Annotated in this window: 50 protein-coding genes and 1 pseudogene (2 of these 51 only partly in view); 26 read left to right on the forward strand and 25 right to left on the reverse strand. The window is 53.6% G+C overall.

The window, feature by feature from the left end:
* Positions 1–1,585, forward strand: partial view of a multidrug efflux RND transporter permease AcrD gene (acrD, locus tag AC5JPW_RS19725; RefSeq protein WP_494242803.1) — the 3' portion only. Its footprint begins 1,529 nt before the window's first position; only the last 1,585 of its 3,114 coding nucleotides appear in the window; the start codon falls outside the window, past its left edge; it ends in the stop codon at positions 1,583–1,585.
* Positions 1,586–1,690: 105 nt separating this feature from the next.
* Here acrD and ypfM read toward each other — a convergent pair whose 3' ends face one another.
* A complete protein-coding gene (gene ypfM / locus AC5JPW_RS19730; RefSeq protein WP_015572204.1) occupies positions 1,691–1,750 on the reverse strand; it encodes a protein YpfM in 60 nt (19 codons plus the stop codon).
* Positions 1,751–2,235: 485 nt separating this feature from the next.
* On the opposite strand from ypfM, the gene AC5JPW_RS19735 reads away from it, so the two are divergent.
* The 3 genes from AC5JPW_RS19735 to AC5JPW_RS19745 are packed head-to-tail and all read left to right on the forward strand — an operon-like array spanning position 2,236 to position 3,933.
* Entirely contained in the window at positions 2,236–2,592 is a 357-nt protein-coding gene (locus AC5JPW_RS19735; RefSeq protein WP_494242804.1) for an ArsC family reductase, read from the forward strand.
* A gap of 3 nt (positions 2,593–2,595) precedes the next feature.
* The gene (dapE, locus tag AC5JPW_RS19740) at positions 2,596–3,723 is read left to right on the forward strand and encodes a succinyl-diaminopimelate desuccinylase (protein WP_494242805.1); all 1,128 of its coding nucleotides are present in this window, start codon (positions 2,596–2,598) and stop codon (positions 3,721–3,723) included.
* 12 nt (positions 3,724–3,735) lie between these two features.
* A complete protein-coding gene (locus tag AC5JPW_RS19745) occupies positions 3,736–3,933 on the forward strand; it encodes a YpfN family protein (protein WP_458046256.1) in 198 nt (65 codons plus the stop codon).
* 48 nt (positions 3,934–3,981) lie between these two features.
* Here the strand turns inward: AC5JPW_RS19745 and ypfH are convergent, their stop codons facing one another.
* The 6 genes from ypfH to dapA all read right to left on the reverse strand — a co-directional run bounded on the left by ypfH (position 3,982) and on the right by dapA (position 10,528).
* Positions 3,982–4,677, reverse strand: coding sequence for an esterase (gene ypfH / locus AC5JPW_RS19750; RefSeq protein WP_494242806.1), 696 nt, complete (start codon positions 4,675–4,677; stop codon positions 3,982–3,984).
* A gap of 77 nt (positions 4,678–4,754) precedes the next feature.
* Positions 4,755–6,767, reverse strand: coding sequence for a tRNA(Met) cytidine acetyltransferase TmcA (locus AC5JPW_RS19755; RefSeq protein WP_494242807.1), 2,013 nt, complete (start codon positions 6,765–6,767; stop codon positions 4,755–4,757).
* A gap of 21 nt (positions 6,768–6,788) precedes the next feature.
* Positions 6,789–7,652 carry a KPN_02809 family neutral zinc metallopeptidase gene (gene ypfJ, locus AC5JPW_RS19760; protein ID WP_494243886.1) on the reverse strand — a complete coding sequence of 288 codons (864 nt, stop codon included), beginning with the start codon at positions 7,650–7,652 and terminating at the stop codon, positions 6,789–6,791.
* Positions 7,653–7,777: 125 nt separating this feature from the next.
* Positions 7,778–8,491: a phosphoribosylaminoimidazolesuccinocarboxamide synthase gene (gene purC, locus AC5JPW_RS19765; protein ID WP_458046252.1), complete on the reverse strand. Its 714-nt coding sequence runs from the start codon at positions 8,489–8,491 to the stop codon at positions 7,778–7,780.
* 107 nt (positions 8,492–8,598) lie between these two features.
* Positions 8,599–9,633, reverse strand: coding sequence for an outer membrane protein assembly factor BamC (gene bamC / locus AC5JPW_RS19770; protein WP_494242808.1), 1,035 nt, complete (start codon positions 9,631–9,633; stop codon positions 8,599–8,601).
* 16 nt (positions 9,634–9,649) lie between these two features.
* Positions 9,650–10,528, reverse strand: a complete 879-nt coding sequence (gene dapA, locus AC5JPW_RS19775; RefSeq protein WP_494242809.1) for a 4-hydroxy-tetrahydrodipicolinate synthase — start codon at positions 10,526–10,528, stop codon at positions 9,650–9,652.
* A 146-nt stretch (positions 10,529–10,674) separates the two neighbouring features.
* On the opposite strand from dapA, the gene AC5JPW_RS19780 reads away from it, so the two are divergent.
* From AC5JPW_RS19780 to focA, 14 genes and pseudogenes are all read left to right on the forward strand, one after another.
* A complete protein-coding gene (locus AC5JPW_RS19780) occupies positions 10,675–11,247 on the forward strand; it encodes a glycine cleavage system transcriptional repressor (protein WP_494242810.1) in 573 nt (190 codons plus the stop codon).
* The gene (bcp, locus tag AC5JPW_RS19785; RefSeq protein WP_494242811.1) at positions 11,247–11,717 is read left to right on the forward strand and encodes a thioredoxin-dependent thiol peroxidase; all 471 of its coding nucleotides are present in this window, start codon (positions 11,247–11,249) and stop codon (positions 11,715–11,717) included. The genes AC5JPW_RS19780 and bcp overlap by 1 nt, the downstream gene beginning before the upstream one ends.
* 279 nt (positions 11,718–11,996) lie before the next feature.
* Entirely contained in the window at positions 11,997–12,617 is a 621-nt protein-coding gene (locus tag AC5JPW_RS19790; RefSeq protein ID WP_494242812.1) for a 4Fe-4S dicluster domain-containing protein, read from the forward strand.
* The gene (hyfB, locus tag AC5JPW_RS19795) at positions 12,617–14,638 is read left to right on the forward strand and encodes a hydrogenase 4 subunit B (RefSeq protein WP_494242813.1); all 2,022 of its coding nucleotides are present in this window, start codon (positions 12,617–12,619) and stop codon (positions 14,636–14,638) included. The genes AC5JPW_RS19790 and hyfB overlap by 1 nt, the downstream gene beginning before the upstream one ends.
* Before the next feature lie 13 nt (positions 14,639–14,651).
* Entirely contained in the window at positions 14,652–15,599 is a 948-nt protein-coding gene (locus AC5JPW_RS19800; RefSeq protein WP_494242814.1) for a respiratory chain complex I subunit 1 family protein, read from the forward strand.
* Positions 15,600–15,615: 16 nt separating this feature from the next.
* On the forward strand, positions 15,616–17,055 hold the full coding sequence (locus AC5JPW_RS19805) for a hydrogenase 4 subunit D (protein ID WP_494242815.1): 1,440 nt from the start codon (positions 15,616–15,618) through the stop codon (positions 17,053–17,055).
* Between the two features lie 11 nt (positions 17,056–17,066).
* Complete coding sequence (hyfE, locus tag AC5JPW_RS19810) at positions 17,067–17,717, forward strand: hydrogenase 4 membrane subunit (RefSeq protein WP_494242816.1); 651 nt, start codon at positions 17,067–17,069, stop codon at positions 17,715–17,717.
* Positions 17,718–17,721: 4 nt separating this feature from the next.
* Positions 17,722–19,311 carry a hydrogenase 4 subunit F gene (locus AC5JPW_RS19815; RefSeq protein WP_494242817.1) on the forward strand — a complete coding sequence of 530 codons (1,590 nt, stop codon included), beginning with the start codon at positions 17,722–17,724 and terminating at the stop codon, positions 19,309–19,311.
* Positions 19,308–21,035 carry a hydrogenase large subunit gene (locus tag AC5JPW_RS19820; RefSeq protein ID WP_494242818.1) on the forward strand — a complete coding sequence of 576 codons (1,728 nt, stop codon included), beginning with the start codon at positions 19,308–19,310 and terminating at the stop codon, positions 21,033–21,035. Before AC5JPW_RS19815 ends, AC5JPW_RS19820 begins: the two co-directional genes overlap by 4 nt.
* Positions 21,036–21,045: 10 nt before the next feature.
* Positions 21,046–21,594: a hydrogenase 4 subunit H gene (gene hyfH, locus AC5JPW_RS19825; RefSeq protein WP_494242819.1), complete on the forward strand. Its 549-nt coding sequence runs from the start codon at positions 21,046–21,048 to the stop codon at positions 21,592–21,594.
* Positions 21,591–22,367, forward strand: a complete 777-nt coding sequence (locus tag AC5JPW_RS19830; RefSeq protein ID WP_494242820.1) for an NADH-quinone oxidoreductase subunit B family protein — start codon at positions 21,591–21,593, stop codon at positions 22,365–22,367. Before hyfH ends, AC5JPW_RS19830 begins: the two co-directional genes overlap by 4 nt.
* Positions 22,360–22,770 (forward strand): formate hydrogenlyase maturation HycH family protein, encoded by a 411-nt coding sequence (locus AC5JPW_RS19835; protein WP_494242821.1) that lies wholly within the window; start codon positions 22,360–22,362, stop codon positions 22,768–22,770. Before AC5JPW_RS19830 ends, AC5JPW_RS19835 begins: the two co-directional genes overlap by 8 nt.
* A 215-nt stretch (positions 22,771–22,985) precedes the next feature.
* A pseudogene (locus AC5JPW_RS19840) lies at positions 22,986–24,947 on the forward strand (sigma 54-interacting transcriptional regulator); the annotation flags it as partial.
* 156 nt (positions 24,948–25,103) lie between these two features.
* Positions 25,104–25,961, forward strand: coding sequence for a formate transporter FocA (gene focA, locus AC5JPW_RS19845; protein WP_494242822.1), 858 nt, complete (start codon positions 25,104–25,106; stop codon positions 25,959–25,961).
* 45 nt (positions 25,962–26,006) lie between these two features.
* Here focA and AC5JPW_RS19850 read toward each other — a convergent pair whose 3' ends face one another.
* A complete protein-coding gene (locus AC5JPW_RS19850) occupies positions 26,007–27,074 on the reverse strand; it encodes an AI-2E family transporter (protein WP_494242823.1) in 1,068 nt (355 codons plus the stop codon).
* A gap of 223 nt (positions 27,075–27,297) precedes the next feature.
* Here AC5JPW_RS19850 and bepA point away from each other — a divergent pair, with 223 nt between their 5' ends.
* The gene (gene bepA, locus AC5JPW_RS19855) at positions 27,298–28,761 is read left to right on the forward strand and encodes a beta-barrel assembly-enhancing protease (RefSeq protein WP_494242824.1); all 1,464 of its coding nucleotides are present in this window, start codon (positions 27,298–27,300) and stop codon (positions 28,759–28,761) included.
* Between the two features lie 12 nt (positions 28,762–28,773).
* Complete coding sequence (gene arsC / locus AC5JPW_RS19860) at positions 28,774–29,133, forward strand: arsenate reductase (glutaredoxin) (RefSeq protein WP_494242825.1); 360 nt, start codon at positions 28,774–28,776, stop codon at positions 29,131–29,133.
* A 33-nt stretch (positions 29,134–29,166) separates the two neighbouring features.
* On the opposite strand, the gene AC5JPW_RS19865 is transcribed toward arsC, so the two are convergent.
* From AC5JPW_RS19865 to upp, 3 genes are all read right to left on the reverse strand, one after another.
* Complete coding sequence (locus AC5JPW_RS19865) at positions 29,167–29,868, reverse strand: DnaA inactivator Hda (protein WP_494243888.1); 702 nt, start codon at positions 29,866–29,868, stop codon at positions 29,167–29,169.
* A 95-nt stretch (positions 29,869–29,963) separates the two neighbouring features.
* The gene (gene uraA, locus AC5JPW_RS19870) at positions 29,964–31,253 is read right to left on the reverse strand and encodes a uracil permease (RefSeq protein ID WP_494242826.1); all 1,290 of its coding nucleotides are present in this window, start codon (positions 31,251–31,253) and stop codon (positions 29,964–29,966) included.
* A 148-nt stretch (positions 31,254–31,401) separates the two neighbouring features.
* Positions 31,402–32,028: a uracil phosphoribosyltransferase gene (gene upp, locus AC5JPW_RS19875; RefSeq protein ID WP_494242827.1), complete on the reverse strand. Its 627-nt coding sequence runs from the start codon at positions 32,026–32,028 to the stop codon at positions 31,402–31,404.
* A gap of 277 nt (positions 32,029–32,305) precedes the next feature.
* Here upp and purM point away from each other — a divergent pair, with 277 nt between their 5' ends.
* From purM to ppx, 4 genes are all read left to right on the forward strand, one after another.
* Positions 32,306–33,343 (forward strand): phosphoribosylformylglycinamidine cyclo-ligase, encoded by a 1,038-nt coding sequence (gene purM / locus AC5JPW_RS19880; protein ID WP_494242828.1) that lies wholly within the window; start codon positions 32,306–32,308, stop codon positions 33,341–33,343.
* Entirely contained in the window at positions 33,340–33,978 is a 639-nt protein-coding gene (purN, locus tag AC5JPW_RS19885; protein WP_494242829.1) for a phosphoribosylglycinamide formyltransferase, read from the forward strand. Before purM ends, purN begins: the two co-directional genes overlap by 4 nt.
* Positions 33,979–34,212: 234 nt before the next feature.
* Positions 34,213–36,279, forward strand: coding sequence for a polyphosphate kinase 1 (gene ppk1, locus AC5JPW_RS19890; RefSeq protein WP_494242830.1), 2,067 nt, complete (start codon positions 34,213–34,215; stop codon positions 36,277–36,279).
* Positions 36,280–36,282: 3 nt separating this feature from the next.
* Entirely contained in the window at positions 36,283–37,824 is a 1,542-nt protein-coding gene (gene ppx / locus AC5JPW_RS19895; protein ID WP_494242831.1) for an exopolyphosphatase, read from the forward strand.
* 2 nt (positions 37,825–37,826) lie between these two features.
* Here the strand turns inward: ppx and AC5JPW_RS19900 are convergent, their stop codons facing one another.
* Positions 37,827–40,055, reverse strand: coding sequence for a sensor domain-containing phosphodiesterase (locus AC5JPW_RS19900; RefSeq protein ID WP_494242832.1), 2,229 nt, complete (start codon positions 40,053–40,055; stop codon positions 37,827–37,829).
* Between the two features lie 339 nt (positions 40,056–40,394).
* Between AC5JPW_RS19900 and AC5JPW_RS19905 the strand changes: the two genes are divergently transcribed.
* Complete coding sequence (locus AC5JPW_RS19905; protein WP_494242833.1) at positions 40,395–40,586, forward strand: YfgG family protein; 192 nt, start codon at positions 40,395–40,397, stop codon at positions 40,584–40,586.
* Positions 40,587–40,626: 40 nt separating this feature from the next.
* On the opposite strand, the gene AC5JPW_RS19910 is transcribed toward AC5JPW_RS19905, so the two are convergent.
* The 5 genes from AC5JPW_RS19910 to guaB form a co-directional block, all read right to left on the reverse strand.
* On the reverse strand, positions 40,627–41,277 hold the full coding sequence (locus AC5JPW_RS19910) for a LysE family translocator (protein WP_494242834.1): 651 nt from the start codon (positions 41,275–41,277) through the stop codon (positions 40,627–40,629).
* 47 nt (positions 41,278–41,324) lie between these two features.
* Positions 41,325–42,131 carry a helix-turn-helix transcriptional regulator gene (locus tag AC5JPW_RS19915; protein WP_494242835.1) on the reverse strand — a complete coding sequence of 269 codons (807 nt, stop codon included), beginning with the start codon at positions 42,129–42,131 and terminating at the stop codon, positions 41,325–41,327.
* A gap of 47 nt (positions 42,132–42,178) precedes the next feature.
* Entirely contained in the window at positions 42,179–44,152 is a 1,974-nt protein-coding gene (locus AC5JPW_RS19920) for a tetratricopeptide repeat protein (protein ID WP_494242836.1), read from the reverse strand.
* 264 nt (positions 44,153–44,416) lie between these two features.
* Positions 44,417–45,994, reverse strand: a complete 1,578-nt coding sequence (guaA, locus tag AC5JPW_RS19925) for a glutamine-hydrolyzing GMP synthase (protein ID WP_494242837.1) — start codon at positions 45,992–45,994, stop codon at positions 44,417–44,419.
* A gap of 63 nt (positions 45,995–46,057) precedes the next feature.
* Entirely contained in the window at positions 46,058–47,524 is a 1,467-nt protein-coding gene (guaB, locus tag AC5JPW_RS19930; RefSeq protein WP_494242838.1) for an IMP dehydrogenase, read from the reverse strand.
* Between the two features lie 161 nt (positions 47,525–47,685).
* Between guaB and xseA the strand changes: the two genes are divergently transcribed.
* On the forward strand, positions 47,686–49,041 hold the full coding sequence (gene xseA / locus AC5JPW_RS19935) for an exodeoxyribonuclease VII large subunit (RefSeq protein ID WP_494242839.1): 1,356 nt from the start codon (positions 47,686–47,688) through the stop codon (positions 49,039–49,041).
* Between the two features lie 34 nt (positions 49,042–49,075).
* Here xseA and AC5JPW_RS19940 read toward each other — a convergent pair whose 3' ends face one another.
* From AC5JPW_RS19940 to rlmN, 8 genes are all read right to left on the reverse strand, one after another.
* Entirely contained in the window at positions 49,076–49,291 is a 216-nt protein-coding gene (locus AC5JPW_RS19940; protein ID WP_494242840.1) for a zinc ribbon domain-containing protein, read from the reverse strand.
* Between the two features lie 56 nt (positions 49,292–49,347).
* Positions 49,348–50,826 carry a ribosome biogenesis GTPase Der gene (gene der, locus AC5JPW_RS19945; protein WP_494242841.1) on the reverse strand — a complete coding sequence of 493 codons (1,479 nt, stop codon included), beginning with the start codon at positions 50,824–50,826 and terminating at the stop codon, positions 49,348–49,350.
* A gap of 124 nt (positions 50,827–50,950) precedes the next feature.
* Positions 50,951–52,129 (reverse strand): outer membrane protein assembly factor BamB, encoded by a 1,179-nt coding sequence (gene bamB, locus AC5JPW_RS19950; protein WP_494242842.1) that lies wholly within the window; start codon positions 52,127–52,129, stop codon positions 50,951–50,953.
* Positions 52,130–52,139: 10 nt separating this feature from the next.
* The gene (locus tag AC5JPW_RS19955; protein WP_494242843.1) at positions 52,140–52,760 is read right to left on the reverse strand and encodes a YfgM family protein; all 621 of its coding nucleotides are present in this window, start codon (positions 52,758–52,760) and stop codon (positions 52,140–52,142) included.
* A 36-nt stretch (positions 52,761–52,796) separates the two neighbouring features.
* The gene (gene hisS / locus AC5JPW_RS19960; protein WP_494242844.1) at positions 52,797–54,071 is read right to left on the reverse strand and encodes a histidine--tRNA ligase; all 1,275 of its coding nucleotides are present in this window, start codon (positions 54,069–54,071) and stop codon (positions 52,797–52,799) included.
* A 93-nt stretch (positions 54,072–54,164) separates the two neighbouring features.
* A complete protein-coding gene (gene ispG / locus AC5JPW_RS19965; RefSeq protein WP_494242845.1) occupies positions 54,165–55,283 on the reverse strand; it encodes a flavodoxin-dependent (E)-4-hydroxy-3-methylbut-2-enyl-diphosphate synthase in 1,119 nt (372 codons plus the stop codon).
* A gap of 26 nt (positions 55,284–55,309) precedes the next feature.
* A complete protein-coding gene (rodZ, locus tag AC5JPW_RS19970) occupies positions 55,310–56,278 on the reverse strand; it encodes a cytoskeleton protein RodZ (protein ID WP_494242846.1) in 969 nt (322 codons plus the stop codon).
* Between the two features lie 289 nt (positions 56,279–56,567).
* Positions 56,568–57,671, reverse strand: partial view of a dual-specificity RNA methyltransferase RlmN gene (rlmN, locus tag AC5JPW_RS19975; protein WP_494242847.1) — the 3' portion only. It continues 63 nt past the right edge of the window; 1,104 of the gene's 1,167 nt are visible here — the last part of the coding sequence; its start codon lies off the right edge, out of view; the stop codon is at positions 56,568–56,570.

Genomic DNA, 57,671 nt, shown 5'->3' on the forward strand with positions numbered 1-57,671 from the left:
CTTCTTCGGTGCCTTTAACCGCTGGTTTAACCGCAGTGCCGATCGCTATGAAAACGGTGTGGCTAAAATCCTGCATCGCAGTCTGCGCTGGATCCTGCTTTACGTGCTGCTGCTGGCCGCAATGGTCGTTCTGTTCCTGCGCCTGCCCACCTCATTCTTACCGCAGGAAGACAGAGGGATGTTTATCACCTCCGTGCAATTGCCAGGGGGAGCGACACAGCAACAGACGCTGAAAGTGGTACAGAAGGTTGAAGATTATTTCTTCAAAAACGAGAAAGACAATGTGTCATCGGTCTTTGCCACCGTCGGGTCCGGTCCGGGAGGGAATGGTCAGAACGTTGCCCGTATGTTTGTCCGTCTGAAAGACTGGGAAGAGCGCGATCCGACTAACGGCAGTTCGTTTGCCATTATTGAACGCGCCACCAAAGCCTTCCGCCATATTAATGAAGCACGAGTCTTCGCCAGCAACCCGGCGGCCATCAGCGGGCTGGGCAGTTCAGCCGGATTCGATATGGAATTACAGGATCACGCCGGTGCCGGGCATGACGCCCTGATGGCTGCTCGCGATAAGCTTATCGAGCTGGCCGACAGCAACAGCACGCTGACGCGCGTGCGTCACAACGGTCTTGATGACAGCCCGCAGTTGCAAATTGATATTGATCAGCGTAAAGCCCAGGCGTTAGGCGTGTCGATTGATGACATCAACGACACGTTGCAAACCGCCTGGGGTTCAAGCTATGTGAATGATTTTATGGACCGTGGTCGTGTGAAAAAGGTCTATGTTCAATCCGCGGCAAAATATCGCATGCTGCCGAGCGACATTAATCTCTGGTATGTACGTAATAGCAGCGGCGGCATGGTGCCCTTCTCCGCTTTCGCCTCTTCACATTGGGAAACGGGATCACCGCGTCTTGAGCGTTACAACGGTTATGCTGCTGTTGAGATAGTCGGTGAAGCGGCACCGGGCATCAGTACCGGTTCAGCTATGGACACCATGGAAAAACTGGTGCACCAAATCCCTGGTGGCTTTGGACTGGAGTGGACGGCAATGTCCTACCAGGAGCGCTTGTCGGGCTCACAGGCCCCGGCACTTTATGCTATCTCGCTGCTGGTAGTGTTCCTGTGTCTGGCTGCACTCTATGAGAGCTGGTCAGTGCCGTTCTCGGTCATGCTGGTGGTACCGCTGGGGGTCATTGGTGCGCTGCTGGCAACCTGGATGCGCGGTCTGGAAAACGATGTCTATTTCCAGGTCGGGTTACTCACCGTCATCGGACTCTCAGCGAAGAACGCCATTTTGATTGTCGAATTCGCCAACGAAATGAACGCCAAAGGTCACGATTTGCTGTCGGCCACGCTTAACGCCTGCCGTCAGCGTTTGCGCCCGATCCTGATGACCTCACTGGCATTCGTGTTTGGCGTGCTGCCGATGGTGACAAGTTCGGGAGCCGGATCTGGTAGCCAGCACGCGGTAGGGACCGGGGTGATGGGCGGGATGATTTCCGCTACCGTTCTCGCCATCTTCTTTGTGCCGTTATTCTTCGTGCTGGTCAGACGGCGTTTCCCGCTGAAAGAGCCGCAGAAGTAACAGGCAATAAAAAAGGCGACCTCATTACGGGTCGCCTTTTACTGCGTGATGTTATTCACACTTTTATCGTTTTAAGCACTCACTGCTTTATGATTCTTCTGGAAATTATTTACGAAGCATACCTTCGATAAAATCTTTCCAGTTCCCCAGTTCACGTTCAATCATAACTACCTCTCTTATTATTGTGCGTATTCTACGAGAACCCGACATCGCTGTGAAGATATTTTCACCAATTCCTTTGATTGGTCTCTCATAGCATTTGCGTTAATGAAATAACTATGAGCCACCCCGGCGCTATTTTATGTGAGCGATAGCAACATTTAGAAACAAACCCTGAAAACCCGATGAATACTGGCCTGAGGGTTATTTATCGTGTGAAAAAAACGTAACTATTGAGTGACAGCAAATGCGATTTTTTACCATTTGGTAAAATCATTGTTTATTTATTCGTCGATATAAAAGTCCTCTTCATTCCTTGTTGTCATTCACACTCGCAGGCTAGTACATATTACTGATAGCATAACTTCTCATTACATATTAATAAGTGCAGAGACGATTACTCTGCGAATGATATTATGTCGACGCGTGCTTTATGAATGTTATTCTAATATTCTGCGCGATTAACAAAAATTAAGACAAAAGGATTCACCATGCATACGCTTTACGGCATCAAAAACTGCGACACCATCAAAAAAGCACGGCGCTGGCTTGATGACCACCAGGTTGAGTACCGCTTTCACGATTACCGTATTGACGGACTTGATGCAGATTTATTGCATACTTTTATTGATCAACTGGGGTGGGAAGCATTGCTCAACACGCGCGGCACCACCTGGCGAAAACTGGACGAATCGCTGCGTTTAAGTATCGATAATGCGCAATCTGCCGCCACACTAATGCTAGAAATGCCAGCAATCATCAAACGCCCATTGCTCTGCGCGCCCGGTAAGCCTATGCTGCTGGGTTTCAATGAATCCAGTTATGAGAAGTTTATCAACGAGGTGTAGTTTATGTCGTGCCCGGTTATTGAGCTGACGCAGCAGCTTATTCGTCGCCCTTCTCTGAGTCCCGATGACGCAGGATGCCAGGCGTTAATGATTGAACGCCTGAAAGCTATCGGTTTCACCATTGAGCCGATGAACTTTGGTGACACACAAAACTTCTGGGCATGGCGCGGTCAGGGGGAAACCCTGGCATTTGCGGGCCACACTGATGTGGTGCCTGCTGGCGATGCCGACCGTTGGATCAATCCCCCGTTTGAACCGACGATCCGCGACGGTATGTTATTTGGTCGTGGCGCGGCAGACATGAAAGGCTCGCTGGCGGCAATGGTCGTTGCTGCAGAGCGTTTTGTTGCTGCCCATCCTAACCATAAAGGCCGCCTCGCATTCCTGATCACCTCCGATGAAGAAGCCAGTGCGGCGAATGGCACGGTCAAAGTGGTGGAAACCCTGATGGCGCGTAACGAGCGTCTCGACTACTGCCTAGTCGGCGAGCCATCCAGCACCGAGGTAGTCGGCGATGTGGTGAAAAATGGTCGCCGTGGTTCACTGACCTGTAATCTCACCATTCATGGTGTACAGGGGCATGTGGCCTATCCGCACCTGGCCGATAACCCGGTTCACCGCGCGGCCCCCATGCTCAATGAACTGGTGGCTATCGAGTGGGATAAAGGCAATGAGTATTTCCCGCCCACCAGCATGCAGATTGCCAATATTCAGGCAGGAACCGGCAGCAACAACGTCATTCCTGGCGACCTGTACGTGCAGTTCAATTTCCGTTTCAGTACCGAACTGACGGACGAAATGATCAAAGCCCGTGTCGCGGCATTGATGGACAAATACGAACTGCGTTACACCATCGACTGGTGGCTCTCAGGTCAGCCGTTCCTGACCGGGCGCGGTAAGCTGGTGGATGCGGTGGTTAAATCCATTGCGCACTATAATGAGATCAAGCCGCAGTTGCTCACCACTGGCGGTACTTCAGATGGGCGTTTCATCGCTCGTATGGGGGCTCAGGTGGTTGAACTGGGACCGGTAAACGCCACCATTCATAAAATCAATGAATGCGTGAACGCCGCCGATTTGCAGCTGCTTGCACGGATGTATCAACGCATTATGGAAAATATCATCGCCTGACGGGGAGGAAGCATGGACTGGCTATCGAAATATTGGTGGATTTTAGTACTGGTTTTTTTAGTGGGCGTTGTGCTGAACGTAATTAAAGATCTCAAGCGCGTCGATCATAAAAAATTCCTCGCTAACAAGCCCGATCTCCCGCCGCATCGTGATTTTAACGATAAGTGGGATGATGAAGACGACTGGCCGAAGAAAGATCAGAAGAAGTAATCTTGTGCCAGTGTTGCCCGGCGAGCATAACGCCACCGGGCAATTCATTCAAAGCATCTCAATAATGTCGTCGTCGCTTGGCTTGCTTCCGCTCAATGCTTCATCGAAATAGTGCTTCGGTACGGTAAAACGGAGGTGATCCAGCGCCAGTTGCATACTGCGATCGTCAATTGCGTGGCCTAAATCTTCCACGATATCCAGCGTGACGTCCCCACCGGCCTGTAACAACGCTTCCTGCGCAGCCACCGCATGAGCCAGATCGATAACCCGGTCTTCACCACCGTGGATCAAATGGACTGTCGTTGCCCGGGAGGCTTTTTTCGGCAGACTGGCATAGCGCCCGTTAAAAGCAATCACACGTGACACCAGGCCCGGCTGCGCCTTCAGGCTTTCCAGAGACATAATAGAACCCTGGGAGAAACCCACCAGTGCGGTAGCCTGCGGCCCTACACCACTTTGTTGCTGCCAGTAACGTACCGTCTCAATAAAGACTGGCATGATGGCATCAATACGCGCCTGGCGATTCTCCTCCGTCACGCCCTGCACGGAAAACCACTGGCGCCCATTTGGCCCGCAAGGCTCGACGCCCCCGACGCTGACAATCAGCGCATCCGGGAACAGGGGGGCAAACCAGCTGGCAATGTTGCCCATATTCACCGGGTTATCGCCCACGCCATGGAAGAACAGCAGGAGTTGTTTCGCGGCGTTGTCCGGCTTTTGCACAATAAAATGGTCATGTTTCATGGCGGTCTCCTTCATTTGTTGAGAGCAGTTTACGCCGGGGAAGAATAATAACCATGACATTTAACTGAATGAGTTAGTTAAAAAAATTGCAGCTTCCGCACCCACTCTTTCATTTCAGTCGCACGGTAAGCATCAAGGTAAGCAAGCGCCGAAGCGGCCTCCTGACGCAGCATCAGCAGCACGGCTTTGCGCCCGGAAAGCCCAAACCGGGTAGACATGTCATTATCATTACACTGTTCCAACAGTTTTGTTCGTAATCCAGGAAGGGGCAAATCAAGAGTCGAGAGCAGCCGCCCAAGTGCGCCAATAGAGGCGGAAAGAGGACGGTGGGCATAAGCAAATCCACCCAGTTCACGCCAGTCATCCTCATTCATCAGAACATCCGCAACAACAGGCAGTGGCAAAGATTGCGTCTTCCACTCATCAAGCCAGGGCAGATCGCGCGCCAGACGACGCTGCTCATGCGCCACCAGCGTGTTCCCGGTCTCGGTTAACGGCAACAACGCCATTGCCGTAAAGCAGCCGCTGCTGGCTTCCCGGTGACTTCCCAGCCGTACAAGCTGGAAACCGCACTGTTGCCAGAAATGCCAAAGTTCGTCGGTGAAGCCAAAACTGACGGAGAGATAATCGCAGCCTGACGTGTACGTTTTAGCGTGTTCAATCAGCGCCTGCCCCAGCCCTTCACGCTGTCGGTAAGGATGCACAGCAATGCGACTTACGCGCAGGCCATGCAAGGTCGCCGCCTGCGGGCTTCCACCATGAGCGGCCAGGGACTGCGCCACCAGATTTCCACGTGGACGACGAAAACCGGCCCACACAGCCTCACTCAGTTCAGGAGAAAGTCCCCCCTCCTCCACCAGCCATAACCCCGCCAGAATGTCGGTCGCAGTGGACGTGAGCCAAAAATGTTGCCCAGGCGCATCCATCATCCGGCGGAGATCCAGCGGTGAGGTACGATAGTGAGCGCTGGAAAGCAGACGATAGAGAGAGGCAGGACGTTGCGGATCCTCCAGCCATTCATGCTGACTCAACGCCTGAATGATCCCTTCTCCTTCGGGTTTTATCAGCGACTGCTGCTCATCAAACAGAAGCACATCACCGACAAAAGCGTCAAGCGGACAGCCCGCAGCCCAGCGTAAAGGCATGTGCAACTGGCGATGAATCAACGAGGTAAAACCGGCGCAGAATTTCAGCATGAAACCCTGACCGGTGCCCTCGTAGCCCTGAACCGTGGTGGTCAAAAGCACATGGCGAAACGCGCCCACCAGTTGATGCAGGAGTGGACCGGGTATCGCCGCAGCTTCATCCACAATCAACCAGTCAGGCCGGGGGATATGGATATCTTTAATCTGTTGCAGCAGAGCATCCGGTGCCATGAACGTGATTGACCCCGCATAACGGGCGAGCACCTCCACTGAGGCCCTCGAAGGTGCCGTCACTATCGCATTGCCTTGCAATCGCGACACGTGCATACCTGCCAGGGCAGACTTTCCTCTGCCACGCGGCGCTGTTACCGCCATAATGCCAGGTGGAAGAACAAGGAGATCATCAAGGATCTCAGCCTGTTCTCGCTCAGGTGCACCCGTTGCAGCGTGCCAGGCGGCACGAGGGGTGATAACAGGAAGAGAGAGCGGCACATCCTGTTGCCAGATGAGAACATCATCGTTGTACTGCAGCTTGCGGCAAAAATAGTCGATAAAGCGTGGGGTCGGGACAGGTGATGGACTGTCACACCAACGGCAACTGTCCGCGTCAGGCTGTTGAGACCAGTTGTGCAAAGTCGGGGTGAGTAATACCAGCCAGCTTCCAGGCTTGAGCGTACCGCTTAGCGCCGCAAAGGCCGCGACATCAAAACCGCGTCGCGCATCCAGCACGCCATGGGTAAATTCGCGCCCCAGCATGGTGGTTAATGTCGCAGGTGCGCACTGCAAGCCCTCGGCCGTTTCACCGACCCACAACCAGTCGCCCGTTAGTGTTTCCCGTAGACGATCGGCCTGCTGCTCACTCCACGTCTCATCACCCGCGATGACCAGCAGCCGACGGATCCCTTCACGCGCCATTTGCGCACTCAGGGTATTCAGATGTTGCATCCCGCTCTTCCCTGCAATGAATTAAAGCGAACGCCCAAAGGTATCACACTGCACTGGATCGCCTGTTTCCATGCCCCGTTTAAACCAGCTGTAGCGCTGCGCGGAAGTACCGTGCGTGAAGGAATCCGGGATAACCTGGCCCTGACTTCGCTGCTGCAAGCGATCGTCGCCAATGGCCTGCGCGGCATTCAGCGCTTCTTCCAGATCGCCCGCCTCCAGCACGCCTTGCTGCTGCATGCTATGGCCCCAAACGCCAGCGTAGCAGTCGGCCTGCAACTCCATTCTCACCGAGAGTGCATTACTTTGTACCTGGCTTGCTCCTTGCTGGAGCTGGCGCACTTTGGCTTCGGTGCCAAGCAATTTTTGCACGTGGTGACCCACCTCGTGGGCAATCACATACCCCTGCGCAAAATCACCATCGGCACCTAATTTATGTTTCATTTCATCGTAGAAAGAGAGGTCAATATAGACCTTGCTGTCAGCCGGGCAGTAAAACGGCCCCATAATGGATTGCCCGGTGCCGCAGCCTGTCGTAATTCGGTTACGATACATGACCAGCTTTGGCTGCTGGTAGTGACGTCCCATTTTTTCGAAGATTTGTCCCCAGGTGTCTTCCGTAGTGGCAAAAATGACGCTGGTGAATTTTGCCGACTCATCTTCCTGCGGACTGATAGAGCGCTGTTGCGAAGACGATGTAGGGGGCTGGCCGGTGATAAACCCAGTCAGATCGACGCCGTAATAACTGGCGACGATAACGATAACCAGCAGGATAATTCCGCCTTTGCCAGCAGGCAGACGAAAACCGGGGCCACGAATAACACGTCCGCCGGATTCATCGCGCCGGTCTTCAATATTGTTGCTTTCTCGACGCCCTTGCCAGCGCATAAACACCTCAACTTCCCGGATAATAAGAGTGATCGTAGGCGGTTGCGGGGAGGATTACCATAAGAAAAAAGATGCAGAAAACCAGAGGATGCAGGCACCCTCTGGTCAGTCGTGCTCAGGCGGGATTAGTCGAGCTTCACGCCCAGACGATGGGCAACGGCTTCATAGGCTTCAATAAGGCCACCCAGGCTCTGACGGAAACGGTCTTTATCCATTTTGTCCAGGGTCTCTTTGTCCCACAGACGACTGCCGTCCGGAGAGAATTCATCGCCCAGCACTACTTCGCCTTTGAACAGACCAAACTCCAGTTTGAAGTCAACGAGGATGAGCCCGGCATCATCAAAGAGTTTTTTCAGTACGTCGTTCGCTTTGAAAGTCAGTTCCTGCATACGCGCCAGGTTCTCTTTGCTCACCCAGCCGAAGGTTTCGCAGTAAGACTCGTTCACCATCGGGTCGTGCATGGCGTCGTTTTTGAGGAACAGGTCGAACAACGGCGGATTCAGTTCGATGCCTTCTTCAATGCCCAGACGTTTAACCAGCGAACCTGCAGCACGGTTACGCACGACACACTCAACCGGGACCATATCCAGTTTTTTGACCAGACATTCGGTATCGGACAGCAGTGCTTCCATCTGGGTTGGGATACCCGCTTCTGCCAGTTTGCTCATAATGAAATGGTTGAACTTGTTGTTCACCATGCCTTTACGGTCAAACTGCTCAATGCGCGCGCCATCCCCTGCTGACGTATCATTGCGGAATTCGAGCACCAACAGGTCCGGGTTTTCCGTGCTGTATACGGTCTTCGCTTTGCCACGATACAACTCAGCTTGCTTTTGCATCTTTGTCACTCCAGGTGTGATGATTTAACTAAAAAAGCTATTTTACCCCGACGCACACGTTTGCGTCGATGAAATAAAAAAAGGCCGGAGGTTTCCGGCCCTTAGATTTACTTGTTGAAAGCGGCTTCGAATGCGGCCACAAGGGCATCATTCTGCGACTGCGTCAACGTATGTCCTTTCGGATCGATAAACTGGAGGCTACTGCGGTTGTCGAGATCGCCGACCTGCAGTTTGTAGTCACCAGAAACCAGTCCAGGATCGCGTGCACCCAGATCGCGCCATGCGCTGTCAGACAATGGCTTATAGGTCACTGCCATGCTGCCTGTAGAACGCGTGCTGTCGGTCACTTTCATGCCCACTTTTTCAAGCGTTGCAGGCAGACGTTGCCAAACCACGTTGAACGGGCCACGAACCACCAGCATCGGCAGACCGGTATCATCGGCTGCACTCTGCACGTCCAGCGATGTTACGCTGCGGTTTTCAGCGGCATTCTGGGCAGCGGTTGCTGTTTTATCAAGGCCATCAGAAATCACGTTCAGCATTTCAGTGCTGTAGCGCTGAAGTGATGCAGCATCGGCAACCGGTTTACCCGCTTGCTCCAGGTTGACCAGCTTAACGGTGACCGTCTGCTGATAGCCCTGCGGTTTAACCGAGATTTGATAACGACCACGGTACTGCTGATCTTCGTCAAGACGATTCCACTCAACCCAGTCGGTGGACAAGGTCTGACTGGCATCATCACGCTTGGCAATCGCAAAGTTTTTCGCCTGGACAACGCTAACCACTTGCGACCACAGGTTGGTGTTGCGACCGTTTTCGACCATCAGCGTTGCGGTGTCACCCGTAAATTGCGTACGAGCACCCGTTACCAGCGCCAGCGGCTGGGCCGGTGGGCGAATATCGAGTTCTTTACCGACAGCACCGCCGCCTTGAGTGACAGGAATATTGTAATCGCCGCGTTGCACCGGCAGGATCATGCCCGCAGGCGCATGAAGTTCCGCAAGCGGTGTAGCATCCAGATAGGATTCGTCACCGCTAACCTGACGCTTGTAGCGTGAATCGGAACTACAGGCCGCGAGTAACATCACAAGTGAAACACCCGCAACCTTCGCCAGGCGCGACTTCTGTACTGAGTAAGCCATCAAATCTCCCTAAACTTTACAGCAATCCAGCATGCTTAAGCGCAGAACGAACCACTTCACGACCGTTATCGGTGATCGGTGTCATCGGCAGGCGCAGCGTGTCGGTTGCCACAAGCCCCAACTCCATACATGCCCATTTCACTGGGATTGGATTGGGTTCGACAAATAGTTTGTTGTGTAATGGCATCAGACGCTTGTTAATCACGCGAGCTTCAGCAAAATGCCCTTCCGCTGCCAGTCTGCACATATCGGCCATATCACGCGCCGCCACGTTCGTGGTGACGGAGATCACGCCATTACCGCCAAGTTGCATAAAGTCCATTGCGGTTGCATCGTCGCCGCTGAGCAGGATGAAGTCATCTGAAACCAGCTCTTTGATCTGATGAACGCGACTTAAGTTCCCGGTGGCTTCTTTAATACCGATAATATTTTTAATTTTCGCCAGACGCCCCACTGTTTCAGGCAGGAGATCACAGCCTGTACGCGAGGGCACATTATACAGAATTTGTGGCAGATCGGTGTGTTCAGCGATGGCTTTGAAATGCTGGAACAGCCCTTCTTGCGTCGGACGGTTGTAGTAAGGGGTAACACTCAGACAGCCAACAACACCGCTGTCGTTAAAACGTTGGGTCAGACTGATGGCCTCGGCGGTGGCATTCGCACCTGTCCCGGCGATAACCGGAATACGTCCGTCCGCCAGCTCCAGCGTCATCAACACCACTTCGCCGTGTTCTTCATGGCTGAGTGTGGCGGATTCACCCGTCGTTCCTACAGAAACAATCGCCGATGTTCCATTGGCGACATGGTAATCAATCAGTTTTTTAAGGCTTGGCCGACAGACTTTACCGTTATCATCCATTGGCGTGACAAGCGCGACTATACTTCCCGTGAACATGGGCCATCCTCTGTGCAAACAAGAATCTCAATGGTACGTGTGGTCCCGCAAGAAAAGCAAGCGACCTGAGGGGCTTCCAGCGGTTGTATGCCGGTTTTTTTTATGCTTTCCTTATGATTATCTCAGGTTTGACAGGAAGCACCGGTTTGACAGCCTCATCACAACATTTTCTGGTTATCACTGCGCTGGGTGCCGACAGGCCAGGTATCGTTAATACCATTACCCGCCACGTCAGTAGCTGTGGCTGCAATATTGAAGACAGCCGCCTGGCGATGCTGGGGGATGAATTCACCTTCATCATGTTACTTTCCGGCTCATGGAACGCCATCACGCTGATTGAATCGACACTGCCGCTTAAAGGCGCGGAACTGGATTTGCTGATTGTGATGAAGCGTACTGTTGCCCGACCGCGGCCGGCGATGCCCGCCACGGTATGGGTACAAGTGGATGTTCCGGACTCCCCTCATCTGATCGAGCGCTTTACCGCGCTGTTCGACGCGCACCAGATGAACATTGCAGAACTGGTTTCACGAACACAACCCAGCTCTCACGAGACGGCTGCACAGTTGTTTATTCAGATAACCGCGCACAGTCCCGCATCACAAGATGCATCAAATATTGAGCAGGCATTTAAAGCCCTATGTACAGAATTGAATGCACAGGGCAGTATAAATGTCGTCAACTATTCACAGCATGATGAACAGGATGGAGTTAAGTAATGAATCCACTGAAAGCCGGTGATATTGCACCGAAATTTAGCTTGCCGGATCAAGACGGAGAACAAGTAAATTTGGCCGACTTCCAGGGACAGCGTGTTCTGGTCTATTTCTACCCGAAAGCGATGACCCCAGGCTGTACCGTGCAGGCATGCGGCCTTCGCGATAACATGGATGAGTTAAAGAAAATCGGTGTCGATGTTCTCGGCATCAGTACCGATAAGTCGGAAAAACTGTCCCGTTTCGCCGAAAAAGAGCTGCTGAACTTTACGCTGCTTTCCGATGAGGATCACCAGACATGCGAGCAGTTTGGTGTCTGGGGCGAAAAATCCTTTATGGGCAAAACCTATGATGGAATTCATCGCACCAGTTTCCTGATTGATGCGGACGGTAAAGTTGAGCATGTCTTTGATGATTTCAAAACCAGTAATCACCATGACGTCGTGCTTAACTGGCTGAAAGAAAACGCCTGATATTTTTCGCGTATCGAGACTGTCTTCAATGACGGCCCCCTCGTGGGCCGTCATTACTTTTGTGCTCACCCAACTTATTTTTGTGACAAGTATCACATTTAAGCCACCCTATCGACACTAGTGCCGACATCCGCTTTTACTCCCCCCCTCTGACCATCACTTTTGTTCTCAGCGCGCCCGCTAAAAACCCAACACACTGAAAATTAACAACTTTACACATTGGCACACCTTATGCTTAAGGAGGCTCAACGTATTTTGCTTTCTTCTCAAGGAGCCGACATGAACCGCTTTGTGATTGCAGATCCCGAGTGGTGTATAGGATGCAATACCTGCCTTGCCGCGTGTTCGGATGTACATAAAACGCAGGGACTACAGCATCACCCCCGTTTAACGCTGGTGAAAACAGAGACCAAAACCGCCCCGGTAATGTGCCGACACTGTGATGATGCCCCGTGTAAACAGGTCTGCCCGGTCAACGCCATCAATTTTCAGGGCGATGCCGTCTACCTTAACGAAACGCTGTGTATCGGCTGCAAACTTTGCGGTCTGGTTTGCCCGTTTGGGGCCATCACCCCATCAGGCAGCCGCCCTTTAAACATCCCCTCTCGCTACGAACACTTCGTCCCTGAAGCACAGCTCAGGGATGTACCCGGTAGCCCGCAAACCGTGCATCCATTTCTACGCTGGAACGCGGGCGTGCAGACCATCGCCGTCAAATGTGACCTCTGCCATTTCCTCCCGGAAGGCCCGGCCTGTATCAGAGCCTGTCCAACTCATGCACTGCATCTGGTTGCCGAAGACACACTCAGCAAACAACTGGCAGCACGAAGATTGCTGGCTGCCCGGAACACGACAGAGATGACTTTCGATTCCTCTTCAACTACGCCGGAGCAACGCTAATGGATGCCCTGCAATTATTGATGTGGTCAATATTGTTGTACGTTGCCGGTGGCATCCTTTCTCTGCTACTGGCTCGTCAGGAAGCGCTGGCCATAAAAGTCTCCGGTATCTCGGCGATGGCCGGTGGGCTATCTGGCCTTGCCAGCGCCCTGACCGCCCTCTCAGGCGGAAAAACATTACTATGGCAAGCGACGGGGCCTTTCCCCTTTGCTCATTTCATCGTGCGGATGGACAGCCTCGCAGCCTTTATGGTGCTGGTGATTTCGCTGTTGGTGTCAGTGTGTGGTCTGTACTCACTCTCTTATGTGCGCGAATACATCGGCAAAGGTGTCGGCGCGATGGGATTCTTTATGAATCTGTTTATCGCCTCGATGGTCGGGTTGGTGGTGATGGACAATGCCTTCTGGTTCATCGTGCTGTTCGAGATGATGTCACTGGCCTCCTGGTTTCTGGTTATCACCGACCAGGATGACGAATCTATCCACGCGGGACTGCTTTACTTCTTTATCGCCCACGCCGGTTCCGTGCTGATCATGGTGGCCTTCTTCCTGATGTGGCGGCAGAGCGGCAGCCTGGATTTTGCCAGCTTCCGCGAGCTGTCGTTATCGCCCGGTACTGCCTCCGCCGTGTTCCTGCTGGCATTTTTTGGCTTCGGGGCGAAAGCGGGGATGCTCCCACTGCACAGTTGGCTGCCGCGTGCACACCCGGCTGCACCGTCACACGCATCAGCACTCATGTCCGGGGTGATGGTCAAAATCGGTATTTTTGGGATCATCAAAGTCGGCATCGATCTTCTCGGTCACAGTGGCATTCCTTTATGGTGGGGCGTGGTGGTGCTGGCCTTTGGCGCGGTGTCGTCAGTGCTGGGAGTACTCTACGCACTGGCGGAGCACGATATTAAGCGTCTGCTGGCCTGGCACACGGTCGAGAACATCGGCATCATTTTGATGGGCGTAGGAACCGGCATGGCGGGCATTGCGCTCCATCATCCGCTGATTGCCGCCATCGGTCTGCTTGGTGCGCTCTTTCACCTGCTTAACCACGCGCTGTTCAAAGGTCTGCTGTTCCTTGGCGCCGGGGCAATCATTTTCCGTTTACATACCCGCGATATGGAAAAAATGGGGGCGCTGGCAAAACGGATGCCCTGGACCGCAGGGGCATTTCTGATTGGTTGTCTGGCCATTTCCGCCATGCCGCCACTCAATGGCTTTATCAGTGAATGGTACACCTATCAGTCGCTGTTCTCCCTCACCCGGGTAGACGCCATTATCCCGCGGCTTGCCGGCCCAATTGCCATTGTGATGCTTGCCATCACAGGAGCTCTTGCTGCGATGTGCTTCGTCAAAGTGTATGGCGTGAGTTTCTGTGGTAATGCCCGCAGTGAAAAAGCGGAGCATGTCCGTGAAGTTCCCTGGCCGATGGTCATTGCCATGTGTCTGCTGGCGTTGTGCTGCGTGCTGGCGGGCGTGGGCGCAAGCGTGGTGGCGCCTCACCTGCTGCTCATTGCGCAGTCCCTCACCACACCAGACACGCTGAGCGTCGTCCAGGGCACCACACTGATGCCGGGCGATGCCCATCAGGCTGTGCTGACGCCGTCGGTGGTCTTCTTGCTGTTGATTGCTCTGCCACTCCTTCCTGGCCTCTTTTGGTACGTCAATCGTCAGACGCGCGGCCAGTTCCGCCGCACCGGTGACGCATGGGCCTGCGGTTACACATGGGAAAAAGGCATGGCACCGTCTGCTGGCAGTTTCACCCAACCACTACGTGTGATGTTCGGCCCGCTTTATCGCATGCGTAAGCAACTGGATCCCGCCGTGCCGCTCAATCGTAGCCTGAGCGGGGTTACGTTCGCCGCCACACGGACAGAACCATTCTGGGACGACAAAATCATCCTGCCGCTGGTCAGTCTCACCAAACGCATTGCCCGCACGGTGCAGTACCTGCAGAGCGGCGATTTCCGTCTTTATTGCCTGTATGTGATCGCCGCACTGGTGATCCTGCTGCTGACTATTGCCGTCTGAGGAGGGAGAGAACATGTTAGAACCAACCCCTGACTGGTCGATGGCGCTGTTTGCCCTCTTCCAGGCGGCGTTCCTGCTGGTGCTCGCACCACTGTTTACCGGTATTTCGCGCCAGATTCGCGCCAGAATGCACTCGCGGCGTGGACCAGGAATTTTGCAGGACTACCGCGATTTGCAAAAACTGCTTAAACGCCAGGAAGTGGCTCCCGCCTCTTCCGGCATGATGTTCCGCGTCATGCCCTGGGTGCTGCTGAGCAGCATGCTGGTAGTCGCCATGACCTTACCGCTGTTTCTTCGCACCTCCCCGTTTGCCGGGGCAGGCGACCTTATCACTCTGATTTACCTGTTCGCGCTGTTCCGCTTTTTCTTCGCCCTCTCAGGGCTGGATACCGGCAGTCCCTTTGCAGGCATTGGCTCCAGCCGTGAACTGACGCTGGGGATTCTGGTTGAGCCGATGCTGATCCTCTCGCTGCTGGTGCTCGCCCTGTTAGCTGGCTCCACCAACGTGGGGGCCATCAGCACTACGCTGGCAGCGGGCTGGATTTCTCCGGTTGCCACGCTGCTCGCCATGCTGGCCTGCGGGTTCGCGTGCTTTATTGAGATGGGAAAAATCCCTTTCGACGTGGCCGAAGCAGAGCAGGAACTCCAGGAAGGTCCGCTCACGGAATACTCTGGCGCAGGCCTTGCGCTGGTGAAATGGGGGATCGGGCTTAAACAAGTGGTCATGGCCTCGCTGTTTCTCGCCCTGTTCTTCCCGTTCGGCAATGCCGGCACGCTGACGGCAGGCGCAATGATCCTGGCGCTGGTCATCACACTCATCAAATTGTTGGCGGTGTTTGTGTTGGCATCGGTGGTGGAAAACTCACTGGCGCGTGGTCGGTTCCTGCTGACACACCACCTTACCTGGCTCGGCTTCAGTCTCGCCGCGCTGTCGTATGTTCTTTGGTTAACCGGTCTGTAAGGAGCGCGGAATAACTATGGAAACTCTTACCCTGACGGTCCTGTTGCTGCCTTTTATCGGCGCACTGATTGTCTCCCTGGCCCCCCGGCAGACCGCGCCCATGCTTGCCACGGTGATTGCCCTGCTGGCAACAATTGCCACGGTCGCTCTTGCAGCGGGCTTTCACGCCGCAGGTAGCGAAGCCGTCGACATCCCGATGCTGAGCATTGGGCAAGTCGCCCTGTTTGGCATGACAGTAGACCGGATAAGCACTCTGATCCTGTTTGTGGTGGTGTTCCTGGGTCTGTTAGTCGCCCTCTACTCTACGGGGTATCTGACCCGTGGCAACCGAGAGCACCCGCACGACGGCAGTAATCGCTACTACGCCTTCCTGCTGATTTTTATCGGTGCGATGTCCGGTCTGGTGCTTTCATCCACATTACTGGGTCAGTTGCTGTTCTTCGAAATTACCGGCGGTTGCTCATGGGCTTTAATCAGCTACTACCAGTCTGAGAAATCTCAGCGCTCGGCCATGAAGGCTCTGCTCATCACTCATGTCGGTTCGTTGGGGCTTTATCTGGCAGCAGCAACGCTGTTCCTGCAAACCGGTACCTTCGCGCTGAGCGCGATGAACCAGTTAAACGGCAGTGCGGCGTTAATCGTTTACGGTGGCATCCTGTTTGCCGCCTGGGGTAAATCGGCGCAGTTACCGTTACAAGCCTGGCTGCCGGATGCGATGGAAGCCCCCACGCCGGTCAGTGCGTACTTACATGCCGCGTCGATGGTGAAAGTAGGCGTCTACATCTTTGCCCGTGCCATTTCAGAAGGCGGGGAAATCCCACACATTATTGGTTGGGTGGGCGTCACTATGGCGACCCTGACGCTGGTGTATGGCTTTTTAATGTACTTGCCACAGAAAGACATGAAACGACTGCTGGCATGGTCAACCATCTCGCAGCTGGCATGGATTTTCCTCGCGCTGTCACTCTCCATCTTCGGCTCGAAAATGGCCTTCAACGCGGGGATTGTTTACATCTTCAACCATGCCTTCGCCAAAAGTCTGTTCTTCCTGGTTGCGGGCGCACTCAGTTACAGCTGCGGCACACGTATGCTCCCACGCCTGCGTGGGGTGATGCGTACCCTGCCACTGGCAGGCATCGGTTTTTGTGTTGCCGCTCTGGCCATTACCGGTGTGCCGCCGTTCAGCGGTTTTTTTAGCAAGTTCCCACTGTTTGCCGCCGGCTTTGCCCTCTCCGACCACTATCCGATTTTTCTCGTCGTGATGATTTTAGCCCTGGTGGAATCCGTCGCCAGTTTTGGCTGGTTCATTTACTGGTTCGGACGGGTGGTGCCGGGTGAGCCCAGTGAAGAGGTGGCGCAGGCTGCACCACTGCCCTGGGCAATGCAGGTTGTACTGGTGATTCTGGTGGCAATGTCGCTCTGCTCGAGCGTGATTGCCGCAGCGTGGATGGGATAAGGGAGTCGAAGATGACTGGAACACTGCTCGTTAACAATCTGGCGGGGCTAATGATGTTTACCTCGTTGTTGGTCACCTGCGCCAGACGCTACACCGTCTCCTGCTGGTTGTACGCGCTGCAATCGCTGGTGCTGGTATCGATATTTTTCACCCTGTCAGAGCTGCTCGATGCAGAGCAACTGCGCATGTGGTCCATCAGCGCATTCTTCACCAAAGTGCTGCTGGTGCCGCTCATCATGGGCTACGCCTTTCGCAAAATGGCACCAGCCGGTCAGGGGGAGCGATTGTTTGGCCCGGCGACTCTGGTGCTGATGGCCGCCGGGATCGTACTGCTTTGCTGGTTTGTGGTGCGCCCGGTGCAATTGCCAATGGTGGCACAACTTAAGCCAGCGCTCGCCGTTGCCCTCGGCCACTTCCTGCTTGGGCTGCTGTGCATCATCAGCCAGCGCAATATTCTGCGTCAGGTGTTTGGCTACTGCCTGATGGAAAACGGCTCGCATCTCGTGCTGGCACTGCTGGCCTGGCGTGCCCCGGAGCTGGTGGAAATAGGTATCGCCACCGATGCCATCTTCGCGGTGATTGTCATGACACTGCTGGCGAGAAAAATCTGGCGTACCCACGGCACGCTGGATGTTAACAACCTCACGGCGCTGAAAGGATAACAACATGAGTCACGCATTAATGTTCACCTTGCTACTGCTGACGCCGCTGGTGATTTCGATCCTCTGCTTTGCCTGCCGCCTGCGGGGCGATGCCGCGCGGGGGCTCGTCACCGCCGTACATACGATAGGTATCGCGGTGCTGATGATCGTTGCATTGTGGACAGTGGCAGAAGCGGTCAAAGAAGGGGAGATTTTCGGCGCGCACCGCTGGCTACACATCGATAGCCTGAGTGGTCTGTTCCTCTCCCTGCTCGGTATTATTGGTTTTCTTACCGGCCTTTACTCGATTGGCTACATGCGACACGAAGTGGACCACGGCGAAATCACCGTGGGTACGTTGTGCAACTACTACGGTTTTTTCCACCTGTTCCTGTTCACCATGCTGTTAGTCGTCACCAGCAATAACCTGATTGTGATGTGGGCAGCTATTGAGGCCACCACCCTCAGTTCCGCTTTCCTGGTGGGGATTTACGGTCAACGCTCGTCGCTGGAAGCGGCATGGAAATACATCATCATCTGTACCGTGGGCGTGGCCTTCGGCCTCTTCGGCACCGTACTGGTATACGCCAACGCCGCCAGTTTTATGGTAGAGCCAGACCATGCCATCTTCTGGACCGAGGTACTTAAAGAGAGCAGCAGGCTTGACCCAACGTTGATGGTACTGGCCTTTGTCTTCGTGTTGATTGGCTTTGGCACCAAAACCGGCCTGTTCCCGATGCACGCCTGGTTGCCGGATGCCCACAGTGAAGCCCCGAGCCCGGTGAGCGCTCTGCTTTCGGCGGTTCTGCTGAACTGCGCCCTGCTGGTGCTGATTCGCTACTACATCATTATTTGCCACGCTATCGGCAACAGCTTCCCCAATATGCTGCTAATGATCTTTGGCCTGCTCTCCGTGGCAGTTGCAGCGTTTTTTATCCTCGTCCAGCAGGATATGAAACGCCTGCTGGCGTACTCCAGCGTAGAAAACATGGGACTGGTGGCCGTGGCGCTCGGTATCGGTGGCCCACTGGGCATCCTGGCCGCTCTGCTGCATACCCTGAACCATAGTCTCGCCAAAACGCTGCTGTTCTGCGGCTCTGGCAATGTGCTGTTGAAATACGGCACCCGCAATCTGGATGTGGTCTGCGGCATGCTCAAAGTGATGCCCTTTACCGCCGTGCTGCTCGGCGGCGGAGCACTGGCGCTGGGTGGAATGCCCCCGTTCAACATCTTCCTGAGCGAATTTATGACCGTCACCGCAGGTCTTGCTGCAGATCATTTAACCGTGACCATTGTGCTGCTGTTACTGCTGACTATTGTCCTCGGTGGTCTGGTGCGCATGGTCGCTAAAGCGCTGTTTGCCGCCCCACCACAAGAAGTGGCGGCTGGAGAACTTGGCTGGCTTACCACCCTGCCTATGGTGATATTGCTGGCGATGATGCTGGTCATGGGTACCCATATTCCACAACCGGTCAGCAAAATGCTGGCAAATGCCTCCGCCATTGTGATGTCCGGTAACGATGAACAATCAACACAATTTAGCTGGCTGTGGGCGTCCTTCGACACCACCGCCACAACGGCTACGCCCACGCGGGTTCAGGGAGAGTTAAAGTGAGTTATTTAGAGAGTGTCAATCTCGATGCCCCTCGTGGCGGTGCCTACCTTGCGGCGTTAAATGCGCAGTTCCCTGGGGCGATTCTTGAAGAAGAGCGACAAACCTTTGAGCAAACCACTATCACGGTGAAACTCAATCTGCTGCCGGACATCGTGCATTATCTCTACTACCAGCACGATGGTTGGTTGCCTGTACTGTTTGGTAACGATGAACGTACCCTGAACGGCCATTATGCGGTCTATTACGCACTCTCAATGGAGGGTGCAGAAAAATGCTGGATCGTGGTGAAAGCGCTGGTGGATGCCACGACCCGTGAATTCCCTTCCGTGACACCGAAAGTCCCCGCTGCCGTTTGGGGCGAACGTGAAATTCGCGATATGTACGGGTTGATCCCGGTAGGTTTGCCGGATCAGCGTCGTCTGGTATTGCCGGACGACTGGCCAGACGATTTGCATCCGCTGCGCAAAGATACCATGGATTATCGCACGCGACCGGAACCCACCACCGACACCGAGAACTACTCGTTTATCAACGAAGGGGGGAACTCTGCACGCATCGTGCCGATTGGCCCGTTGCACATTACCTCTGATGAGCCCGGCCACTTCCGCCTGTTTGTCGACGGCGAACGCATTGTGGATGCCGACTACCGCCTGTTTTACGTGCATCGTGGCATGGAGAAGCTGGCGGAAACCCGCATGGGCTACAACGAAGTCACCTTCCTGTCAGACCGCGTCTGCGGGATATGTGGCTTCGCCCACAGCGTGGCCTACACCACCTCAGTGGAAAATGCGCTGGGTATTGTGGTGCCGCAACGCGCCCATACCATCCGTTCCGTGCTGCTTGAAGTTGAACGTCTGCACAGCCACTTATTGAATATCGGGCTCTCCAGCCACTTCGTCGGTTTCGATACCGGCTTTATGCAGTTTTTCCGTATCCGTGAAAAATCAATGACCATGGCGGAACTGCTCACCGGCTCACGCAAAACCTACGGTCTGAATCTGATCGGCGGCATTCGTCGCGACGTGCTCAAAGAGCAGCGCGTGAAGACAATTCAACTGGTGCGAGAGATGCGCGCTGAAGTCACGCAACTGGTGGATATGCTGCTCTCCACGCCGAACATTGCCCAGCGTACTCAAGGTGTTGGCGTGCTGGACAGGCAAATTGCCCGCGACTACAGCCCGGTTGGTCCTCTGATCCGTGGCAGTGGCTTTAACCGCGACATGCGCTTTGATCATCCCTATGCCGACTACGGCAACCTGCCCAAAACCCTGTTCAGCTGGCCGAATGGCGATGTTTTCTCCCGTGTGATGGTGCGCGTAAAAGAGGTCTTCGATTCTCTTTCAATGATCGAATACGCCCTGGATAACCTGCCAAACACGCCGCTGCTGACTGAAGGCTTTAACTATCAGCCACATAAATTTGCTCTCGGCTATGTGGAAGCGCCCCGCGGTGAGGATGTGCACTGGAGCATGCTCGGTGATAACCAGAAACTGTTCCGCTGGCGCTGCCGTGCCGCTACTTACGCCAACTGGCCGGTGCTGCGCTATATGCTGCGCGGCAACACTGTCTCAGATGCACCACTGATCATCGGTAGCCTTGACCCTTGCTACTCGTGCACTGACCGCGTGACCCTGGTGGATATCCGTAAACGTAAATCCACCACCGTGCCGTACAAAGAGATCGAACGCTACGGCATTGAACGTCGCAATTCGCCACTGAAATAAGGAAGATACGATGCTTAAATTGTTGAAGACCATTCTCAGGGCGGGCGATGTGACGGTGAAATACCCGTTTGCACCACTGGAGGTCTGCCCGGGATTTCGCGGCAGACCTGAGCTTGACCCGCAACAGTGTATTGCCTGCGGTGCCTGTACGACAGCCTGTCCGGCCAATGCCCTGACCATGGAAACCTTGCCTGCGGATAACGCGCGTGTCTGGCAACTTTTCATTGGCCGCTGCATTTACTGCGGCCGCTGTGAAGAGGTTTGCCCGACTCATGCTATTCGCCTGACTGAAGATTTCGAGCTGGCCGTCACCCGCAAAGACGATCTCTTTGTGCGTGCCACCTTCCGCTTACAGCACTGTTCAGAGTGCCACCAGCCCTTCGCCCCGGAGAAATCGGTCGCTTTGGCTGTTGAACTGCTGGCGCTAAACCAGGCAAAACCGGAACTGATTAAGACGTTGCGTGCACAGGCCGAGGTTTGTCCGGCCTGTAAACGTCGTGCTGCGCTGGAACATCGCGGCAGTACCAACGTTCATTACTATCTTAAGGAGCAAGCATGAGCGCGGATTCCTTGACGCTAACGCAGCACATCAGCCAGCCTATTTCGCTGGATGAGCAAGCGCAGCAAATGAAGCAGGTGTTACTGCGCGATATCAAACGTTCCGCCTACGTCTATCGCGTCGACTGCGGCGGCTGTAACGGCTGCGAGATAGAGATCTTCTCCGCCATTACGCCGCTGTTTGACGCCGAACGCTTTGGCATCAAGGTGGTCGCCTCGCCGCGCCACGCCGATATTCTGTTGTTTACAGGCGCGGTCACGCGTGCAATGCGCATGCCCGCGCTGCGTGCCTGGCATTCGGCCCCCGATCATAAAATCGCCATATCTTACGGTGCCTGCGGCGTCGGTGGTGGCATTTTCCACGATCTGTACTGCGTATGGGGCGGAAGTGACACCATTGTGCCTATTGATGTCTGGATTCCTGGCTGCCCACCCACGCCTGCCGCCACCATCCACGGTTTTGCGGTGGCGCTCGGGCTGCTGGAGCAGAAACTGCACGCTATCGACTATCAACAAGCGGAGAATGAAATCGCCACAGTACGTTGGCCCACGGTGCCGCTGGCACTGCGGGTACATATTGAACGCCTGGCGCGTCAGTTAGCCGGTTACCGCCAGGGACGGGAAATTGCCGATCGCTTCTTTGCCCTGCTGACGGAAGGCGAGCCGGAGCAACGAATCTCACGCCTTCACGGCTGGCTGCACCAGGCGGCAGATCCTCGTCTGACATCGATAGTGCAGCAGTTGATCGCAGAAATGGAGCGTCAACATGGCTGAGTTCGGCGGTAAGGTGATGTTCTGGACGCTACGACAGAAATTTGTTGATGACAGCGTCAATGTAGAAGAGAAGAGCCGCCAGGTGATGTACTACTCGCTGGCGATTGGTCACCACGTGGGCGTGATCGACTGCCTCAACGTGGTGCTCGAGTGCCCGCTCGACCAGTACGAAGCCTGGCTGGGGCTACTGGAAGGTGAAGCACAGCGTAAAATGCGCGGCTTATTGACCTTCGGGGAGATTGTGATTGATGCCAGCCACATTAACATTCTGGCCCCGGCCTTTGCCCATCTTGCCAGGGAAGCAGAGTCACCCTGGTGCGGCTGGAGTGAACAAATGCTCCAGCATTTACAAGATATTGCGCAGGAACCCGCGATTTATCTGATGGTCCGTTTGGTGAGGTAAACCATAAGCATCATCAATTCCTAATCAATTAGTATGACAATTAATGTATACGTGAAGCGGGTAACACTACAAAAAACAGGGTTATAGTAGGATAATACGTGGCCCCGCTTGCGTACCGATGAAGAAAAATCACGCTAACACAACGGTTAAGGAGGTCGCTCAATGCTGGCCTGTACTCGCTTTTGTCTGCTTTTGTGTGCAATTGATTCTGGAAGGATGCAGTACCCATGATTTTACAGCGCTTGCTGGAACAAAAAGACAAGGCGTCCGTGCTACGGGCGTTCATCCCCTTACCCCCGCCCTTCAGTCCCGTCCAGTTTGTCGAATTGTGTCTCGGCCATACCCGTTTTTATCGCTGTTTTGATGATGGTAGCGACGAATTCTGCACGGATGAATATGCAGGGCAGATTAGCGACAGTTCCGTTCATGTGATCCTGCTTGCGGGTGACACGATGGCTGAGCTACGTTTTGTGCGCACCGATGGCGGCACCTTCTGCGACAAAGACAATACGATGTTTGCGTGGCTTGCCCGACTCGCCACGCAGGGACTGGAAGGGGACATCACTCGGGAAGGGCTGGAAACTGCGATGGTGGCACTGCAACAGGAACGTGACCACGACCGGGTACTGGTGGATATCACCAATACCGTGCTCTCACATCTGGACATTGACGAACTGGTCGTCGACGTATCGCGAGAGATCCATCGCTTCTTTGGCGTGGATAACATCAGTATGGTATTGCGCGACGCCCTGCGGTCTCGCCAGTTGATCTGGCACTCGACCGACTTTACAGCGTCCCAGCCTGACAGTCAGCATCATCCATTACGCAGTGAAAGTGCGCTGCTTACGAGCGCACTGAATGAAAATCATGCCTCCTTGCTGCAAAAGAAAGATGATCCTCAGCAATGGCTGACCGACCCACTGCTTCAGTCGTTGGCGGCCCGGGGCATGGAAGCTGTCTTTATTCTGCCACTGGCCTTCAGCCATCAATCGACAGGTGTGCTGGTGTTATCACACACCGACATGACGCTGTTTAGTACGCAAAATTGTCGATTACTTCGCCAGATTGCCGACAGAATTGGCATTGCCGTCGATAATGCCGAGGCCTACCGGAAAGTCACCCATCTGAAAGAAAATCTCAAAAATGAGAACAGTAAACTCAACGAACAAATTCTTTCTAACCAGAGTTTTGGCGACATCATCTACCAAAGCGATGCAATGCGTGATGTGCTGCAACAAGTCGACATTGTCGCACTCAGCGACAGTACGGTCTTAATTCTCGGCGAGACAGGCACCGGTAAAGAGGTCATTGCGCGCGCCATTCACCAGCTAAGTCTGCGCAAAGATAAACCGCTGGTGAAAATTAACTGTGCAGCCATCCCCTCAAGTCTGCTGGAAAGCGAGCTCTTTGGTCACGATAAAGGGGCTTTCACCGGGGCGATAAATACCCATCGGGGACGCTTTGAGATGGCCGATGGCGGCACGCTGTTTCTGGATGAAATTGGCGATATGCCCATTGAACTGCAACCGAAGCTGCTCCGCGTGTTGCAGGAGAGAGAGATCGAGCGCATTGGCGGCACGCGGACTATCCCGGTTAACGTGCGCGTCATTGCCGCCACCAACCGCGATTTGAAACAGATGGTGATTGACCGTGAGTTCCGCAACGATCTCTTCTATCGCCTAAACGTCTTCCCGCTGGTTCTGCCGCCACTGCGTGACCGCCCGGATGACATTCCTCTGCTCGCACGTTACTTCACCAAAAAATTATCACGCCGCCTGAACCGCTCCGTCGACACCATCCCGACTGAAGCCATGCGTCAACTCATGCGCTACGAGTGGCCAGGCAACGTACGGGAGCTGGAAAACATCATTGAACGTGCGGTGCTGCTTTCAAGAGACAATACGCTGAGCCTGCACCTGAACGCTCAACCTACCAGCATGGTTCAGCCGGTTGCACACGACCCGTTCCCGTTCCCGCTGCCCAAAGTGGCGGAAATGATGCATACCGAACCACCTGAAAATGATGAAGAAGAACGTCAACGCATCATTCAGGTTCTGCGAGAAACCAATGGCATTGTTGCGGGTCCGCGCGGTGCTGCTTCCAAACTCGGCATGAAACGCACCACCCTGCTTTCACGTATGCAGCGCCTGGGTATTGCCGTGCGGGAAGTGCTCTAATCCTTTTATTTCTCCTGATGTTAACTGTGAGCCAATTAACGCTTTGCTGACCAGAAAATATCCGCATCTGGTACGCGCTATGCATATCACGGCGAGTGTCAATATTGTCCCCCTCTATCGGGTTCGCTTTATTCGCGTAGATATCAGGAGATATTCATGGATACCAGCAATGCTTTTGATCTGCGACTTCCCGCAGAAATGGCCAAAGTTGCCGAACAGGCAGGTTTATACAAAGTCAGCAAGAAGAAAGAGTTGTCCTTCTTTCTCGCCGTGACCGCTGGTGTATTTATTTCGATTGCCTTCGTTTTCTATATTACCGTGACCACCGGCCCGTCCCCGGCAACTGCACTCGCAAAACTGGCGGGGGGCATGTGCTTCTCGCTTGGACTGATTCTGGTGGTGGTATGTGGTGCCGACCTTTTTACCTCCACGGTGCTCACCGTGATGGCGAAAGCCAGTGGCCTGATAAGCTGGGGACAGCTTATCGTGAACTGGATTGTGGTCTATTTGGGCAATCTGGTCGGGGCACTGTTTTTTGTCGCCCTGATTTGGTTTGCCGGACAGCATATGAACGGTAATGGCCTGTGGGGGCTGAACGTATTACAAACCGCCGATCATAAAATGCACCACACCTTTATTGAGGCCGTTTGCCTCGGCACACTCTGTAATTTGATGGTCTGTCTGGCAGTGTGGATGAGTTATTCCGGCCATACGTTGACGGATAAAATTATGGCAATGCTGCTGCCCATCGGCATGTTTGTCGCCAGCGGTTTTGAACACAGCATCGCCAATATGTTTCTTATTCCTCTGGCTATTCTCATTCGTGATTTCGCCCCAGACAGTTTCTGGACGGCCGTGCACTCATCAGCCGATAACTTCCCGGCCTTAACCGTCGGCAATTTTATTACCGCAAATCTGATCCCGGTAACCATTGGCAATATTATCGGCGGCGGGTTACTCGTGGGCGTAACCTACTGGATTATCTATTTGCGTAATCAGAATAGCGGGCACTGAGCATGAATGGTCCCCTCGCCCCTTGGGAGAGGGGAACTGAAAAAATCAATGCGGGTCATCAACCACCACGGCATCTGGCCAGGCATGAATCACCGCCTTGACCAGCGTCGCCAACGGGATGGCAAAGAAGACGCCCCAGAAGCCCCACAGCCCGCCGAAAATAATCACTGACAGAATGATGACCAGCGGGTGCAAATTCACCGCTTCAGAGAAGAGCACCGGTACCAGTAGGTTACCGTCCAGCCCCTGAATGATCAGATAGACAGCAAAACAGCTCCAGAACTCTGTGCCTGCACCAAACTGAAAGAGCGTCACACAAATAACCGGAATAGTGACCACAAAGGCGCCGATATAAGGAATCAGCACCGAGAAACCGACAAGTACGGCTAACAGCAGCGAGTAGTTGAGGCCAAAGAGCAAGAAACCAAACCAGGTGGCAACGCCCACGACGATCATTTCGAGCACTTTGCCACGAATGTAGTTGGTAATTTGCTGGTTCATCTCTTTCCAGACCTGACCTGCAAGTCCTCGGTTACGCGGCAGTACCCGGCGCACAGCGTTGAGCATCTGCTCTTTGTCTTTCACCAGGAAGAAGACCATTAGTGGCACCAGCACCAGATAGACGGCCAGTGTTAGCAGGCCGACCAGCGAGGCAAGGGAATATTTGACCACCGAGTCGCCCATGCCGAGCATACGGGCGCGCATATTTTCCGCCATCGCATCAATGATGCCGGCATCCATTAGCATCGGGTAGCGGCGCGGAAGTGTGGCAGCATAATCAGAGAGTTTGTTGAGCATCCCCGGCATATCGCGGATAAGATTCATCCCTTGCTGCCAGGCGACAGGCATCACCACGAAGGCCATCACCATCAGAATACCGACAAACAGAATCAACACCATCGATGCTGCCCAGCGTCGGGAGAGACCAATGCGTTCCAGTCGAACCGTTGGCCATTCAAGCAGGTAAGCCAGTACCAACGCGACCAACAGGGGGGCAAGCAGGCCATTGAAAAAGAAGAGGATAATAAAACCGGCCAGCAGAATTACCAGCAGCGCAATCGCTTCAGGGTCACTAAAGCGACGGCGATACCACTGCATCAACAATTCGAGCATATGTTCCTTCCGGGGGAACCGGATTGAGCGGTGTGAGTAGAGGAAGTGTATCGAAATGTCACAAAAAAGACTTCGCTTTTTATCGCCTTTAGCGGAAACATTACTACGGGGTAAAAAGATTTTAATCCTCAGATAACGCAGCTAAACTTCCTCTTCCAGTGCGCAGGAACCAAGTTTCGCGCCTTTGGTCAAACGGTAACACCTTTTATACAGGAATGAGGTTATGTTCAGGCAGTTGAAAAAAACGCTGGTCGCAACCCTAATCGCTGCAGTGATGGTTGGTCAGGCAGTGCCCGCTTTTGCGGATTCGGCAGACAGCTTGCCGGATATGGGAACCTCCGCAGGAAGCACCCTGTCAATCGGCCAGGAAATGCAGATGGGCGATTACTACGTGCGCCAGCTGCGCGGCAGTGCGCCACTGATTAACGATCCTCTGCTGGTGCAGTACATCAATTCGCTGGGGATGCGACTGGTCGCCCATGCTGACTCGGTGAAAACTCCTTTCCATTTTTACCTTGTCAATAATGACGAAATCAACGCCTTCGCCTTCTTTGGCGGTAATGTCGTGCTGCATTCAGCACTGTTTCGTTATGCCGATAATGAAAGCCAACTGGCGTCGGTAATGGCGCATGAAATCTCCCACGTCACTCAACGCCATCTGGCTCGTGCTATGGAAGATCAGAAACGTAGCGCCCCCCTGACCTGGGCGGGTGCCCTCGGTTCGATCCTGCTGGCAATGGCCAGCCCACAAGCCGGGATGGCGGCTCTGACCGGTACGCTGGCAGGGACGCGCCAGGGAATGATCAGCTTTACGCAACAAAATGAGCAGGAAGCGGATCGCATTGGTATCCAGGTGCTACAACGTTCCGGATTCGACCCGCAGGCAATGCCGACCTTTCTTGAAAAACTGCTCGACCAGGCGCGTTACTCCACGCGTCCGCCAGAAATTTTGCTGACCCACCCATTACCGGAAAGCCGTCTTTCCGACGCCCGTAACCGTGCAAACCAGATGCGCCCCGTCGTCGTACAATCGTCAGAGGATTATTATCTGGCAAAGGCCAGGACGTTGGGGATGTATAAATCCGGGCGTAACCAGCTGACCAGCGATCAGATTGATGCCTGGGCAAAAGGCAACGTACGCGAACAACGCGCAGCGCTTTACGGACGGGCCTTGCAGTCTATGGAGGGCAAAAATTACGCGGAGGCCATGAAGTCACTGCAACCACTGTTAAGCGTCGATCCCAATAATGCCTGGTATATTGACCTGGCAACGGATATCGATCTGGGGCAGAACAAAGGCAGTGATGCCATTAATCGTCTTAAAAACGCGAAGGACCTGAGAACCAATCCGGTGCTGCAACTGAACCTCGCCAATGCATATTTGACGAGCGGCCAGCCGGGTGAAGCGGAAAAGATCCTCAATCGCTACACCTTTAACTGGAAAGATGATGTCAACGGCTGGGATTTACTGGCACAAACGGAAGCGGCCCTGAACCATCGCGATCTGGAACTGGCGGCGCGAGCCGAAGGCCAGGCGCTGGTAGGACGGCTCGATCAAGCCATCAAGTTACTGAGCAGTGCCAGTTCACAGGTCAAACTCGGAAGCTTGCAGCAGGCGCGTTACGATGCCCGTATTGATCAGCTTCGCCAGTTGCAGAAAACCTTCCACCCGTATGAAAAGATGTAATCAGGAGAAAAAATGACCGACGCGGTGAAGATTTTTCATAACCCCCGCTGCTCCAAGAGCCGCGACACCCTGAGTCTGCTGAAAGCCAATGGGATCGACCCGGAGGTGGTGCTCTATCTGGATACGCCTGCAGATGCAGAAACCATTACGTCGTTGCTGCGTATGCTGGGTATGTCCAGTGCACGGGAATTGATGCGCCAGAAAGACGATCTGTATAAATCGCTGGCGCTGGATAATGCTCAGTTAACGGAGAGAGAGTTGGTTCAGGCGATGGTAGACAACCCGAAGCTGATGGAGCGCCCGATTGTGGTCGCCAACGGCAAAGCACGTATTGGACGCCCGCCGGAACAGGTACTAGAGATAGTTAACTGACCGCAAAGCCCGGTGACATTTTGCTTACCGGGCCTACAATTTGAGGATGTCTTTCACAAACGGAATGGTCAGTTTACGTTGCGCGGTGATAGAGGCACGATCGAGTTCATCCAGAGTGTCAAACAACGTGCGCATTTCCCGGTCCAGACGCTTGAGCAGAAAACGCCCCACATCTTCTGGCAGTTCAAATCCACGCAGTCTTGCGCGCAATTGCAGTGCCAGCAGTTTGTCTTCGTCTGACAGCGGTTGCAGCTTGTAGATTTGCCCCCAGTCCAGACGTGACGCCAGATCCGGCAGCCCCAGATTGAGCTGGCGCGGAGGACGATCGCCGGTGATCAACAAACGCGTTTTACCCGATTCCAGGATGCGATTGTAGAGATTGAACATCGCCATTTCCCAGAGCTCGTCACCCGCAATACACTCGATATTATCGATACAGACCAGCGAAAGGTGCTCCATGCCATCCAGTACTTCAGGCACAAACCAGGTGCGCTTATCGAGGGGAACATAGCCTACGGCATCGCCGCGCTGCGACAGTTCCGCACAGGCTGCGTGCAGCAGATGACTGCGCCCCGCACCTTCGCGCGACCAGAAATAGATGTATCCGCTATGCTCCTGGCGAAGGACATTTTGCAATGCCGCCAGCAAAGAAGGGTTGTCGCCCGGCCAGAAACTCGAGAACGTTTCATCGTCAGGGAGATAGAGTGGCAGGGAAAGCTGTGCCGGTGTGTTCAGACGTACCTCAACAGGGCTTTAATAAAACGCAGCGAGTTTACCATAAAACTGCGCTGCGTTTGAACCGGGCATCGCGCCCGGTTTACTGACAAGAGTTAGTGCGTTTTTGCTTCGCTTTCGTCAGCATCCAGAACCACTTCTTCCGGGCGCAGAACACTGATCAGTTTGAAGATCAGGCTCAGACCCACGCCGACGATAGTCGCCAGTGCCATACCTTTCAGTTCAGCGGCACCAATGTGTACTTTCGCGCCACTCACGCCGATGATCAGGATCACGGAAGTCAGGATCAGGTTTTGCGCTTTGCTGTAATCCACTTTGGATTCGATCAGCACGCGAATACCGGATGCACCGATCACGCCGTAAAGCAGCAGGGAAACACCGCCCATCACCGGAACCGGGATAATCTGAATCGCCGCTGCCAGTTTGCCTACGCAGGAGAGCAGAATCGCAATGATTGCCGCGCCGCCGATAACCCAGGTGCTGTACACGCGGGTAATCGCCATTACACCAATGTTTTCACCGTAAGTGGTGTTTGGCGTAGACCCGAAGAATCCGGAGATCATCGTGGAAAAGCCGTTGGCAAACATGGAGCGGTGCAGGCCCGGATCGCGAATCAGGTCTTTCTTCACGATATTCGCTGTCACTACCAGGTGGCCTACGTGTTCAGCGATAACCACCAGCGCAGCAGGCAGAATAGTGAAGATAGCAAACCACTCAAAGCGCGGGGTGTAGAAGGTTGGGAGTGCGAACCAATGCGCCTGCGCAATCGGAGTGAAATCAACCACACCCATGGCGAAGGAGAGCGCATAACCGGCCAGAACACCGATCAGAATCGGGATGATAGCCAGGAAGCCGCGGAACAGGACGGAGCCAAACACCGTCACGCCCAGCGTTACCATCGAAATAATTACGGTTTTGGTATCAGCAGACTGACCATCCGCAGGCAGTAATCCGGCCATGCCTGCTGCTACACCGGCCAACTCCAGACCGATGACGGCAACGATTGCGCCCATTGCCGCAGGCGGGAACATCACATCCAGCCAGCCCGTGCCCGCTTTCTTCACAATGAAAGCCACAACACAGAAAAGCGCACCACACATGATGAATCCACCCAGCGCCACTTCGTAGCCGAGCGGCAGAAGCAGCAGAACCGGCGAGATAAAAGCAAAACTGGAACCCAGATAAGCCGGGATCTTCCCTTTACAGATAAAGAGATACAGTAGCGTTCCGACACCGTTAAACAACAGCACGGTGGCCGGGTTGATGTGAAACAGGATTGGCACCAGCACGGTTGCGCCAAACATAGCGAACAAGTGCTGCAAACTAAGCGGGATTGTCTGTAAAAGCGGCGGTCTTTCACTCACCCCGATAGCACGGCGCGTCATAGTGTTTTCCTCTAAGTGTTGTTGTTTATGTTCCGCTCATCGTTCAACGCACAGTTTTGTGAACCGTGTGAGGAATTCAGGCGGATTCTGTTCTGGTTTACGCCAAAAAAAAGCCGACTTTCAAAGTCGGCTTTTATTTTTAAAGCATTTACTTCGTACCAAAAATTTTGTCGCCGGCATCGCCGAGGCCCGGAATAATGTACCCGTGCTCGTTGAGGCCTTTGTCGATGGACGCGGTGTAGAGTTCGACGTCCGGATGTGCCTTTTCCAGTGCAGCCAGGCCTTCAGGCGCAGCAACCAGCACCAGCACTTTGATGCTGTGACAGCCCGCGTTTTTCAGCAGGTCGATGGTGGCGATCATGGAACCGCCGGTCGCAAGCATCGGGTCAACAACCAGCGCCATACGCTCGTCGATGTTAGAAACCAGTTTCTGGAAGTACGGTACCGGCTCCAGCGTCTCTTCGTTACGGTAGATACCGACCACGCTGATACGTGCGCTTGGAACGTGTTCCAGTACGCCTTCCATCATGCCAAGACCAGCACGCAGAATAGGCACAACGGTGATTTTCTTGCCTTTGATTTGCTCAACTTCAACCGGACCATTCCAGCCCTCAATCACGACGCGCTCTGTTTCCAGATCGGCAGTCGCTTCATAGGTCAGCAAGCTACCGACTTCCGAGGCGAGTTCACGAAAGCGTTTGGTGCTGATGTCATTTTCACGCATCAGGCCCAGCTTGTGTTTGACGAGTGGGTGTTTTACTTCCACGACCTTCATACTCTTCTCCTTCCCCAGAAAGGTGGTAGCCACAAAAAAAATCGCCGGATTATACCGCTTTTTTTCCGTTGTGCTACAGGTACGGGGTTGATCCGGATCAAATAGACTGGAAAAGAGTATATCCTAAGAATCCTGACTACCCGGAAATAATGGACTCGCAAACGTTTGCCTTCACTGTTAGAATTGCGCCGAATTTTATTTCTATAACCTGAATAGTTCGGCTGTCAGCCTGAAATATGACGGGTGAACCGCAAGCAAACGCGTGGGGACTCAAGCAGTGACCGATAAAACCTCTCTTAGCTATAAAGATGCCGGTGTTGATATTGACGCAGGTAATGCTCTGGTAGACCGAATCAAAGGCGTAGTGAAGAAAACCCGTCGTCCGGAAGTCATGGGCGGTCTGGGTGGCTTCGGCGCGCTGTGCGCATTGCCGCAAAAATATCGTGAGCCAGTTCTGGTTTCCGGCACTGACGGCGTGGGTACAAAACTGCGTCTGGCGATGGATCTGAAACGTCACGACAGCATCGGTATCGACCTGGTCGCGATGTGCGTGAACGACCTGGTGGTACAAGGCGCTGAGCCGCTGTTCTTCCTCGACTATTACGCGACGGGCAAACTGGATGTGGATACCGCGTCCAGCGTGATCACCGGCATCGCGGAAGGCTGCCTGCAGTCTGGCTGTGCGCTGGTCGGCGGTGAAACCGCTGAAATGCCAGGCATGTACCACGGCGAAGATTACGACGTGGCCGGTTTCTGCGTTGGCGTCGTTGAAAAGTCAGAGATTATTGACGGCTCCAAAGTGACCGACGGCGACGTGCTGATTGCGCTGGCGTCCAGCGGTCCACACTCCAACGGCTACTCTCTGGTGCGCAAAGTCATCGAAGTGAGCGGTTGTGACCCGGAAACGACCCAGCTTGAAGGAAAGTCCCTGGCTGACCACCTGCTGACCCCGACCCGTATTTACGTGAAATCAATCCTCGAACTGATTGAAAACGTCGATGTTCACGCGATTGCCCACCTGACCGGTGGCGGCTTCTGGGAAAACATCCCGCGCGTACTGCCAGACAATACCCAGGCTGTGATTGATGAATCCTCCTGGCAGTGGCCTGCAGTATTCGACTGGTTGCAGACTGCTGGCAACGTCAGCCGTCACGAAATGTACCGCACCTTTAACTGTGGTGTAGGTATGGTCATCGCACTGCCGGAAGCGGAAGCTGATAAAGCTATCGCACTGTTGAATTCAAAAGGTGAAAACGCGTGGAGAATCGGTATTATCAAAGCATCCGATTCCAGTGAACGTGTGGTCATCGAATGAAAAATATAGTGGTGCTCATTTCCGGTAACGGAAGCAATTTGCAGGCGATTATTGATGCCTGCAAACAGAAGAAGATTAATGGCACCATCAGGGCAGTATTCAGTAACAAGGCCGACGCGTTCGGCCTTGAACGTGCGCGGGAAGCTAACATTCCCGCTCATGCCCTTCTGGCCTCCCAATTTGCCAGCCGTGAAGGTTTCGATCGTGAGCTGATGCAGGAAATTGATGCCTATGCGCCTGATCTGGTTGTCCTCGCAGGCTATATGCGCATCCTCAGTCCGGCCTTTGTTGCCCACTACACCGGTCGTTTAATCAATATCCACCCTTCTCTGTTGCCGAAATACCCCGGTTTGCATACCCATCGTCAGGTGCTCGAAAACGGCGATGAAACGCACGGCACCACCGTGCATTTCGTGACCGACGAGCTGGACGGCGGTCCAGTTATTTTGCAGGCGCAGATTCCGGTATTTGAAGGCGATTCGGAAGAGGATGTCACCGCCCGCGTGCAGACACAGGAACATGCAATCTACCCCCTGGTAGTGAACTGGTTCCTCGAAGGCCGCCTTGCCATGCAGGAAAGTAAAGCCTGGCTGGATGGCGTCTGCCTGCCTCCTCAGGGTTACGCTGCGGATTAATCACACTTTCTCTTTACCTGCGCGTGACTTAAGGTTGCGCGCAACACCTTAATCCGGGTAAAAACGGATTACTGTCATACTTATCTGTCACAGTTGGACATCTGATGGCAAAGCTCGCCATAATATGGGGTGTCTTTCTCACACGAACGCCAATAACGTTTACCTGCACATGAGGACACCGCCTGGCGAGAAGGAATTGCCGTGTCCCGCGAGTTAACTGGAGTGTAAGCTGTAATGGGTCAGGAAAAGTTATATCTGGAAAAAGAACTGAGTTGGTTGTGCTTTAACGAGCGCGTGCTTCAGGAAGCGGCAGACAAAAGCAATCCGCTGATTGAGCGTATGCGTTTCCTGGGCATCTATTCCAATAACCTTGATGAGTTCTATAAGGTCCGCTTCGCAGAACTTAAACGCCGTATCATTATTAGCGAAGAGCAAGGACAAGGCACCAACACCCAATCGCGTCATTTGCTGGGTAAAATCCAGACCCGAGTACTCAAGGCCGATCAGGAATTTGACACGCTTTATAACGACCTGCTGCTGGAAATGGCGCGCAATCAAATCTTCCTGATTAACGAACGCCAGCTTTCCGTCAACCAGCAAACCTGGCTACGCCATTATTTCAAACAGTACTTACGCCAGCACATCACTCCGACGCTGATTAATCGCGAAACCAACCTGATTCGTTTCTTAAAAGACGACTACACCTATCTGGCGGTCGAGATTATCCGTGGGGATTCGATTCGTTACGCGCTGCTGGAGATCCCGTCTGACAAGGTTCCCCGCTTTGTGAACCTGCCGCCGGAAGCGCCGCGCCGTCGTAAGCCGATGATCCTGCTGGACAACATTCTTCGTTACTGCCTCGACGACATTTTCAGCGGATTCTTTGATTACGATTCGCTGAATGCCTACTCGATGAAAATGACCCGTGATGCCGAGTACGATCTGGTGCACGAAATGGAATCGAGCCTGATGGAACTGATGTCCTCCAGCCTGAAACAGCGTCTGACCGCAGAGCCCGTGCGTTTTGTGTATCAGCGCGACATGCCGGATGCCATGGTCGAAATGCTGCGCGAGAAGCTGACTATCTCCCGTTTCGACTCCATTATCCCGGGTGGTCGTTACCACAACTTTAAAGATTTCATCGGCTTCCCGAATGTAGGCAAAGCCAACTTGGTGAATAAACCGCTGCCGCGTCTGCGCCACATCTGGTTTGATAAATTCCGTAACGGGTTTGATGCCATCCGCGAACGCGACGTTCTGCTTTACTACCCGTACCACACTTTTGAGCATGTACTTGAACTGCTGCGCCAGGCATCGTTTGACCCGAGTGTGCTGGCCATTAAAATCAATATTTACCGTGTAGCAAAAGACTCTCGTATTATTGATGCGATGATCCACGCCGCCCACAACGGCAAAAAAGTGACTGTGGTAGTGGAATTGCAAGCGCGCTTTGACGAAGAGGCCAACATTCACTGGGCCAAGCGTCTGACCGAAGCCGGTGTGCAGGTTATCTTCTCCGCTCCGGGCCTGAAAATTCACGCCAAACTGTTCCTTATCTCGCGTATGGAAGGGGAAGAGATTGTGCGTTACGCGCACATCGGTACTGGTAACTTCAATGAGAAGACCGCGCGTATTTATACCGACTACTCATTACTGACCGCCGATGCCCGTATTACCAACGAAGTTCGCCGGGTATTCAGCTTTATTGAAAATCCTTACCGTCCGGTTCACTTTGACTACCTGCTGGTCTCGCCACAAAACTCGCGTCCGCTACTCTATGAGATGATCGACAAAGAGATTGCGAATGCGCAGAACGGTATCCCAGCTGGCATTACTCTGAAAATCAACAACCTGGTCGATAAAGGGCTGGTTGATCGTCTGTATGCAGCCTCAAGCTCAGGCGTGCAGGTTAACCTGCTGGTGCGTGGAATGTGCTCACTGATCCCGGAACTGGCGGGTATCAGTGATAATATTCGCGTAATTAGTGTCGTTGACCGTTTCCTTGAGCACGATCGCATCTATATTTTTGATAACGGCGGCGACAAAAAAGTGTATCTTTCTTCAGCCGACTGGATGACGCGAAATATCGATTACCGTATCGAAGTAGCAGCACCATTACTGGACCCACGCCTTAAACAGCAGGTCCTGGATATCATCGACATTCTGTTCAGTGATACCGTTAAAGCACGCTACGTCGATAAAGAACTGAGTAATCGTTATGTGCCGCGCGGCAATCGCCGTAAAGTGCGCGCGCAACTCGCGATTCATGAATATCTGACTTCACTTGAACAGCCTGATTAATCTATGCCGATAAATGACAACACACCACGACCGCAGGAGTTTGCGGCGGTCGATTTGGGTTCGAACAGTTTTCATATGGTGATCGCGCGCGTGGTGGATGGTGCGATGCAGATCATCGGTCGCCTTAAGCAGCGCGTACATCTGGCTGATGGCCTGGATGCAAACAGCATGCTGAGCGAAGAAGCGATGGAGCGCGGGCTGAGTTGCCTGTCCCTTTTCGCTGAGCGCCTTCAGGGCTTCGAGCCTTCCAGCGTCTGCATTGTGGGTACGCATACTCTGCGCCAGGCTCGAAACGCGACGGAGTTTCTTAAACGTGCCGAGCAGGTTATCCCCTACCCGATTGAGATAATCTCCGGTAATGAAGAAGCGCGTCTGATTTTTATGGGCGTTGAGCATACGCAGCCTGAAAAGGGCCGCAAGTTGGTCATCGACATTGGGGGTGGCTCAACGGAACTGGTCATTGGCGAAGATTTCGAACCCAGACTGGTGGAAAGTCGCCGTATGGGTTGCGTCAGTTTTGCCCAGACTTACTTCCCGGGCGGCTCACTGAATCGCGAAAGCTTCCAGCGTGCCCGCATCTCCGCGGTGCAGAAACTGGAAACGCTGGCATGGCAGTATCGCATCCAGGGCTGGAACGTCGCACTGGGTGCCTCCGGCACCATCAAAGCAGCCCATGAAGTGCTGCTGGCGATGGGCGAGAAAGATGGCTTCATTACCCCCGAACGCCTGGATAAGCTGGTCACGGAAGTATTGAAATACAAGAATTTCGCCGAGCTAAGCCTGCCAGGCCTGTCTGAAGAACGTAAAGCGGTCTTTGTGCCAGGACTGTCGATTCTGTGTGGCGTGTTTGATGCGTTGGCCATTCGTGAGCTGCGCTTATCTGACGGCGCACTGCGTGAAGGCGTGCTGTATGAAATGGAAGGCCGCTTCCGTCATCAGGATATCCGCAGCCGCACAGCGCAGGCGCTGGCCAGCCACTACAACATCGACAGAGAACAAGCCCGCCGGGTGCTGGAAACCACAACCCATATGTTCGATCAGTGGCAGGCACAAAACCCGAAGCTGGCGAACCCGCAACTGGCAGCGTTGTTGAAATGGTCAGTCATGCTCCACGAAGTGGGTCTGAACATTAATCACAGTGGCATGCACCGTCACTCGGCGTATATTCTGCAGCACAGTGATTTGCCTGGTTTCAACCAGGAACAGCAGCTGATGATGTCCACCCTGGTTCGTTATCACCGTAAAGGCATTAAGCTGGATGATTTGCCGCGCTTTACGCTGTTTAAGAAGAAACAATTCCTGCCGTTGGTACAGATTTTACGCCTGGGTGTCCTGCTGAATAACCAGCGTCAGGCCACCACCACGCCGCCGACTCTGCGTCTGACTACGGACGATAATCACTGGACACTGAGTTTCCCGCACGACTGGTTCAGCCAGAACGCGCTGGTCCTGTTCGATCTCGAGAAAGAGCAGGATTACTGGGAAGCGGTCACCGGCTGGCGACTGAAGATCGAAGAAGAACAAGCTCCGGAAGTCGCGGCCTGATATCAGGCCGCCTCATGCTCTACCGCCAGACTTTCCAGCGGTTCTGGTTTGCCAATCAAATAGCCCTGAAGATAATCGATACCCAGCGCGATAGCTGCGCTGCGTATCTCTTCACTTTCTACATACTCCGCAACCACCAGCATTCTTTTCATCCGCGCTAAATGGCAGATAGAGGCCACTATCTGATAATCGAGGCTGTTGGAGACAATATTGCGAATAAAGCTGCCATCAATCTTAAGAATATCCGCATTCACATTTTTTAGGCGGGCATAGCTTGCATATCCGGTCCCGAAATCATCAATAGCCACCCGACAACCCATTTTCTGGAGTTGAGCAAGCGTCTGGTTGGCCTGGTGAATATTGGAAAGCGAATTGCTTTCGGTGATTTCGAAAATGAGCTGCCAGGCTTCAATGCTGTACTTACGCAATAAACGTCCGACTTCCAGCGAAAACTGCGCCCGGCAGACCGAAGTGGGTGACAGGTTGATGGCAAAACGCTGACCGCGTAATTGATCCCGATGTGTAGCCATAAAACTCAGCACATGCTCCACCACCCACAGGTCAATTCGCGATGACAAACCAAACTCATGAGCGACCGGCAGGAAGTCATCAGGATGGATGTACTCGCCATTCTCCTCTTTCATACGCAGTAAAATTTCGTGGTAGTTGTCACCCCGCATGCCCACAATCGGCTGCACCATCAGACTGAAACGGTTCTCTTCCAGTGCACGTTGCAGGCGGCTCATCATATCCACCTTGCTCTTCAGGCTGCGCTGTAGATTGACCGCTCCCCGATGCTGCAAACTTTCCGGATGATTGGTGGCCAGCGAAAGGTCCGCAATGGTGCTCAGTTCTCCCAGCAGTAAATAAAGATGCTGAACCGGCGAACGTACGTAGCAGTAGCTCATCCCCACCTGCGGTTGCAGCGGCATATCATCCCAGGAAAAACGAAACTGCTTGATGCGCTGATCGAGCTCTTCAATACGGGTCTGGTGTGATTGCGAATGCAGGCGAATCGCCAGATCGTACCCCGTCAGCAGATATACGCCCTCTTCTTCCCCCAAAACGGGCCTTAACCACTCCGACAATTTTTGTTTGTACAGGATCCGCAGCATGATGCCGTAATTGCGCCCCAGCAGTTCCAGTTCAGGGATACGCAACAGGCACAATACCGACCAGGGTGAGTCAGCAAGGGAGCGACAAAGTGCGCGTAAGTTCGGCATATGAACAACAGGATCGAGAAACGCCAGTCTCCTGGCACGATCGTGGAGGCGTCGCTGACGTGTCGCCAGCAATGCAACGCTCAGAATAATGACCGAATAGACCAGGTAGCAGGATGAGGCAATCGCCAACTGCACGTCATAACCGGCATAAGCGGGAAGATAGCGATAGTAGTAGTGTACAAAAACTGTGAGTAGCAATGCCCAGAGCAGCGACATAAAGCGATAGCCGAAGCGCATTGAGCCCCATAGCATCACCGGGAGGAGCAACGATAAGGTGTAGTTGGTGCTGAAAATCGAGCTGTTCTCTGTCAGTGGCATCAATAGCAGTATCACCAGACCTGTGGCTATTGCAAACCAGATAATCAACTCCGCACGCGTCACTTTAGGGTCAAATTCATTTCGCAATTGCGAGAACCAACTACGCAGATAACGGGGATGATGTAATGCACGAACCAATAAATAGCAGGTCGGGATCCCCGTCATCGTGCCCACGAGGATGGCCTGGTAATCAATCAACAGATGAATATTGAGCGTTAACGTATTGGTATTGCTGAGCTCAGTGTCATAGAGCGACAGCCAGATAACAAACTGCAGGATAGTCATGTACAGCGTTGCCGGGCAAAACATTTGCCAGAAAAGGCGCTGGGCAAAAAGCCTTGCATCACCGTAGGCAATATTCTGCCGACGGGTCACAAACACGCGATAGCCTCCCCAACTAAGCAAAACCGGCACCAGCAGGTGCAGCGTTTGCGCAATAAGTTGTGCAGGTTCGTCCAGCCTAAAAAGCGCGACCAGACCAAGAATAATACCGGGGATGGCAGCCAGACCATAAATCACCAGCAGACTCATCATCACCGCCATCGGCAGATAGAAAAGCACCACACCTTCGCCAGACACCGTTGTGTATGTATTAGCCAGGCTAAACAGTGGAAGCAGCAAGCACGGTAAAATGAGGGGCAGTGCCCACCACTTATCTTTATGTTGGCGGTAATGTGTAATTAAAGTCATAGATGCTCAGTAGAAAACCCAGGATCCTGCGGGGTATTTTCAGGCAGGCATCCGACCTGACTGTACATGTTTGAGGCAATGAGTGAGCTGGGATTTTAGTACCGAACCGCATGTGATAATTGACATACGTCAAATAAAATAGGGTCGTTTATTTAATTCTTACTTTTTTCCGCGCCAGAATGAATTTAGCATTTACGGGGTAAATGTTTAATTTATTTATATTATCCAGACTAATATTTTTCATCTTTTCGTTTTTATGTGGTGATGAATTGACCTGCACCCCACTCTGTGACTTAATGTCCCTGTCGCCCTTTTATAGGGCTTATCCAAGGAACCATTGTGAGTCAGGCAACCCCTATGCGAAAACGACATCGATTTGACAGTCGCATGACCCGTATCGTACTGCTTATTAGCTTTATCTTTTTCTTCGGCCGTTTTATCTATTCTTCGATTGGCGCCTGGAATCACCACCAGGAAAAGAGCCAGTCACAGCAAGTAAGTCAACCTATCGAATCCTCCGCAGAACGCTAAGTTCTTTTTTGGGCTTTTACACGTCTTCACGTGGGCATTGTCACGCCCAGAAATGACGTAGCATGGCAGCGATCATCACCACACCGAATCCAGCCAGAATACCTCCGGCAATACGCTCGATGATGTGAACATACGCTGTGACACGCACCTGTACCGCTGAGAGCCCGATCAATGCGGCCACGAGCAGATTCCAGAGCAGCACGGCGATGCTCATCCAGGCACCAGAAAAAATCTGCTGTGGAAGCGTCACGCCTGCGCCGAGAATCGAGGTCATCAGCGCCAGATAAAACAGCGCATTTTTGGGATTGAGCAGAGCAGAACTCAATCCCAGCAGGAATTGTTTTTGCAGAGACGGACAGGCCGCGTCGGTAGCACTGAGCGCTTTTTCCTGTTTTCGACTGCGTAAAAGATGGCTGCCAATCCATATCAAATAAAGCGCACCCGCTATTTCGATCAACCGGAACACGAGCGTGTACTTCTGCAACATATTCCAGCCAAACAGTGCCAGCAGGATGTAAAGTGCGTTGCCGAGCGCAATACCAATGCCGATCCCCGCACTTCCACGCAGGCGATAGCGAATGGCATAACCGGACTGCAAAAAGAAATCGGGACCAGGACTGACCAGCGCCACAAAATGTGACAGGGCAAGAAGCGGAAAAGCAGCAGGAATAAAATAAGAAATAAACGACATAACGGTGACTCCCTTAAAAAGAGAGCCACTGTAATGAAAGCATAAGGTTATTTATTGTCGGATATTGATCGTGCCCGCGCATACTGGCGCGGCGTGGCCGCCGTAAAACTAACAAATGTGCGGTGAAAATGACTTTGATCCGCAAAGCCACTGAGATACCCCACATCGGTAATATCGTTCCCCGCGCGCAGCTGAGTTTTGGCAAATTCAACACGGGCATTATTCAGCCAGGCGCCAGGCGTCAACCCTGTCGCCTGTTTAAACTGACGAATCAACGTCTCTTTGCGCAGGTCGTAATGCCCTGCAAAACTGTCCAGCGTCGGCGCAACGGTAAAATCGGCCTGCAACGCAGACTGCATCTCATAAAATTCGCGTTGATCCTGAGGGAAAGTCGAAAGACCCGGTATCTCTGCCAGCAGGTCACGGACGGCACCCGGCAACAGATCGGTCCGATTGCCTTGCATCAGTTCAATCACCCGCTGGTAAGCGGTAAAGAGAAGCGGATCGCGGATAAGGGTGTGCTCGCAGCGCAGCGCATCGCCCGCTTGCCCCCCAAGTTGCGCCAGACACCACGCCTTATCGATATAGAGCATGTAGTAACTGCGCGCCGTGCCCGCAACCGGATTACAACTGTGCGCGACGTCTGGCGCAATCATAACCATATCGCCAGGGTGAAGATGGTATGACTGCCCATCGCAGAACGTCTCCGTCTCCCCTGCCACAATCGCCCCAATAGACAGCTGCGCATGCTGATGCAGTTTGTACGCCTGCGTGCTCTGCCGGGTAGTGCGAAGTTCAATCCAGGGGGCTTTTTCTGAACGCCAGAAGCCTTGTTTGATATTCCGCGTGGTCATTTGTCCTCCCCTGATTTACCTGATTTCATCAATGACCTTCGACATGCCTACTTTTCTGTTACACGTGCCAACCACGCCACGTATTCGGCAGTGAAATCCGCGGACATGTTTTGCCGGTAAGCGTTCAATTCGTCATCCATGCCGAAAATTTTCCATACCACCGGCGCCAGCTGTGCTACTGGGCTCCCGGTGTTTTCCTCCGTACGCAGCAGTTCCAGACTGCGTTTTTTATATTCACCGAGGACCTCCGACTGATATTCAAACGCTTTCCCCAGCCCGGAGAGATACATCAGTTTCGGCACCTCCGCTTGCGGCCACTGCAGCGCCATATTCAACGGCCACTCCAGCATCGAGCGCTCGCCCCATAACGCAGAACGGGGGATGTAGTGATTGGCAACCAGCGTCAGGGTAAACGCCTGCCCCAGTTCAGCAAGATAGACGTCAATCGCGTCACGAGATGGGCGGGCATAAAACGCATCCAGTGGCGAGGCACTCACTGCGCCGATTTTTGCCAGCAGCTTCTGTTCCAGATCCAGTACCAGCGCCCCCAGTTCCGAGTGCTCCACCGTGCCACTTTCAGAACCATATGTTGTACGATGGGTGCAATCCCAAAGCGTGAGCGTAAGCTGCCACTGGCGCTGCTCTCCCACCTCAGCACAACCAAGCTGCCCGGTGACGAAGTATTTCATCGTCGGCGGAACAAGATCGAAAAGCGCATTGCCATCCGTCTCATGAGACGTGAGTACTGGCCCTATCCCCGCAGCAATCTGGAAGTAACACTGAGCTGCAAAAGGTGTCCAGTAATGGCTCGCTTCAGCAAGATACAGCGGAATGGCTCGGGCAAGACGACCCACATCATCCTCGCGCTGCGACTCAGCAGGTTTTGTCTCACTGACAAGCTTGCTAAGTGCAAAGAAACCGACCACGTCGGCCTCTTGCGGTTTTTTTGCGAACAGCCAGTCAGCCTTATAGAGCCCGTAATGCCAGATGGGCTGCGAGATAGCCAGGGTACTGATCTCCACCTGTCCGGGATCGGTTGGCGTCCCCTGCGCACTCTCTTCTCGCATCTTCTGGAACGCCTGCGCTGATTCATCCAGATACTGCTTAAGCGGCGGGTAATCCAGAGCGTACATCCGGCTAAGCAGCTTCTCGCCCTCCTCAGGGTTTCCCAACTCCTGATAAGCGCGCAGCAGGTTGATCCCGGCCATCGGATCGTGACGGTGTTCATCGTAGACCGGCGCGACCAGCTCAACGAGCAGTGGGATTTCACCGTTTTGGCCCAGATCGCCGGAGATCATCATCAGCGCACGGTTGTCGTACCTTCCGCCCGCCAGGACTTCGTCATAAAGCGCTCTGGCGGATGCTACGTCTTTATGCTCAAGATAGTGACGTGCCAGCCACAACTGCGCGCGCCAGGAGCCCGGCAGTGCGGCGACGGTCTGAAGCCCCGCCACATACCCCGCTTCCCCTTCACGTTCCTGTTTAAGGCTCGCCCACCAGACTAGCCCGTTATCCAGATTCGGATCGGCTTCAATGGCCTGCCAGAGGATTTCGTCAGCACGGACGTCATCACCACGTTCGGCAAACACTTTCGCGAGGTTAGTCAGCAAAATGCCCGTCGCACCCACTTTCTCTATTCCTGCCCGCAGTGTGCTTTCGGCCTCTGCCAGCAGGTTGTTTTTCATCAGCACGATGCCCTGGATGGTGTGGCTGCGCTCGGGATCGCTATCGATGTCCACCAAACGTGCGGCAGCGGGAAGCAGATCGTCGGCAAAACCGTCGTTCAGTCCACCGAGAATGGCATCGTAGAGGCCTGCCGCATCGTCCCATTTTTGCTCAAGACCGGGGAGGAAAACCTTGTCCCGCCAGTCGCTGCGGGTGATGTGCATCTGCCTCCCATTGGCATCATAAGCAACAATGAGCTCTTCCTGCGGCTCTATGGGATTTGCCTGTTCTGATTCCACGAAGGTCTGCGATTTGTCTTTTTTGCCGGTCAGGCTGGAAAGCAGTTTTTTAAACATAGTGAGCCGGGTCAGGTCGAAAGCGTTAAAAGGATGAAAGTGTCGATGAGTAAATCCAGGACATGCGTAAACACTCAGCCCAAAGGTTGGCATAAAAGGTCATGGTCGTCTAATGCCTGAATTAGTGGGCTTGGATTTATTACTGCCTGGAAGTCTCTTCGACATACCCTTATCACTCGTGTCAATGACACATAAAAAAACACCAGCAGCGCGAGGCTTACTGGTGTTTTGATATTCAGCGGTTACAGGCTAAAGCCAGAACGCTTATTCCCACTCAATCGTTGCTGGCGGCTTGCCGCTGATGTCATACACCACACGGGAAATGCCGTTTACTTCGTTGATGATACGGTTGGAGACACGGCCGAGGAAATCGTACGGCAGGTGTGCCCAGTGGGCAGTCATAAAGTCGATGGTTTCGACAGCACGCAGGGAGACAACCCAGTCGTATTTACGACCATCGCCCATAACACCAACGGAACGTACCGGCAGGAAGACGGTGAAGGCCTGGCTGACTTTGTTGTACAGGTCGGCTTTGTGCAGCTCTTCGATGAAGATAGCGTCAGCACGACGCAGCAGGTCGCAGTACTCTTTCTTCACTTCACCCAGTACGCGCACGCCCAGACCCGGCCCCGGGAACGGATGACGGTAGAGCATGTTGTACGGCAGGCCCAGTTCCAGACCAATTTTGCGCACTTCGTCTTTGAACAGCTCACGCAGCGGTTCAACCAGACCCATCTTCATCTCTTTCGGCAGGCCGCCCACGTTGTGGTGAGATTTGATGACGTGTGCTTTACCGGTCGCGGAGGCCGCAGATTCGATCACGTCAGGGTAGATTGTGCCCTGCGCCAGCCACTTCACATCTTCCAGCTTCAGCGCTTCTTCATCGAAGATTTCAACGAACACGCGGCCGATAATTTTACGCTTGGCTTCCGGATCGTTCTCGCCCGCCAGCTCGCTCAGGAAGCGAGACTCGCCTTCAACGTGAATGATGTTGAGACCGAAGTGGTCACCGAACATGTCCATCACCTGCTCTGCTTCGTTCAGACGCAGCAGGCCGTTGTCCACGAAGACGCAGGTCAGGTTTTTGCCGATAGCACGGTGCAGCAGCATAGCGGTTACGGAGGAGTCCACGCCGCCGGAGAGGCCGAGGATCACTTTGTCGTCGCCAACCTGCGCTCGAATACGTTCGATAGCATCGTCGATGATTTTTGCCGGGGTCCATAAAGCTTCGCACTGGCAGATATCGATAACGAAACGCTCCAGCATGCGCAGGCCCTGGCGAGTGTGCGTCACTTCCGGGTGGAACTGAACGCCGTAGAAGCGTTTTTCTTCGTTAGCCATAATGGCGAACGGGCAGGTCTCGGTGCTGGCAACGGTCACGAAGTCAGACGGGATAGCCGTCACTTTGTCGCCGTGGCTCATCCACACGTCCAACAGCGGTTTACCGTCGGTGGTCAGGGAGTCTTCGATACCGCGAATCAGGGCGCTGTCGGTCAGAACTTCAACCTGTGCATAGCCGAACTCACGCTCGTTGGAGCCTTCAACGTGGCCGCCGAGTTGCATTGCCATGGTCTGCATACCGTAGCAGACGCCGAACACCGGTACACCGGCTTCAAACACGTACTGTGGTGCACGCGGGCTATTGTCTTCGGTGGTGCTTTCCGGGCCGCCGGAAAGAATGATGCCGCTTGGATTGAATTCGCGGATCTGCGCTTCGGTGACATCCCACGCCCACAGCTCACAGTAAACACCGAGCTCACGCACGCGGCGGGCAACGAGTTGCGTGTACTGGGAACCGAAATCCAGGATAAGAATGCGATGTTTATGAATGTTTTCCGTCATTGACGATTAATTCCGAGGCAAGTGAAACAAAATCGCCCGGCATTAAGCCGGGCGTGGAAATGATCAGGAACCCATACGGTAGTTCGGGGATTCCTTGGTGATGGTCACATCGTGGACATGGCTTTCCTGGATGCCCGCACCGCTGATACGCACAAATTCCGCTTTAGTGCGCAGCAGGTCGATAGTACCACAGCCGGTCAGACCCATACAGGAACGCAGGCCGCCCATCTGCTGGTGAATGATCTCTTTCAGATGGCCTTTATAGGCAACGCGGCCTTCGATACCTTCCGGTACCAGTTTGTCGGCTGCGTTATCGGTCTGGAAGTAACGGTCAGAAGAACCTTTGGACATCGCGCCCAGTGAACCCATCCCGCGGTAAGATTTGTAAGAACGGCCCTGGAACAGTTCGATTTCGCCCGGGGATTCTTCGGTACCTGCCAGCATGGAGCCGACCATGACCGCAGCAGCACCTGCCGCAATGGCTTTGGCGATGTCACCGGAGAAGCGGATACCACCATCAGCGATAACCGGAATGCCGGTGCCTTCCAGCGCTTCAACCGCGTCAGAAACCGCAGTGATTTGCGGAACGCCCACGCCGGTAACAATACGGGTAGTACAGATGGAGCCAGGGCCGATACCCACTTTCACTGCGCTGCAACCAGCTTCTGCCAGTGCACGTGCACCTGCGCCTGTTGCTACGTTGCCACCGATGATTTGCAGGTCCGGGTATTTGGCACGAGTTTCACGAATACGCTGTAGAACGCCTTCAGAGTGACCGTGTGAAGAGTCAATCAGCAGAACGTCAACGCCCGCTGCAACCAGCGCATCAACACGCTCTTCGTTGCCTGCACCTGCGCCAACCGCTGCACCCACACGCAGACGGCCATGCTCGTCTTTACAGGCGTTAGGTTTACGTTCTGCTTTCTGGAAGTCTTTAACGGTGATCATGCCGCGCAGATGGAAGCTGTCGTCCACAACCAGTGCTTTTTCAACACGCTTTTCATGCATCTTAGCGAATACTACGTCGCGGGTTTCGCCTTCGCGCACGGTAACCAGACGCTCTTTCGGTGTCATGTAGACGCTAACCGGCTGGTTCAGGTCAGTCACGAAACGCACGTCACGACCGGTGATGATACCCACCAGTTCGTAATCTTCGGTCACAACCGGGTAACCCGCGAAACCGTTACGTTCGGTCAGGGCTTTGACTTCGTGCAGAGTGGTGGTCGGCAGAACAGTCTGCGGATCGGTCACGATACCGGATTCATGTTTCTTCACGCGCTTCACTTCTTCAGCCTGGCGCTCGATAGACATGTTTTTGTGGATAAAGCCGATGCCACCTTCCTGTGCCAGGGCAATTGCCAGGCGCGCTTCGGTTACAGTGTCCATGGCTGCAGAGAGCATAGGAATATTCAGGCGAATGGATTTGGTGAGCTGCGTGCCCAAATCGGCAGTATTCGGCAGAACGGTTGAATGAGCGGGAACAAGGAGGACGTCGTCAAACGTCAGGGCTTCTTTAGCGATACGTAGCATGGGCAATATCTCTGACCTGGGGGTGGTTAAATATTGCCGTGGCATTATACAGAGCGTAACCGATTGCTTCCACATTTTTTTGAGAAAAATACTTGCGATCATCGGTGAGCGGGTTACTATCGACTGAATAACCTGCTGATTTAGAATTTGATCCAGCTCACATGTCGCCTTCTCAAAGCCCCGCAATTTTTACCGTAAGCCGCCTCAATCAAACGGTTCGTAGCCTGCTGGAACGTGAAATGGGCCAGGTCTGGATCACGGGCGAAATTTCTAATTTTTCGCAGCCCTCATCCGGTCACTGGTATTTCACGCTTAAAGATGACACCGCCCAGGTGCGCGGTGCGATGTTCCGCAACAGCAACCGCCGGGTCACCTTCCGTCCTCAACATGGTCAGCAGGTGCTGGTGCGCGCTTCGGTCACATTGTACGACCCACGTGGCGATTACCAGATAATCGTTGAGAGCATGCAACCTGCGGGCGAAGGCTTGCTGCAGCAAAAATATGAGCAACTCAAGGCTGCGCTTTCAGCAGAAGGCCTGTTTGATCTGCAGTTCAAACAGCCACTCCCCTCTCCTGCCACCTGTATTGGTGTGGTGACGTCAAAAACCGGTGCGGCTCTGCATGACATTCTGCATGTGCTCAGGCGTCGTGATCCGTCGCTGCCGGTGGTGATTTACCCGACGCCGGTTCAGGGTGACGATGCGCCCGCACAAATTGTTCGCGCTATCGAACTGGCGAATGCCCGTCAGGAGTGTGACGTGCTGATTGTTGGCCGTGGCGGTGGCTCCCTGGAAGATTTGTGGAGCTTTAACGACGAACGGGTCGCACGCGCTATCTTTGCAAGCGCCATCCCGGTGGTGAGCGCCGTGGGTCATGAAACGGACGTGACTATCGCCGATTTTGTCGCTGATTTGCGTGCGCCAACGCCGTCGGCGGCAGCTGAAATGGTCAGCCGTAACCAGGCAGAACTGGTGCGTCAGCTTCAGTCAGCGCAGCAGCGCCTGGAAATGGCGATGGACTTTTATCTGGCTAACCGCACGCGTCGCTTCACGCAAATGAATCATCGTTTGCAGCAACAGCATCCCCAGTTGCGATTAACGCGCCAGCAGACCGTTCTTGAGCGATTACAGCAAAGAATGCGTAATGCGCTGGATAGCCAGTTCCGTCAGGCCTCCGTGCGCCAGCAGCGCTTAGCTCAGCGGCTGAATAACCAGAATCCACAACCCAAAATTCATCGGGCACAAACGCGGGTTCAGCAGCTTGAATTTCGCCTTGCACAGGCGATTCAGTCACGCATGAGCCAGACGCGTGAGCGCTTTGGTACCGCGATTACGCATCTTGAAGCTGTTAGCCCGCTGGCAACACTCTCTCGTGGTTACAGCGTGACAACAGCCAGCGATGGCAAGGTGTTGAAGCAGACCACGCAGGTGCATAAAGGCGATATGCTGACCACCCGCGTTAAAGATGGCTGGCTGGAAAGCGAAGTAAAAAATATCATTCCGGCGAAAAAAGCCTGAAAAAAAAGCCGCATCTCAGTGCGGCTTTTTTCTTTCAGCGAGGGACAAACTCCACCCGTTTTTTCGATATCAATCCATGACCTTGCTGGCAGAAGTAATCCACAGCACCGCAGGCTTTCAGGATCTCAAGCGGCTGATGGCAATCAGGGCATAACGCATTGACCTGATAATCTTTATCACAGCCAAAACAGTGCGCATGGGTGCCGACCAGTTCGAGCGGGTTATGACAGGTTGGGCATTTAAGTTCCATACATATCCTCCCAAAGCTTAGCTTGCCCGGCAGTCAAACCTGCCGGGCACTAAAACTTACTTACCCTTTTTGATGTGCTTGATCAAACGCTTACGCTTACGCATCTGGTTCGGCGTCAGGGTGTTACGTTTGTTGGCAAACGGGTTTTCGCCTTCCTTGAACTGAATACGAATAGGCGTACCCATCACATCCAACGATTTACGGAAGTAGTTCATCAGATAACGTTTGTACGAATCCGGCAGGTCTTTGACCTGGTTACCGTGAATTACGACGATCGGCGGGTTATAACCACCGGCATGGGCGTATTTCAGTTTCACACGGCGTCCGCGCACCAACGGTGGCTGGTGATCTTCTTCGGCCATGGTCATAATGCGGGTCAGCATCGCCGTACTCACGCGACGCGTGGAGCTATCATAGGCTTCGCGAACGGATTCAAACAGGTTACCCACGCCGCTACCGTGCAGGGCAGAGATAAAGTGCACGCGCGCAAAGTCGATGAAGCCCAGACGGAAGTCGAGGGTCTCTTTCACCTGTTCGCGCACTTCGTTGCTCAGACCATCCCACTTGTTCACCACGATGACCAGTGAGCGCCCACTATTCAGGATAAAGCCGAGCAGCGAGAGGTCCTGGTCGGAGATACCTTCACGGGCATCAATGACCAGCAACACGACGTTGGCATCTTCAATCGCTTGCAGCGTTTTGATAACGGAGAATTTTTCTACCGTATCCGTGATTTTCCCGCGCTTACGCACACCAGCAGTGTCAATGAGCACATATTCGCGCTCATCGCGTTCCATCGGGATGTAAATACTGTCGCGGGTCGTGCCCGGCATGTCATAAACAACGACACGATCTTCACCGAGGATACGGTTAGTCAGTGTGGACTTACCAACGTTCGGACGACCTACAATCGCCAGCTTGATTGGCAAATCCTGTGGGTTGAAGGCTTCTTCTTCTTCCTCAGGCACTTCACCGTTCTGCTCAGCTTCGAATTTCGCCCAGTACTCGGCTTCTTCGTCCACTTCTTCTTTCGGGTCAATTTCATCCATCCACGGCAGCAGCACGTGCTCCAGCAGACTCAGAACGCCACGGCCATGAGACGCGGCAATCGGGTGAATTTCACCTAAACCCAGAGAATAGAAATCGATAATGGCCTGATCCGGGTCAAGACCATCGGTTTTGTTCGCGACCAGGAAGGTCGGTTTTTCACGTGAACGCAGGTGCTTGGCGATGGCTTCATCGGCAGGCATCAGGCCCGCGCGCGCATCCACCATAAACAGCACAACGTCTGCTTCTTCAATCGCCAGCAGCGACTGCTCTGCCATCCGGGTTTCGACACCGTCTTCGGTGCCATCAATACCGCCCGTATCAATACAGATAAATTCACGACCTTCGACTTCTGCACGACCGTACTTACGGTCACGGGTCAGCCCCGGAAAATCCGCTACCAGCGCATCACGGGTGCGTGTTAAACGGTTAAAAAGCGTGGATTTTCCAACGTTAGGGCGCCCGACCAGCGCGACCACAGGTATCATGTTAAAGCCTCATTACTTAGAATTCGAAAATCAAGAACGCCGCAAAACAGGCGACGCTTTAAAAACAGTAAAACGGCCCCTGCAACAGGAGCCGTCTTCGGACGCGTGACTGACTACGCCTGAATTAGCGCGTAATAGAGTACAGTGTACCGTCTTTCGCCTGGATGAGCAGCTTGCCATCAGCAACGACAGGATCGGTCAGGAAACCGGAACTGTCCACTTTTTGCTGTGCAACAAAGTGACCATCTTCAACGCTGATCCAGTGCATGTAGCCTTCACTGTCGCCAGTAACAATGTAACCATTGTACAACACCGGGGAGGTCAGGTTGCGGTGCAGCAGATCGCTTTGCGTCCACAGGGTCACGCCACCATCGGTGGTCAACGCCAGTACGCGATCGTTCTGATCGATCATGTAGATGCGGTTGCCATCGACGATAAAGTCGCTGACTGAACCCAGCTCTCGTTTCCACATCACCTGACCGCTGCGCAGATCCATCGCCGTCAGGTTGCCATTGTAAGCCAGTGCATAGACCACATTATTCACAACAACTGGCGTGGTATCTACGTCGCTCAGGCGATCGATTTCTGTCGGCCCGGTGGCCTGAGAAATACGCTGCTGCCAAATCAACTGGCCCTGCTGCATCAGTACCGCACTCACACGGCCGTTATCACCACCCACAATGGCTGCGCCAAAGGCCGTCGCCGGAGCGGATTCACCGCGCAGAGAAAGAGAAGGCATATCCAGGTTAACGGTCCATTTGACCACACCAGTACCTTCGTCAAGAGCCTGCAACTGACCATTGCTCGTGTGGATTAACACCAGGCCGTCGCTGACAACAGGGCGGGACAATGCTTCGCCTGCGACCTGCGTTGTCCATGCTACCGAACCATCGCTGGTGTTCAGTGCATACACTTTCGCTTTTTCGCTACCGACATACACATGTGCGCCTGCAACGGTCACACCGCCAGAGAGCAGTGCCGGGTTGGTCGAGAACCAGCCGGCTTTTTCCGCCAGGCTCACTGACCAGACTTCTTTACCATCGCTTTCACTAACGGCTTTCACCGTACCGTGACGATCGGCGGCATAAACCACACCGCTCGCCAGCGCTGGATGCAGATTCGAGTAGAAATCACCGATCCCATTACCTACCGAAGTGCTCCACGCGGTAGTCGGGGTAAACTGGTTTTCAACCGTCGGCAGAGGAGACATTTTGACAACATCTTCTTCGCCATTAAACAGGGAACAACCGCTCAGTAAAGTGACGGACAGCAGCCCAGGCAGAAGTAATTTACGCAATTGCATCGGGTCCCTCTTAGATGGACAAATTATTGATTTTCATCTGCATCATTTCACTCAGCGCAGGGGAAGCGTTATTTTTAACGCCACTTTCCCATGCGGTGCGCGCACCTTGTTTATCGCCTTTGCTCAGCAAAGCTTCGCCACGCAGGTCCGCTACGATAGCCGACCAGCCTTCACCTTTCACGCCTTCCAGCGTTTTCAGTGCGGCATCTTGCTGCTTGAGCTGAACCTGAATGCGGGCGAGACGGATATTGATCATACCCTTAAGATTTTCATCGCTGGTCGCGGCAAGGCCTTGCTGCAACTGAGCAGACGCCTTATCCAGCTCATTACTATTGACATACTGTTGCGCCAGTTCAAGCGACGCCAGCGCACCGTAAGTATTTTTGTTTTCCGCCGCAAATTTCTCTGCAGACGCCAGTGTTTCAGGTTTGTCCGCTTTCAACGCAGAGATAACATGCTCATACGCTGCCGAAGCTGATTGCGCTGATTCGGTCTGATGGCTCGTCCAGTAACGCCATCCCACCAACGCGCCAACACCTAAAACAACCCCAACGACCAGTGCTTTGCCATTCTCAGCAAAGAAGCGCTTAATCGCGTCTACCTGTTCGTTTTCGTTCTCGTAAATTTCCACGCAGTCCTTCTCCTTAACGATAATTCACCGGGGAGATTAGCCCAGTAGTGTGCGCAAATGCGCCGCAACGCTGTCCTGCGTTACCGTATTTTGCTCACCAGAGCGTAAATCCTTCACAACAACGTTGCCGTCAGCGATTTCAGATTCACCCAGCACCAGTGCAAGCTTAGCGCCCCACTTATCGGCACGAGCAAACTGCTTTTTAAAATTACCGCCGCCGTGGTTTGTCATGAGCTTAACGCCAGGCACCGCACTGCGTACCTGTTCAGCCAACAGCATTGCTGCGGACTGCGTATTCTCACCTGACGCAACCAGGTATATATCGACAACAGATTCTGCTTTAAATTCCGGATTAACTGCCTGAACTAATAAAACAAGTCGTTCAAGACCCATTGCGAAGCCAACCGCCGGAGTTGCACGCCCGCCGAGTTGCTCCACCAGGCCATCATAACGACCACCTGCGCACACCGTTCCCTGCGAGCCCAGGCTACTGGTAACCCACTCAAAAACAGTACGGTTGTAATAATCAAGACCGCGCACCAGACGTTGGTTCACGGTGTAGGTGATACCTGCGGCATCCAAGAACGCGCAAAGGCCAGCAAAGTGCGCTTTGGAATCTTCGTCAAGGTAGTCACCCAGCGCAGGCGCATCATTTAACAGCGCCTGCACGTCAGGATTTTTTGAATCCAACACACGCAGCGGATTGGTGTACATACGGCGTTTGCAGTCTTCGTCCAGTTGGTCTTTGAACTGCTCAAGATAGGCAACCAGCGCATCACGGTATTTCGCGCGAGCGTCCAGAGAGCCAATAGAGTTCAGCTCCAGGCTTACGTGGTCAAAGATGCCCAGCTCACGCCACCAGCGCGCAGTCAGCATAATCAGCTCTGCATCGATGTCCGGGCCCTGCAGACCAAAGACTTCCACACCCAGTTGGTTAAACTGGCGGTAACGCCCTTTTTGAGGACGCTCATGGCGGAACATGGGTCCGATGTACCACAGACGCTGTTCCTGATTGTACAGGAGACCATGCTCGATGCCGGCGCGTACGCAGCCTGCCGTGCCTTCCGGACGCAGCGTCAGGCTATCGCCATTGCGGTCCTCGAAGGTATACATCTCTTTTTCAACGACGTCGGTGACTTCACCAATAGCGCGTTTGAATAACGGGGTCTGCTCTACAATCGGCAAACGAATTTCGCTGTAACCGTAGCTGCCGAGCACGCTTTTTAAGCTGCCTTCAATGCGCTGCCAGATTGCGGTATCGGCAGGCAGATAATCGTTCATGCCGCGGATGGCTTGAATGTTTTTTGCCACGTTTATTCTCTTTATAGATGCAAAAAATGAACCCTCAAGACGCCAGGCCTTGCGGGCTCATGATACACGGGAAGCCAGCCGCTTCCCATCACGTTATTTTTCTACCAGATGGACATCAATGCGATTTGTTTCATCCAGCATGGAGGCTTTGGCACGAATGCGAGCTTCGAGCTGGGTAATCATATCATCGTTGTCCAGACGGTCTTTGCGCACACCGTCTTCGTACAGGCCGCTTTTCTTGTTACCGCCAGTGACACCCAGGGTTGAAACCAGCGCTTCACCCGGACCGTTCACCACGCAGCCAATGATCGAAACATCCATCGGCGTAATAATATCTTCCAGGCGCTGTTCAAGGGCATTGACGGTACCAATCACATCAAATTCCTGACGAGAACAGGTCGGGCAGGCGATAAAGTTAATACCGCGTGAACGAATACGCAGCGATTTCAAAATATCGAAGCCGACTTTGATCTCTTCAACCGGATCCGCCGCCAGCGAGATGCGCAGCGTATCGCCGATCCCTTCAGAAAGCAGCAATCCTAAACCGATCGCAGATTTTACCGAACCTGCGCGTGCGCCGCCGGCTTCGGTAATCCCGAGGTGCAGCGGCTGATCGATCTGTTTGGCCAGCAGACGGTAAGACTCAACGGCAAGGAAAACATCAGATGCTTTCACGCTGACTTTGAATTGATCAAAGTTGAGACGATCCAGATGATCAACATGGCGCATAGCCGATTCGAGCAGGGCCTGCGGTGTTGGCTCGCCGTATTTTTCCTGCAGATCTTTTTCCAGCGAACCGGCATTCACGCCGATGCGGATAGGAATATTTTTGTCGCGAGCGCAATCAACAACCGAGCGAATGCGCTCTTCATTGCCAATGTTGCCAGGGTTGATACGTAGACAGTCGACGCCATACTCAGCGACTTTGAGTGCAATACGGTAGTCGAAGTGAATGTCCGCCACTAGCGGGACGCTCACCTGTTGTTTAATGAACTTAAAGGCTTCAGCCGCATCCATTGTCGGTACGGATACACGAACAATATCCGCACCTACACGCTCAAGGGCCTTAATCTGATTAACCGTCGCTTCCACATCCGTGGTACGGGTATTTGTCATCGATTGCACGGCAATGGGGGCACCATCGCCAATCGGCACATTACCAACGTAAATCCGTTTCGATTTCCGACGTTGAATCGGAGCCTGGTTATGCATGAAAAATCTCCCGCGTTGCCCGTCTGTTACTGTGCTGCTGATTGTTCGGCATTGAGGGTCAGGCGTGCAACCTGGTTAGTTCTGATAAAGCGGCTCAGATCGACAGGTTTTCCCTGATATTGGATCTGAACAGCAGCCGGTGCGCCAATTTTCAGTTTGTAAGGTGCCTGTCCAGTCAAGTTCAGGGACGCATCTTTACGCTGCACACCGCTGAACAATTTCTTGCCTGTTGCATCGCTTACTTCCAGCCAGCAGTCAGCCGTGAAGTTCATGACCAGAGCATTGGTATCGGCAGTCGCTGCCGCAACACCTGCCTGACTGGTCGGCAACGGGCTGGTACTAGAGGTTGCTGAAGGCTGAGCGATCGGAGCCTGAGAAGGCGAAACCACAGGATTAGCGTTGTTCGCCGTCGCAGAAGAAGGCGTTGATGGCGCTGGCGCTTCAATCGGGGTAGACACACTGTCCTGAACTTCAGCAGGCGCAGTCGCCGTGTCGTTATTCAGTGGGACATTTTGCCCTTGACCGCTGGCATTCAGTTCCGCAGAAGACTGATCGGCCATAGTCGTAATTTCTTCCTGCTGCGCTTTGTGATTCTGCCACCACCACGCGCCCGTCAGGCCAATGACCACAAACAGCACCAGCCAGGTAAAGCTCATTAACCAGCCATCACGTTTTTTGCGACGCTTGCCCAGTGCATAGGTCTGCATTGGGGCCACTTTCGCCGTCCGGACAGGGGCCTGCTTCTCAATCATTGGCAGCAGTTCTTCTTCCGGAATATGCACCAGGCGGGCATAGGATCGGATGTAACCACGCAGGAATGTCGAAGCCAGATCGGCCGGAGCCTTATCGTCTTCAATATCGCGAACCGTGGAGACTTTCAGACACAGGCGTTCGGCGACCACCTGTTGGCTGAGTCCAAGTTGTTCACGGGCGTTGCGCAGACGAACGCCTGTGGTTTGTGCTTCATGTTGTTCGTTAGTGGCTTCAGTATTCATTCGCTACAACTGCTGGTACGTGTTTTAAGGTTCAGCGCGTGTTCGGCCATTGCCTGGCGCGCCGCGAAAATTCTGGGTCAAATAAACTTAGACCGACAGTATAAGACTGTCAGGCCAGTCATGACAGAACAGCTTTAAGCCCAATTGCTAAGCCGTTGTTCCATCATTACATACTGCCTTAAAGTCGGAAGAAACGCACCGTAATTATTGACTACACGAGTCGTTGCAGGCGATTTATTCAGCATAATTATGCGTCGCGGCAAACTTATCTGCCGCGACGCCAGGACTATCAGATTGCTTTAACCGCAATCGACTCGCCCTGCATACGTTTACGGATGGTACGCTTCGTACGATCGATGACTTCACCCGCTAACTGACCACAGGCTGCATCGATGTCATCACCACGGGTTTTACGCACAATGGTGGTGAATCCGTAATCCATCAACACCTTGGAGAAACGATCGATACGACTGTTGGAACTGCGACCATACGGCGCGCCCGGGAAGGGGTTCCATGGGATCAAATTGATCTTGCACGGCGTATCTTTCAGCAGTGCCGCCAGCTCATGCGCATGCTCGGTGCCATCATTGATATGGTCCAGCATCACGTACTCGATGGTGACACGTCCCTGGTTGGCGTTGGACTTGGAAATATAGCCACGAACGGATTCCAGGAAGGTGGCGATATTGTACTTTTTGTTGACAGGTACAATTTCGTCACGAATGGTGTCATTCGGCGCGTGCAGGGAAATCGCCAGCGCCACGTCAATCATGTCGCCCAGTTTATCCAGCGCAGGTACAACACCGGACGTAGAAAGTGTTACACGACGTTTAGACAGACCGAAACCGAAGTCATCCAGCATGATTTCCATCGCTGGCACCACGTTGGTGAGGTTGAGCAGCGGTTCGCCCATCCCCATCATAACCACGTTGGTGATCGGACGCTGACCGGTAACTTTCGCTGCGCCAATGATTTTTGCCGCGCGCCAGACCTGGCCGATAATTTCCGACACTTTCAGGTTACGGTTAAAGCCCTGCTGCGCTGTTGAGCAGAATTTACATTCCAGCGCACAACCCACCTGCGAGGACACGCATAACGTGGCACGGTCGTCTTCCGGGATATAAACCGTTTCGACGCGCTGATCGCCTACGGCAATCGCCCATTTGATGGTGCCATCGGAAGAGCGTTGTTCTTCAACCACTTCCGGTGCACGGATCTCAGCCACTTCTTTGAGTTTATTGCGCAGAACTTTGTTGATGTCAGTCATATCATCAAAGTTATCGCTGCAATAATGGTACATCCACTTCATCACCTGGTCGGCGCGGAAGGGTTTCTCGCCTAAGTGTTTGAAAAACTCGCGCAGCTGCTGACGGTTCAGGTCCAGCAAGTTGAT

The organism is Phytobacter sp. (genome assembly GCF_059074235.1).

Coding starts and splice junctions, on each gene's coding strand:
- uraA (WP_494242826.1), bottom strand. CDS start 31,253: ATGACGCGCCGTGCTATCGGGGTGAGTGAAAGACCGCCGCTTTTACAG.
- hyfE (WP_494242816.1), top strand. CDS start 17,067: ATGACTGGAACACTGCTCGTTAACAATCTGGCGGGGCTAATGATGTTT.
- arsC (WP_494242825.1), top strand. CDS start 28,774: ATGACCGACGCGGTGAAGATTTTTCATAACCCCCGCTGCTCCAAGAGC.
- AC5JPW_RS19790 (WP_494242812.1), top strand. CDS start 11,997: ATGAACCGCTTTGTGATTGCAGATCCCGAGTGGTGTATAGGATGCAAT.
- upp (WP_494242827.1), bottom strand. CDS start 32,028: ATGAAGGTCGTGGAAGTAAAACACCCACTCGTCAAACACAAGCTGGGC.
- focA (WP_494242822.1), top strand. CDS start 25,104: ATGGATACCAGCAATGCTTTTGATCTGCGACTTCCCGCAGAAATGGCC.
- xseA (WP_494242839.1), top strand. CDS start 47,686: ATGTCGCCTTCTCAAAGCCCCGCAATTTTTACCGTAAGCCGCCTCAAT.
- ispG (WP_494242845.1), bottom strand. CDS start 55,283: ATGCATAACCAGGCTCCGATTCAACGTCGGAAATCGAAACGGATTTAC.
- bamB (WP_494242842.1), bottom strand. CDS start 52,129: ATGCAATTGCGTAAATTACTTCTGCCTGGGCTGCTGTCCGTCACTTTA.
- AC5JPW_RS19835 (WP_494242821.1), top strand. CDS start 22,360: ATGGCTGAGTTCGGCGGTAAGGTGATGTTCTGGACGCTACGACAGAAA.
- ppx (WP_494242831.1), top strand. CDS start 36,283: ATGCCGATAAATGACAACACACCACGACCGCAGGAGTTTGCGGCGGTC.
- purC (WP_458046252.1), bottom strand. CDS start 8,491: ATGCAAAAGCAAGCTGAGTTGTATCGTGGCAAAGCGAAGACCGTATAC.
- AC5JPW_RS19910 (WP_494242834.1), bottom strand. CDS start 41,277: ATGTCGTTTATTTCTTATTTTATTCCTGCTGCTTTTCCGCTTCTTGCC.
- der (WP_494242841.1), bottom strand. CDS start 50,826: ATGATACCTGTGGTCGCGCTGGTCGGGCGCCCTAACGTTGGAAAATCC.
- AC5JPW_RS19915 (WP_494242835.1), bottom strand. CDS start 42,131: ATGACCACGCGGAATATCAAACAAGGCTTCTGGCGTTCAGAAAAAGCC.
- ypfH (WP_494242806.1), bottom strand. CDS start 4,677: ATGAAACATGACCATTTTATTGTGCAAAAGCCGGACAACGCCGCGAAA.
- AC5JPW_RS19735 (WP_494242804.1), top strand. CDS start 2,236: ATGCATACGCTTTACGGCATCAAAAACTGCGACACCATCAAAAAAGCA.
- AC5JPW_RS19850 (WP_494242823.1), bottom strand. CDS start 27,074: ATGCTCGAATTGTTGATGCAGTGGTATCGCCGTCGCTTTAGTGACCCT.
- ppk1 (WP_494242830.1), top strand. CDS start 34,213: ATGGGTCAGGAAAAGTTATATCTGGAAAAAGAACTGAGTTGGTTGTGC.
- guaB (WP_494242838.1), bottom strand. CDS start 47,524: ATGCTACGTATCGCTAAAGAAGCCCTGACGTTTGACGACGTCCTCCTT.
- AC5JPW_RS19920 (WP_494242836.1), bottom strand. CDS start 44,152: ATGTTTAAAAAACTGCTTTCCAGCCTGACCGGCAAAAAAGACAAATCG.
- AC5JPW_RS19800 (WP_494242814.1), top strand. CDS start 14,652: ATGTTAGAACCAACCCCTGACTGGTCGATGGCGCTGTTTGCCCTCTTC.
- AC5JPW_RS19815 (WP_494242817.1), top strand. CDS start 17,722: ATGAGTCACGCATTAATGTTCACCTTGCTACTGCTGACGCCGCTGGTG.
- AC5JPW_RS19755 (WP_494242807.1), bottom strand. CDS start 6,767: ATGCAACATCTGAATACCCTGAGTGCGCAAATGGCGCGTGAAGGGATC.
- rodZ (WP_494242846.1), bottom strand. CDS start 56,278: ATGAATACTGAAGCCACTAACGAACAACATGAAGCACAAACCACAGGC.
- hyfB (WP_494242813.1), top strand. CDS start 12,617: ATGGATGCCCTGCAATTATTGATGTGGTCAATATTGTTGTACGTTGCC.
- AC5JPW_RS19805 (WP_494242815.1), top strand. CDS start 15,616: ATGGAAACTCTTACCCTGACGGTCCTGTTGCTGCCTTTTATCGGCGCA.
- AC5JPW_RS19745 (WP_458046256.1), top strand. CDS start 3,736: ATGGACTGGCTATCGAAATATTGGTGGATTTTAGTACTGGTTTTTTTA.
- AC5JPW_RS19830 (WP_494242820.1), top strand. CDS start 21,591: ATGAGCGCGGATTCCTTGACGCTAACGCAGCACATCAGCCAGCCTATT.
- dapA (WP_494242809.1), bottom strand. CDS start 10,528: ATGTTCACGGGAAGTATAGTCGCGCTTGTCACGCCAATGGATGATAAC.
- purN (WP_494242829.1), top strand. CDS start 33,340: ATGAAAAATATAGTGGTGCTCATTTCCGGTAACGGAAGCAATTTGCAG.
- bepA (WP_494242824.1), top strand. CDS start 27,298: ATGTTCAGGCAGTTGAAAAAAACGCTGGTCGCAACCCTAATCGCTGCA.
- bcp (WP_494242811.1), top strand. CDS start 11,247: ATGAATCCACTGAAAGCCGGTGATATTGCACCGAAATTTAGCTTGCCG.
- guaA (WP_494242837.1), bottom strand. CDS start 45,994: ATGACGGAAAACATTCATAAACATCGCATTCTTATCCTGGATTTCGGT.
- dapE (WP_494242805.1), top strand. CDS start 2,596: ATGTCGTGCCCGGTTATTGAGCTGACGCAGCAGCTTATTCGTCGCCCT.
- AC5JPW_RS19900 (WP_494242832.1), bottom strand. CDS start 40,055: ATGACTTTAATTACACATTACCGCCAACATAAAGATAAGTGGTGGGCA.
- AC5JPW_RS19940 (WP_494242840.1), bottom strand. CDS start 49,291: ATGGAACTTAAATGCCCAACCTGTCATAACCCGCTCGAACTGGTCGGC.
- hyfH (WP_494242819.1), top strand. CDS start 21,046: ATGCTTAAATTGTTGAAGACCATTCTCAGGGCGGGCGATGTGACGGTG.
- bamC (WP_494242808.1), bottom strand. CDS start 9,633: ATGGCTTACTCAGTACAGAAGTCGCGCCTGGCGAAGGTTGCGGGTGTT.
- ypfJ (WP_494243886.1), bottom strand. CDS start 7,652: ATGCGCTGGCAAGGGCGTCGAGAAAGCAACAATATTGAAGACCGGCGC.